This is a genomic window from Bradyrhizobium sp., from assembly GCF_049519115.1.
GTDB lineage: Bacteria > Pseudomonadota > Alphaproteobacteria > Rhizobiales > Xanthobacteraceae > Bradyrhizobium.
Genome location: NZ_JBEKRB010000038.1, coordinates 1 through 56,095, shown reverse-complemented (window position 1 = coordinate 56,095; position 56,095 = coordinate 1). Strand labels below are relative to the sequence as shown.

The 56,095-nt window shown below is 61.8% G+C and carries 50 protein-coding genes and 4 pseudogenes; 25 read left to right on the top strand and 29 right to left on the bottom strand.

Annotated elements, in window-relative coordinates:
* Positions 1-39 precede the first annotated feature (39 nt).
* Positions 40-714: a dienelactone hydrolase family protein gene (locus tag ABSE61_RS25155; RefSeq protein ID WP_423873843.1), complete on the top strand. Its 675-nt coding sequence runs from the start codon at positions 40-42 to the stop codon at positions 712-714.
* On the opposite strand, the gene ABSE61_RS25150 is transcribed toward ABSE61_RS25155, so the two are convergent.
* The 3 genes from ABSE61_RS25150 to ABSE61_RS25140 form a co-directional block, all read right to left on the bottom strand.
* Complete coding sequence (locus tag ABSE61_RS25150; protein ID WP_423873891.1) at positions 711-1,400, bottom strand: polysaccharide biosynthesis/export family protein; 690 nt, start codon at positions 1,398-1,400, stop codon at positions 711-713. The genes ABSE61_RS25155 and ABSE61_RS25150 overlap by 4 nt on opposite strands.
* Before the next feature lie 172 nt (positions 1,401-1,572).
* Complete coding sequence (gene msrA, locus ABSE61_RS25145; RefSeq protein WP_423873842.1) at positions 1,573-2,229, bottom strand: peptide-methionine (S)-S-oxide reductase MsrA; 657 nt, start codon at positions 2,227-2,229, stop codon at positions 1,573-1,575.
* Between the two features lie 101 nt (positions 2,230-2,330).
* Positions 2,331-2,648 carry a hypothetical protein gene (locus ABSE61_RS25140; protein WP_423873841.1) on the bottom strand — a complete coding sequence of 106 codons (318 nt, stop codon included), beginning with the start codon at positions 2,646-2,648 and terminating at the stop codon, positions 2,331-2,333.
* A 341-nt stretch (positions 2,649-2,989) separates the two neighbouring features.
* Between ABSE61_RS25140 and rpsT the strand changes: the two genes are divergently transcribed.
* From rpsT to ABSE61_RS25095, 9 genes and pseudogenes are all read left to right on the top strand, one after another.
* Positions 2,990-3,256, top strand: coding sequence for a 30S ribosomal protein S20 (gene rpsT / locus ABSE61_RS25135; protein ID WP_423873840.1), 267 nt, complete (start codon positions 2,990-2,992; stop codon positions 3,254-3,256).
* A 1,306-nt stretch (positions 3,257-4,562) separates the two neighbouring features.
* Positions 4,563-5,996: a chromosomal replication initiator protein DnaA gene (gene dnaA / locus ABSE61_RS25130; protein ID WP_423873839.1), complete on the top strand. Its 1,434-nt coding sequence runs from the start codon at positions 4,563-4,565 to the stop codon at positions 5,994-5,996.
* 261 nt (positions 5,997-6,257) lie between these two features.
* Entirely contained in the window at positions 6,258-7,376 is a 1,119-nt protein-coding gene (dnaN, locus tag ABSE61_RS25125; RefSeq protein WP_423873890.1) for a DNA polymerase III subunit beta, read from the top strand.
* An 88-nt stretch (positions 7,377-7,464) separates the two neighbouring features.
* Positions 7,465-8,604, top strand: a complete 1,140-nt coding sequence (gene recF, locus ABSE61_RS25120) for a DNA replication/repair protein RecF (RefSeq protein ID WP_423873838.1) — start codon at positions 7,465-7,467, stop codon at positions 8,602-8,604.
* Between the two features lie 225 nt (positions 8,605-8,829).
* Positions 8,830-11,216, top strand: a pseudogene (gyrB, locus tag ABSE61_RS25115) (DNA topoisomerase (ATP-hydrolyzing) subunit B).
* A gap of 141 nt (positions 11,217-11,357) precedes the next feature.
* Positions 11,358-12,581, top strand: coding sequence for an acyltransferase family protein (locus ABSE61_RS25110; protein WP_423873837.1), 1,224 nt, complete (start codon positions 11,358-11,360; stop codon positions 12,579-12,581).
* Positions 12,582-12,653: 72 nt separating this feature from the next.
* Complete coding sequence (murA, locus tag ABSE61_RS25105; protein WP_423873836.1) at positions 12,654-13,982, top strand: UDP-N-acetylglucosamine 1-carboxyvinyltransferase; 1,329 nt, start codon at positions 12,654-12,656, stop codon at positions 13,980-13,982.
* Positions 13,983-14,043: 61 nt separating this feature from the next.
* Positions 14,044-14,526 carry a DUF2867 domain-containing protein gene (locus ABSE61_RS25100; RefSeq protein ID WP_423873835.1) on the top strand — a complete coding sequence of 161 codons (483 nt, stop codon included), beginning with the start codon at positions 14,044-14,046 and terminating at the stop codon, positions 14,524-14,526.
* Between the two features lie 300 nt (positions 14,527-14,826).
* Positions 14,827-16,197, top strand: coding sequence for an MmgE/PrpD family protein (locus tag ABSE61_RS25095; protein WP_423873834.1), 1,371 nt, complete (start codon positions 14,827-14,829; stop codon positions 16,195-16,197).
* 9 nt (positions 16,198-16,206) lie between these two features.
* Here the strand turns inward: ABSE61_RS25095 and ABSE61_RS25090 are convergent, their stop codons facing one another.
* The 4 genes from ABSE61_RS25090 to ABSE61_RS25075 all read right to left on the bottom strand — a co-directional run bounded on the left by ABSE61_RS25090 (position 16,207) and on the right by ABSE61_RS25075 (position 20,214).
* A complete protein-coding gene (locus tag ABSE61_RS25090) occupies positions 16,207-16,785 on the bottom strand; it encodes a GNAT family N-acetyltransferase (protein WP_423873833.1) in 579 nt (192 codons plus the stop codon).
* Between the two features lie 24 nt (positions 16,786-16,809).
* Positions 16,810-18,414, bottom strand: a complete 1,605-nt coding sequence (locus ABSE61_RS25085; protein WP_423873832.1) for a Na+/H+ antiporter — start codon at positions 18,412-18,414, stop codon at positions 16,810-16,812.
* Between the two features lie 79 nt (positions 18,415-18,493).
* A complete protein-coding gene (locus ABSE61_RS25080) occupies positions 18,494-19,177 on the bottom strand; it encodes a DUF1345 domain-containing protein (protein WP_423873831.1) in 684 nt (227 codons plus the stop codon).
* A 95-nt stretch (positions 19,178-19,272) separates the two neighbouring features.
* The gene (locus tag ABSE61_RS25075) at positions 19,273-20,214 is read right to left on the bottom strand and encodes a polyprenyl synthetase family protein (RefSeq protein WP_423873830.1); all 942 of its coding nucleotides are present in this window, start codon (positions 20,212-20,214) and stop codon (positions 19,273-19,275) included.
* Positions 20,215-20,414: 200 nt separating this feature from the next.
* On the opposite strand from ABSE61_RS25075, the gene ABSE61_RS25070 reads away from it, so the two are divergent.
* The 3 genes from ABSE61_RS25070 (at position 20,415) to ABSE61_RS25060 (ending at position 22,283) form a co-directional block, all read left to right on the top strand.
* The gene (locus ABSE61_RS25070) at positions 20,415-21,062 is read left to right on the top strand and encodes a transglycosylase domain-containing protein (protein ID WP_423873889.1); all 648 of its coding nucleotides are present in this window, start codon (positions 20,415-20,417) and stop codon (positions 21,060-21,062) included.
* 147 nt (positions 21,063-21,209) lie between these two features.
* Complete coding sequence (rpmF, locus tag ABSE61_RS25065; protein ID WP_423873829.1) at positions 21,210-21,395, top strand: 50S ribosomal protein L32; 186 nt, start codon at positions 21,210-21,212, stop codon at positions 21,393-21,395.
* A 210-nt stretch (positions 21,396-21,605) separates the two neighbouring features.
* Positions 21,606-22,283: a hypothetical protein gene (locus ABSE61_RS25060; RefSeq protein WP_423873827.1), complete on the top strand. Its 678-nt coding sequence runs from the start codon at positions 21,606-21,608 to the stop codon at positions 22,281-22,283.
* An 81-nt stretch (positions 22,284-22,364) separates the two neighbouring features.
* Here ABSE61_RS25060 and ABSE61_RS25055 read toward each other — a convergent pair whose 3' ends face one another.
* Positions 22,365-22,652, bottom strand: coding sequence for a hypothetical protein (locus ABSE61_RS25055; protein WP_423873826.1), 288 nt, complete (start codon positions 22,650-22,652; stop codon positions 22,365-22,367).
* A gap of 292 nt (positions 22,653-22,944) precedes the next feature.
* Between ABSE61_RS25055 and ABSE61_RS25050 the strand changes: the two genes are divergently transcribed.
* The gene (locus ABSE61_RS25050) at positions 22,945-24,639 is read left to right on the top strand and encodes an EAL domain-containing protein (RefSeq protein WP_423873825.1); all 1,695 of its coding nucleotides are present in this window, start codon (positions 22,945-22,947) and stop codon (positions 24,637-24,639) included.
* A gap of 700 nt (positions 24,640-25,339) precedes the next feature.
* Here ABSE61_RS25050 and phaR read toward each other — a convergent pair.
* Entirely contained in the window at positions 25,340-25,933 is a 594-nt protein-coding gene (phaR, locus tag ABSE61_RS25045) for a polyhydroxyalkanoate synthesis repressor PhaR (protein WP_423873824.1), read from the bottom strand.
* A 315-nt stretch (positions 25,934-26,248) separates the two neighbouring features.
* On the opposite strand from phaR, the gene ABSE61_RS25040 reads away from it, so the two are divergent.
* The 3 genes from ABSE61_RS25040 to yddG all read left to right on the top strand — a co-directional run bounded on the left by ABSE61_RS25040 (position 26,249) and on the right by yddG (position 29,372).
* Positions 26,249-27,427, top strand: coding sequence for an acetyl-CoA C-acetyltransferase (locus tag ABSE61_RS25040; protein WP_423873823.1), 1,179 nt, complete (start codon positions 26,249-26,251; stop codon positions 27,425-27,427).
* Between the two features lie 205 nt (positions 27,428-27,632).
* The gene (phbB, locus tag ABSE61_RS25035) at positions 27,633-28,358 is read left to right on the top strand and encodes an acetoacetyl-CoA reductase (RefSeq protein ID WP_423873822.1); all 726 of its coding nucleotides are present in this window, start codon (positions 27,633-27,635) and stop codon (positions 28,356-28,358) included.
* Positions 28,359-28,502: 144 nt separating this feature from the next.
* Positions 28,503-29,372 carry an aromatic amino acid exporter YddG gene (gene yddG, locus ABSE61_RS25030; RefSeq protein ID WP_423873821.1) on the top strand — a complete coding sequence of 290 codons (870 nt, stop codon included), beginning with the start codon at positions 28,503-28,505 and terminating at the stop codon, positions 29,370-29,372.
* A gap of 6 nt (positions 29,373-29,378) precedes the next feature.
* Here the strand turns inward: yddG and ABSE61_RS25025 are convergent, their stop codons facing one another.
* Together ABSE61_RS25025 and gloB are read right to left on the bottom strand one after the other, a co-directional pair.
* The gene (locus ABSE61_RS25025) at positions 29,379-29,810 is read right to left on the bottom strand and encodes a cupin domain-containing protein (RefSeq protein ID WP_423873820.1); all 432 of its coding nucleotides are present in this window, start codon (positions 29,808-29,810) and stop codon (positions 29,379-29,381) included.
* A gap of 16 nt (positions 29,811-29,826) precedes the next feature.
* Positions 29,827-30,594 carry a hydroxyacylglutathione hydrolase gene (gene gloB, locus ABSE61_RS25020; protein WP_423873819.1) on the bottom strand — a complete coding sequence of 256 codons (768 nt, stop codon included), beginning with the start codon at positions 30,592-30,594 and terminating at the stop codon, positions 29,827-29,829.
* A gap of 121 nt (positions 30,595-30,715) precedes the next feature.
* Here gloB and ABSE61_RS25015 point away from each other — a divergent pair, with 121 nt between their 5' ends.
* Positions 30,716-31,459 carry a methyltransferase domain-containing protein gene (locus ABSE61_RS25015; protein ID WP_423873818.1) on the top strand — a complete coding sequence of 248 codons (744 nt, stop codon included), beginning with the start codon at positions 30,716-30,718 and terminating at the stop codon, positions 31,457-31,459.
* Between the two features lie 37 nt (positions 31,460-31,496).
* Here ABSE61_RS25015 and ABSE61_RS25010 read toward each other — a convergent pair whose 3' ends face one another.
* The 5 genes and pseudogenes from ABSE61_RS25010 to ABSE61_RS24990 form a co-directional block, all read right to left on the bottom strand.
* Positions 31,497-32,222 carry a DUF4167 domain-containing protein gene (locus tag ABSE61_RS25010; protein WP_423873817.1) on the bottom strand — a complete coding sequence of 242 codons (726 nt, stop codon included), beginning with the start codon at positions 32,220-32,222 and terminating at the stop codon, positions 31,497-31,499.
* 524 nt (positions 32,223-32,746) lie between these two features.
* Entirely contained in the window at positions 32,747-33,631 is an 885-nt protein-coding gene (gene prmC, locus ABSE61_RS25005) for a peptide chain release factor N(5)-glutamine methyltransferase (RefSeq protein ID WP_423873816.1), read from the bottom strand.
* Entirely contained in the window at positions 33,628-34,713 is a 1,086-nt protein-coding gene (gene prfA, locus ABSE61_RS25000; RefSeq protein ID WP_423873815.1) for a peptide chain release factor 1, read from the bottom strand. Before prfA ends, prmC begins: the two co-directional genes overlap by 4 nt.
* Before the next feature lie 60 nt (positions 34,714-34,773).
* Entirely contained in the window at positions 34,774-37,041 is a 2,268-nt protein-coding gene (gene ptsP, locus ABSE61_RS24995) for a phosphoenolpyruvate--protein phosphotransferase (RefSeq protein WP_423873814.1), read from the bottom strand.
* Positions 37,042-37,367: 326 nt separating this feature from the next.
* Positions 37,368-38,499 (bottom strand): annotated as a pseudogene (locus tag ABSE61_RS24990) (aspartate kinase).
* Between the two features lie 165 nt (positions 38,500-38,664).
* Here ABSE61_RS24990 and ABSE61_RS24985 point away from each other — a divergent pair.
* The 4 genes and pseudogenes from ABSE61_RS24985 (at position 38,665) to ABSE61_RS24970 (ending at position 41,354) form a co-directional block, all read left to right on the top strand.
* Positions 38,665-39,129 (top strand): PH domain-containing protein, encoded by a 465-nt coding sequence (locus ABSE61_RS24985; protein ID WP_423873813.1) that lies wholly within the window; start codon positions 38,665-38,667, stop codon positions 39,127-39,129.
* Positions 39,130-39,136: 7 nt separating this feature from the next.
* Complete coding sequence (gene ubiG, locus ABSE61_RS24980; protein ID WP_423873812.1) at positions 39,137-39,901, top strand: bifunctional 2-polyprenyl-6-hydroxyphenol methylase/3-demethylubiquinol 3-O-methyltransferase UbiG; 765 nt, start codon at positions 39,137-39,139, stop codon at positions 39,899-39,901.
* A 118-nt stretch (positions 39,902-40,019) separates the two neighbouring features.
* Positions 40,020-40,290 (top strand): annotated as a pseudogene (locus tag ABSE61_RS24975) (GIY-YIG nuclease family protein).
* A gap of 164 nt (positions 40,291-40,454) precedes the next feature.
* Positions 40,455-41,354, top strand: a complete 900-nt coding sequence (locus ABSE61_RS24970; protein WP_423873888.1) for an EamA family transporter — start codon at positions 40,455-40,457, stop codon at positions 41,352-41,354.
* A gap of 39 nt (positions 41,355-41,393) precedes the next feature.
* On the opposite strand, the gene ABSE61_RS24965 is transcribed toward ABSE61_RS24970, so the two are convergent.
* The 5 genes and pseudogenes from ABSE61_RS24965 to ABSE61_RS24945 form a co-directional block, all read right to left on the bottom strand.
* Positions 41,394-41,879, bottom strand: coding sequence for a DUF1178 family protein (locus ABSE61_RS24965; RefSeq protein ID WP_423873811.1), 486 nt, complete (start codon positions 41,877-41,879; stop codon positions 41,394-41,396).
* Positions 41,876-42,754 (bottom strand): carbon-nitrogen hydrolase family protein, encoded by an 879-nt coding sequence (locus tag ABSE61_RS24960; RefSeq protein ID WP_423873810.1) that lies wholly within the window; start codon positions 42,752-42,754, stop codon positions 41,876-41,878. The genes ABSE61_RS24965 and ABSE61_RS24960 overlap by 4 nt, the downstream gene beginning before the upstream one ends.
* The gene (grxC, locus tag ABSE61_RS24955) at positions 42,751-43,026 is read right to left on the bottom strand and encodes a glutaredoxin 3 (RefSeq protein WP_423873809.1); all 276 of its coding nucleotides are present in this window, start codon (positions 43,024-43,026) and stop codon (positions 42,751-42,753) included. Before grxC ends, ABSE61_RS24960 begins: the two co-directional genes overlap by 4 nt.
* A gap of 53 nt (positions 43,027-43,079) precedes the next feature.
* Positions 43,080-43,887, bottom strand: a pseudogene (locus ABSE61_RS24950) (ComF family protein).
* A 22-nt stretch (positions 43,888-43,909) separates the two neighbouring features.
* A complete protein-coding gene (locus ABSE61_RS24945; RefSeq protein ID WP_423873808.1) occupies positions 43,910-44,047 on the bottom strand; it encodes a hypothetical protein in 138 nt (45 codons plus the stop codon).
* On the opposite strand from ABSE61_RS24945, the gene ABSE61_RS24940 reads away from it, so the two are divergent.
* Entirely contained in the window at positions 44,046-44,300 is a 255-nt protein-coding gene (locus ABSE61_RS24940) for a hypothetical protein (protein WP_423873807.1), read from the top strand. The genes ABSE61_RS24945 and ABSE61_RS24940 overlap by 2 nt on opposite strands.
* A gap of 22 nt (positions 44,301-44,322) precedes the next feature.
* Here ABSE61_RS24940 and ABSE61_RS24935 read toward each other — a convergent pair whose 3' ends face one another.
* Together ABSE61_RS24935 and ABSE61_RS24930 are read right to left on the bottom strand one after the other, a co-directional pair.
* Positions 44,323-44,763 (bottom strand): GcrA family cell cycle regulator, encoded by a 441-nt coding sequence (locus ABSE61_RS24935; protein WP_423873806.1) that lies wholly within the window; start codon positions 44,761-44,763, stop codon positions 44,323-44,325.
* A 78-nt stretch (positions 44,764-44,841) separates the two neighbouring features.
* Positions 44,842-45,042 (bottom strand): hypothetical protein, encoded by a 201-nt coding sequence (locus ABSE61_RS24930; protein WP_423873805.1) that lies wholly within the window; start codon positions 45,040-45,042, stop codon positions 44,842-44,844.
* A gap of 108 nt (positions 45,043-45,150) precedes the next feature.
* Here ABSE61_RS24930 and ABSE61_RS24925 point away from each other — a divergent pair, with 108 nt between their 5' ends.
* Positions 45,151-45,996, top strand: a complete 846-nt coding sequence (locus ABSE61_RS24925) for a methyltransferase domain-containing protein (protein WP_423873804.1) — start codon at positions 45,151-45,153, stop codon at positions 45,994-45,996.
* 120 nt (positions 45,997-46,116) lie between these two features.
* Here the strand turns inward: ABSE61_RS24925 and mutT are convergent, their stop codons facing one another.
* The 6 genes from mutT to ABSE61_RS24895 all read right to left on the bottom strand — a co-directional run bounded on the left by mutT (position 46,117) and on the right by ABSE61_RS24895 (position 52,047).
* Positions 46,117-46,527, bottom strand: coding sequence for an 8-oxo-dGTP diphosphatase MutT (gene mutT, locus ABSE61_RS24920; protein ID WP_423873803.1), 411 nt, complete (start codon positions 46,525-46,527; stop codon positions 46,117-46,119).
* Between the two features lie 151 nt (positions 46,528-46,678).
* Positions 46,679-47,374 carry a TadE/TadG family type IV pilus assembly protein gene (locus ABSE61_RS24915; protein ID WP_423873802.1) on the bottom strand — a complete coding sequence of 232 codons (696 nt, stop codon included), beginning with the start codon at positions 47,372-47,374 and terminating at the stop codon, positions 46,679-46,681.
* A gap of 12 nt (positions 47,375-47,386) precedes the next feature.
* Positions 47,387-47,959, bottom strand: a complete 573-nt coding sequence (locus tag ABSE61_RS24910) for a TadE/TadG family type IV pilus assembly protein (RefSeq protein ID WP_423873801.1) — start codon at positions 47,957-47,959, stop codon at positions 47,387-47,389.
* Positions 47,960-47,969: 10 nt separating this feature from the next.
* Positions 47,970-49,385 (bottom strand): TadE/TadG family type IV pilus assembly protein, encoded by a 1,416-nt coding sequence (locus ABSE61_RS24905; protein ID WP_423873800.1) that lies wholly within the window; start codon positions 49,383-49,385, stop codon positions 47,970-47,972.
* Between the two features lie 360 nt (positions 49,386-49,745).
* The gene (gene argJ, locus ABSE61_RS24900) at positions 49,746-50,987 is read right to left on the bottom strand and encodes a bifunctional glutamate N-acetyltransferase/amino-acid acetyltransferase ArgJ (protein ID WP_423873799.1); all 1,242 of its coding nucleotides are present in this window, start codon (positions 50,985-50,987) and stop codon (positions 49,746-49,748) included.
* A gap of 157 nt (positions 50,988-51,144) precedes the next feature.
* Positions 51,145-52,047, bottom strand: coding sequence for a peptidylprolyl isomerase (locus tag ABSE61_RS24895; protein WP_423873798.1), 903 nt, complete (start codon positions 52,045-52,047; stop codon positions 51,145-51,147).
* A 525-nt stretch (positions 52,048-52,572) separates the two neighbouring features.
* Here ABSE61_RS24895 and secA point away from each other — a divergent pair.
* Positions 52,573-55,407 carry a preprotein translocase subunit SecA gene (gene secA / locus ABSE61_RS24890; RefSeq protein WP_423873797.1) on the top strand — a complete coding sequence of 945 codons (2,835 nt, stop codon included), beginning with the start codon at positions 52,573-52,575 and terminating at the stop codon, positions 55,405-55,407.
* The last annotated feature ends 688 nt before the right edge of the window (positions 55,408-56,095 follow it).

Below are 56,095 nucleotides of genomic sequence, written 5' to 3'. Positions count from 1 at the left end.
TCGATACCTATCAACCACACTTCAAGGACAGGACAGCCCGTGGGACACGACATCAAATTGACGGCTTCGGATCATTTTCAACTGGGCGGCTACCGCGCCGATCCTTCCGGAACGCCAAAGGCGGCGGTGGTCGTGATCCAGGAGATCTTCGGCGTCAATCACCACATCCGCTCAGTCTGCGACCGTCTTGCGGGCGATGGCTACGTTGCGGTCGCGCCTTCGATCTTCGATCGCGTCGAGCCCAACTTCCAATCGGGCTACTCGCCGGATGAGGTCGCCGTGGCGCGCAAGTTCGTCGCCAACCCGGACTGGGCGGCGATGCTGCGTGACACCCAGGCGGCCATCGATGCCGTCAAGGATGTCGGTCCGGTCGGTATCGTCGGCTTCTGCCTTGGCGGCAGCATTGCGTATGCGGCGGCGACCAAGCTCTCCGGCCTGAAGGCGGCGATCGGCTATTATGGCGGGGCGGTCGTTCGGTTTGCCGATGACAAGCCGAAAGTGCCGACGCAATTGCATTTCGGCGAAAAGGATGCCGGCATTCCGCTAACCGATGTGGAGGCGATCCGCGCCAAACGTCCCGATGTCGAGATCCAGATCTATCCTGGCGCGCAGCACGGCTTTAACTGCGACGAACGCGCAAGCTACGATAAGAAAAGCGCAGACATCGCCTGGCCGCGCAGCCTAGATTTCTTCGCCAAGTACCTGAAGGCTTAGAACCAGCGTTCGCCGACGAGGACGGTATCGCCGGGACCGATGGGGGTCCCGAGCGGAACGATGACGCGGTCGGCGTTATGGGTCAGCGTAACGCTGTCGCGCTTGGCGCGGGGCGAGAAGCCGCCGGCAATCGCAACCGCGCTTTCGACGCTCATGTTCGGCACGTAAGGATATTGGCCGGGAGCCGCGACCTCGCCCAGGATGAAGAACGGACGATAGGCCTCGACCTCGACCGCCACGGAAGGCTCGCGGATATAGCCGTTGCGGAGTTTGGCGGCGATCTCGGTGGCCAGGCCCGCCGGCGTTCGTCCGCGGGCGGGAACCGCGCCGATCAAGGGCATGGTGATCGCGCCACCGGCATCGATCGCGTAGGTATTGGTGAGGCCTTCCTGGCCGAAGACCACGACTCTCAGCTTGTCGCCGGCATCGAGGTGGTAGGGCGCATCGTGGCGGGTGGCGACAGGAGCGGCGGCGTAGGCGTTTTCAACCGGCGCATAAGTGCCGCGCGGCGGAGCCTCGAAGCTTGCACGAAGCGCACTGATTGCACCGCCAGAATCGGCTGAGGCCACCGGTGAGGGGGAATAATAAGAAGGCTGGCCATAGGCCATGGCATCGAGGTCGTTTCGCGGCGCTATTGCGACCTGCTGGCCCGTCTGCATGCAGCCCGCAAGCGCGAGCGCGGCCATAGCAGTCGTGACCAGCAATAAAAGCGCGCGCGTGACCCGCACCTGAGCTGTCCTATTTAGCGAGACAGCCTAAGTCTTGCACTCAGTATGGTTAACAAATCGTTTTTGGCCGGCCGGCTAAGCTCTGGAGAGTGGCCGAAGGCTTCGGCCTCCCGTCCTAAGCGTAGCGCCATCAGGCCGTGACGCTCGTGGGTATCGGGCAGGACACGCCGGTCCCACCCAGCCCGCAATAGCCCGCCGGATTCTTGGCGAGGTATTGCTGGTGATAGTCTTCGGCGAAATAGAACGCCCCGGCCGGCGCAATCTCGGTCGTGATGGGGCCGAGCCCCTTGGTCGACAGCGCCTTCTGGTAAGCGGTTTTCGAGGCGGCCGCGGCCTCACGCCGCGCGGCGGTCAACGTATAGATCGCGGAACGATATTGCGTGCCGACGTCGTTGCCTTGACGCATACCCTGCGTCGGGTTGTGGTTTTCCCAAAACGTCTTCAGCAGCTTCTCGTAAGAGACCTTCGCCGGATCAAACACGACCAACACCGCTTCTGTGTGACCGGTGCGGCCTGAGCAGACTTCTTCATAGGTTGGATTTTGGGTATGGCCGCCGGCATATCCCACCGCGGTGACATAGACGCTATCGCCGAGTTCCCAGAACTTCCGCTCCGCGCCCCAGAAGCAGCCGAGCCCAAACACCGCCTGCTCGAGTCCTGTTGGGTAAGGCGGTTGTAACGGGTGGCCATTGACGAAGTGCCGCGTCGCGGTCGGAAGCGGCTCGGTCCGGCCCGGCAGCGCCTCGGTGGCGCTCGGCAGCGTGGTGGTCTTGCGCATGAAAAGCATGGGTTACCTCCTTGGCCGGGCGTATCCGTCCCGGCAGCGATCAACCTTGCCGGTGAATATAGTCCGTTACGCGAAAACCGGGAGCCCGGTGCCTTGCGGTTCTAGTTTCTGGAATAGCCGATCAACGGCTTCTTCGGCCGGAACAACAGCATCAGCACGATTCCGAGCACGGCCATGACCGCGAAAACCGGCTGGTCCAGGATGAACCGGCCCACATTGTTCCAGAGCCAGGGCGAGAGGCCTTCGACCCAGATGCGGAACGCCTGCTGGCTGGATTGATGGACGTCGTTCCAGAACTGGCCGAACCTGGTAAAGCGCAAGGTGTTGTCGGCGACGTACCTTGCCCCGTCATAGACCATGAAGATGAACCCGCCGGCCAGCAGCAACAGTCCCACCAGACGGAAAAAGCCGCGGATCATGCCTCACCCACCATCTCTCGTGCCCAATTCGCTGCCAGCCATTAGCGGCGCGGCGCGGGAAATTCAACCTCGCCAGCATCTTATCGGCCTTCCCAGGGCCCGGCCGGGGGCCCGGCGGGAGGCGGAAGGCGTTGACGCTGTCACATCCGGCCTCTATAAGACCCCCCAATTGGCGGCGGGCGCAATCCCGCCGCCGCTGTTCTTTTGAGCGTTGCCACCCGTATCGGTTTTCGGCGTGGAGTTCTCGACAGAGCACCCGAAACAATCAGCGTCGATCAGGCAAACCGTGGGCAATGATTTCGCCCGCCTGCGATCGGTCACTGCCGAAGGACATTTGAGACATGGCCAATACGACTTCCGCCAAGAAGGCGACGCGCAAGATTGCCCGCCGCACCATCATCAATAAATCGCGCCGCACCCAGATGCGCAGTTCGGTCCGATCGGTCGAAGAAGCGATCAAGCGCGGTGACCGCGACGCAGCACTCAAGGCAATGGCGGGTGCCGAGCCGGAGCTGATGAAAGCGGCGCAGGGCAACATCATTCACAAGAACGCGGCGAGCCGGAAGGTTTCGCGACTTGCGCATCAGATTGCGAAGTTGGCGAAATAAGCCAACCCAAAACCAAAGACTGCAAAAGCCCGGCTCAGCCGGGCTTTTGCTTTTTTCGGCAGTATTTTTGACGGCAAACATTCTCCGTGCTTCTACGGAAGTTAAAGGGGTCGCGAAGGCGAGTGGCGCTTCTACATCAAGCAAGAAGTGCGGCTGTCGTGCCGAGGATATCGCGCTCGATACGCTCTTGAAAAAATCTCGCGGGAAATCTGCCGCATCGCGTCATGCGAAGGTTACCCTTCGTTGACGAGCAAAAAAAAACGCGTTTGCGTAGTCACTTATCGGCATAGTGACAGCGGGTTGTTTGAAAATTCGCTTCCGCCTCGGCCAAACTTAAACAATTTATGAATTTATTTTGGGCGGCGGTGCGAAATATGACAGTGCCGGCGTGTTTCGAATCTATGCGCAGATTCAAAACCTTGCAGCTTTGCCCGAAAATCGTGCGCCATTGGGCGAAACGCCAAGTTGTTTTTGCAGGCAAGCGAGCTGAATCATTTTCATTGCGGGAAACGAGGCTTGCTGTATCTCTTAGATCGTTCGCAGCGCCCACGGTTCTTGAGACCAGCGCGGATTAAGGGCCGGGGCGGACGTGCAAATCGGCGGCGGTGTGCGCGTTAGCGACGCTTTCCAAGCGATCGTTGAGTTCGAACCCATAGCGATATGGGTAAGGAAGTTCTGTGTCAAAATTTCTCAAAGCGAAGCATTCGCGCTTCGTCGTTAAAAAAAGAGAGATACGAGACAGTCGAACCGGCAAGCCTAGGGAAAGCGGAGCGCGTGGGCGGGGTTGAGATCAAGGCGGGCGGAGTGAGTGGCGTAGCGGCTGGAAGTTGTTTTGGTTTTCAGACGTCGCCGGTCGATTTTAAGCAGCTTTGGAGTGACGACTTGCCGTATTTGGTTGCGGTGAGAGGGGGAGGAAGCATGTCTTACGAAATCATTGGAATTCCTGGTTCCGGTCTATTCAAGCATCACAGCGTGTGGAGTCCCGCCGCGTCCAGCATCACGATTGGCGGCGGGTTTTCGAATATCTCGTTGAACGTTTTTGAGGCCGTCCGTAAGCGGCCTTCTGCGCGAGCTCCGGACAGACCGTCGAGTACGCGCTAGCCTCGCGAAGCTTCCCTTCAAGCCCAAGACCTGCCCCGACGGCTTTTTGCCGAACGGCCGAGCTATGGCTGAAACAGGCTTCGCGCAAGGCAGTCCCCGTGCGGTGCACGCACGGCGGATCCACCAGCAGAATTCCACAACACTCGTTCACAGAAATTTTCAGGCTCAGGCAATGACCCTTCAGAGAAGTCTCCAAGCTCAGACAATGACAAATGTCGAACAGGATCGCTGGTCGCGTGTGAAAGGAAGGTTGCGCTCAACCGTGGGCGAAGACGTCTACACGAGCTGGTTTGCCCGTATGGATCTGGAAAGCGTGCAGGACGAAAGCGTGCATCTTTCGGTGCCGACGCGGTTCCTCAAGAGCTGGATTCAGGCGCATTATGCCGAGCGTGTTCTCTCCTGCTGGCAGGCCGAGATGCCCGAAGTGCATCGGATCGATCTCAGCGTGCGTGCGATGCGGTGCGCGACGCCGGCCAAGGATGCCTCGGCTGCCCAGCTCGACGTGCGTCGTCCCGAACGGGCGGACAGCCGGCCGGCGGTGGAGTTGCGCTCGGTCGCGACCGCGCCGGTTTCGGCGAACCACGACGCGCTCGGCGGCTCGCCGCTCGATCCGCGCCTGACGTTCGCAAGCTTTGTCATCGGCCGTTCGAACACGCTGGCGCACGCCGCCGCGCGTCAGGTGGCCGAAGGCCGCCGCGGCGATCCCGTGATGTTCAACCCGCTCTATATCCATGCCGGCGTTGGTCTCGGCAAAACGCATCTGCTGCAGGCGGTGACCTGGGCCGGTAATTCCGGTAGCGAGCGCAAGGTGCTGTATTTGACGGCCGAAAAATTCATGTACGGCTTTGTCGCGGCGTTGAAAACGCAGACGGCGCTCGCCTTCAAGGAAGCGCTGCGCGGCATCGACGTGCTTGTCATCGACGATCTGCAATTCCTGCAAGGCAAGTCCACCCAGGCGGAGTTCTGTCACACCTTGAACGCGCTGATCGATGCCGGCCGTCAGGTCGTGATCGCGGCCGATCGCCCGCCTTCCGATCTCGAAAGCCTTGACGATCGCGTGCGCTCGCGGCTCGCCGGTGGTCTTGTCGTGGAAATGGGCTCGCTCGGCGAAGAATTGCGGCTCGGCATTCTCAAGTCGCGGGTCACCGTGGCCCGCGCCCATCACGCCAGCTTCGACGTGCCGGAGCAGGTGCTGGAATATCTCGCGCGCAGCATCACCCATAACGGCCGCGACCTCGAAGGCGCCGTCAATCGTCTGCTCGCGCATTCGAAGCTGAACAACCAGCCGGTGACGCTGGAGATGGCCGAGCGCGAGGTGCGCGACCTGATCCGTCCGCAGGAACCCAAGCGGATCAAGATCGAGGACATTCAGCGGGTGGTCGCCCGTCAGTACAATGTGAGTCGTTCCGACCTGTTGTCGTCGCGCCGCACGGCCAACGTCGTTCGCCCGCGGCAGGTGGCGATGTATCTGGCCAAAACCCTCACTTTGCGGTCTCTGCCCGAGATCGGCCGCCGGTTCGGTGGGCGCGATCACACGACCGTGCTGCATGCCGTGCGCAAGATCGAGGCACTGGTTTCCAAGGACGTCTCACTGTCGGAAGAAGTCGAGTCCCTGAAACGTCAGTTACAGAGCGAATAGCTCGTAAAAATGCCTCGCCCTCCCCGTGCGGGAGGGCGGGCTGCGGGGCTAAAATAGGGTGCCAAAACAATGGGCCGCAAAATCCCAAAAGTGGGGAACGGCTAGAGGCATCTCTTGCGCTTGCCCGCCATCCGCGCCACTTTGGGGTCCCCCTGGGCGGGCGGGTCGAATCCAGCTTCGATCGGCCGTTCGGGTCCAAACGCCGCGGTGCGCTTTCGGAGCCGCCCGGCTTTTCCCTCTTCGGATCAGGCGGGTATGGCAATGAAGGTTACCGTCGAACGTGCGCAACTCCTGAAATCGCTGGGCCACGTGCATCGCGTGGTCGAGCGGCGCAACACCATTCCGATCCTCGGCAACGTGCTGGTCCGGGCCGAGAACGCGCGGCTGTCGCTGAAAGCCACCGACCTCGATCTCGAGGTGACCGAGACGCTCGCGGCTGAAACCGCGACCGCCGGTTCCACGACCGTTCCGGCGCATATGTTTTACGACATCGTGCGCAAACTGCCGGACGGGTCGCAAATCGTTCTGGAAGGCGACGGCGACCGCTCGGTGCTGGCGATCAAGGCCGGCCGCTCGCGCTTTACGCTGCAAACCCTGCCCGAGAATGATTTTCCGGATCTTGCCGCCGGCGAGATGACGCATTCGTTCACGCTACCGGCTTCCGACGTGAAACGGCTGATCGACCGGACGCAGTTTGCGATCTCAACCGAGGAGACCCGTTACTATCTCAACGGCATCTATCTGCACTCGGCCGGGAGCGCCAAGGCGGCGACGTTGCGCGCGGTGGCAACCGATGGCCATCGCCTAGCCCAGATTGATCTGCCGCAGCCGAAGGGGGCTGCCGGCATGCCGGGCGTGATCGTGCCACGCAAGACGGTCGGCGAGGTGCAGCGCCTGATCGAAGACAATGAGGCTGAAGTCAAAATCGAACTGTCGCAGGGCAAGATCCGCCTCACGATCGAAAATGTAGTGCTGACCTCGAAGCTGATCGACGGCACGTTCCCGGACTATGGCCGCGTGATCCCGCAGAATAACGACAAGGAACTCGTCGTCGACAAGAAGGATTTCGAGGCCGCCGTCGACCGCGTGTCGACGATCTCGAGCGAGCGTGGCCGCGCGGTGAAACTCGCTCTGTCCGCAGGGAGACTGGTGCTGTCGGTCACCAATCCTGATTCTGGAAGCGCTACGGAAGAACTCGAAGTCGAATACGCCTCCGATCCCCTCGATATCGGATTCAACTCGCGCTATCTGCTCGATATCGCGGCTCAGATCGAGGGCGAAGTCGCCGTGCTTAAATTGGCCGATCCGGGTTCGCCGACGCTGGTGCAGGACAAGGATTCCAAGGGCGCGCTTTATGTGCTGATGCCAATGCGGGTGTGACGAACATCAATTGTCATTGCCGGGCTTGACCCGGCAATCCATCGGACCAAATGGCCTATTGGGTCAGGCCCGGCAATGACGGCGTGCCATGACCGCTTCCCGCATTCACCGCCTCACGCTCACGCATTTCCGCAACTATCGCGCGGCGAGCCTTCAGACGCGCGGCGACGTGATCGTGCTGGCGGGCCCGAACGGCGCCGGAAAAACCAATTGTATCGAGGCGATTTCGTTTTTGTCGCCGGGCCGCGGGTTGCGCCGCGCGATGCTGGAGGACGTCGCCGATAATCAGGGCGATGGTTCGTGGGCGGTGTCTGCCGAGGTCGAAGGCGCGTTAGGGCTGGCTACGCTCGGTACCGGCATCGATGCGCCGGCGGCCGACGCCTCCTCAAGCAGCCGGCGCTGTCGCATCGATCGCGAGCCGGTGGCCTCGGCGACGGCGTTCGGCGACCACCTGCGCATGGTGTGGCTGACGCCCGCAATGGACGGATTGTTTTTGGGACCGGCGTCGGAGCGGCGGCGCTTCTTCGATCGCCTCGTGCTTGCCATCGACAGTGAGCATTCGGCGCGGGTCTCGGCGCTTGATCGTTCTTTACGTTCGCGCAACCGCCTGCTCGAGGTCCGCAATTACGACGATCACTGGTGTGACGCGATCGAGCGCGAAACCGCGGAACTGGCGGTGGCGGTCGCGGCGATGCGCGGCCAGACCGCGGCCAGACTAGCTGGGATGCTGCGCGCGCGCGGGCAGGCTTCCGCATTCCCGTCCGCAGAGATTGCGCTCGACGGCTGGATGGAAAACGCGCTGGTGTCGGAATCGGCGACCGCGGTGGAGGATCGTTACCGGGAGATCCTGCGTACGGGCCGCGCGCGCGATGCCATCGCCGGCCGCACGCTCGACGGGCCGCATTTGACCGACCTGCAGGTGATCTACGCGCCGAAAAACATGCCGGCGCGGGATGCCTCGACCGGAGAGCAGAAGGCGCTCCTGATTGGTCTCGTGCTCGCGCATGCCGGTCTGGTGGCGGAGATGACCGGCATCACGCCGCTTCTCTTGCTCGACGAAGTGGTGGCTCACCTCGATCCTCGCCGACGCGCCGCGCTGTTCGATGAACTCTCGAAGCTCGGTGCGCAGGTCTGGATGACCGGCGCCGACCCTGCTGCGTTTGCCGATATCGGGTCGGCCGGCGAGATTTTTGGCGTCGAAGCCGGCCAGATCAGCGGCCGGAACTGAGGCGAAACCTCGCAAAAAGGGGTGCGTAACGGACGGCCGAATCGCGCTTTTACGAGGTCCATGAATCGGCATCTGGCGGGCTTGAAAAATCGTTAAAAAATCCTATTTTCTCAGTAGTTTGCAGCCCCAGACTTTGCGCTAGGCGCGCCCTGCCTTTCATGGCAGAAATACATCGATCAGCGCCTGTATTGCGCGCCTGATTCGCGGATACTCCAAAGGCCTCACATGACAGAACCTGCCCGGCAACCGATCGGTGACAACGACCGTCCTATTCCTGTCGAATACGGCGCGGAATCGATCCGGGTGCTGAAGGGTCTCGATGCCGTTCGCAAACGGCCGGGCATGTATATCGGCGACACCGACGATGGCAGCGGCCTGCACCACATGGTGTACGAGGTCGTCGACAACGCCATCGACGAAGCGCTTGCGGGTCACGCGACCGCGGTGGAGGTCGTCCTCAATGCGGACGGCTCGGTCACCGTGCGCGACGATGGCCGCGGCATTCCCGTGGACATCCACAAGGGCGAGGGGATTTCCGCCGCCGAAGTCATCATGACGCAACTGCATGCCGGCGGAAAATTCGACCAGAATTCCTACAAGGTCTCCGGGGGCCTGCATGGCGTCGGCGTTTCCGTCGTCAACGCGCTGTCGAGCAAACTGCAATTGCGGGTGTGGCGTGACGGCAAGGAACATTTCATCGAATTCGCCCATGGCGATGCACTCGCCCCGCTCTCGGTGGTCGGTGACGCCAACGGCAAGCGCGGTACCGAGGTGACATTCCTTGCTTCCAAGGAAACCTTCACCAACGTCGAATACGATTTCGCAACGCTCGAGCACCGCCTGCGCGAGCTCGCCTTCCTCAATTCCGGCGTCAACATCGTGCTGTCCGACATGCGCCATGCGGTCGAGAAGCGCGAGGAGATGCACTATGAGGGCGGTGTCGAGGAATTCGTCAAATATCTCGACCGCAACAAGAAGGCGATGGTGCCCGCGCCGATCATGGTCAACGCCGAGATGAACGGGATCGGCGTCGAGGCCGCGCTGTGGTGGAACGACAGCTACCATGAGAATGTGCTGTGCTTCACCAACAACATTCCGCAGCGCGACGGCGGCACCCATCTGGCCGGCTTCCGCGGCGCGCTGACGCGTCAGGTCAACGGCTATGCCGATGCGATGGCCAAGCGCGAAAAAATCGCGCTGACGGGCGATGATTGCCGCGAAGGCTTGACGGCGGTGCTCTCGGTGAAGGTGCCTGATCCGAAGTTCTCCTCGCAGACCAAGGACAAGCTGGTGTCCTCGGAAGTGCGCCCCGTGGTCGAGAACGTCATCAATGAAGCCTTGGCGGCCTGGTTCGAGGAGCATCCCTCCGAAGCCAAGATCATCGTCGGCAAGGTGGTGGAGGCCGCAGCCGCGCGCGAAGCCGCCCGCAAGGCGCGCGAACTGACCCGGCGCAAGGGCGCGCTCGACGTGGCATCGCTGCCCGGCAAGCTCGCCGCGCCGGCGGCAGCGCCAAGCAGGGCCGCAACCGCGAATTCCAGGCGGTGCTGCCGCTGCGCGGCAAAATCCTCAATGTCGAACGCGCGCGCTTCGACAAGATGCTGAGCTCCGAGCAGATCGGCACGCTGATCACCGCGCTCGGTACCGGCATCGGCCGTGACGACTTCGACCTCTCAAAGTTGCGCTATCACAAGATCATTCTGATGACCGACGCCGACGTCGACGGCGCGCATATCCGCACGCTGCTGTTGACCTTCTTCTTCCGGCAGATGCCGACGCTGATCGACGGGGGTTACCTCTATATCGCCCAGCCGCCGCTCTACAAGGTGAACCGCGGCAAATCCGAGCAATACCTGAAGGACGATACCGCGCTGGAGAACTATCTGATCAACACGGGCCTGGAGGATTGCGTCTTCAAGCTCGCTTCCGGGGAGGATCGTTCAGGCCGCGATTTGCAAGCGCTGGTGGAAGACGCCCGGATCATTCGCAGCGTGCTGCGCAATCTGCACAGCCGCTATAACCGCAAGGTGATCGAGCAGGCGGCGATCGCCGGCGTGCTCAGCCCCAAGGTCACCAGCGATGTGTCAACCGCCAATGCCGCTGCCGATTATATCGCGCGAAGGCTCGATGCCCTGGCCGACGAAGTCGAGCGTGGCTGGGTCGGCCGCTTCGTCGAAGGGCAAGGTTTTGTCTTCGAGCGCACGGTGCGTGGCGTCAAGGATGTCGCCGTCATCGATGATGCGTTGCTCGGCTCCGCCGATGCACGCAAGCTCGACGAGTATGCCGCAAGGCTGCAGGAGGCTTATCCGAAGCCGGGCCTGCTGCGCCGCAAGGATGCCGAGACCGCCATTCATGGTCCGGTGAGCCTGTTCGAGGCGGTGACCGACGCCGGCCGCAAGGGAGTTACGCTTCAGCGCTACAAAGGTCTCGGTGAGATGAACCCGGACCAGCTCTGGGAGACCACGCTCGACACCAACGAGCGTTCACTGCTGCAAGTGAAGGTCAAGGAGGTCGACGAGGCCGACGACATCTTCACCAAGCTGATGGGCGATGTGGTCGAGCCGCGCCGTGAATTCATCCAGGATAATTCGCTCAGCGCGAATGTGGATGTGTGACCGGGTCTTCCGATTCTGACATTTGCCCCCGGTCCGGCAGACCGACCCGCGACTGCACTTGACGTGATTGCACTTAAAAGCCCGTAGCTCGTTGCGCCGGAAACCACACGACCGCTCCGGCGACAAATTCGTGGACCGGTCATGACTGAATTCTCCGCCAGAGAACCATCGGTCGACCTTCTCGATGGCGGCGCCGATCGCGTGGCAAAGGCCGGCGGGATCGACGCCGCTTCGATGCCAAGCGCGGTTGGCGAAGGCGAACGCAACGGCGGAATCGACGCGCTTCGCGCCGCCGTCACCTTGCTCGTGATTTTTCACCACACGGCCCTGACCTACGGCGCCATCGGAGGCTGGTACTATCGGGAGATCGCACCTTCCCAGTCGGCAAGCAGCCTGTTGCTGATCCTGTTCTGCACGGCGAACCAGGCTTGGTTCATGGGCTTGTTCTTCCTTCTGGCGGGCTATTACACGCCACCTGCGTTCCGACGTCACGGCTTGACGGGTTTTGTCGGCGAACGGTTGCTGCGGCTTGGAGTTCCGATCCTGGTCTATCTGCTTGTTCTGCACCCGATCACGGTAGCGCTCGCCCAAACCGCTTCTGGCCGCCCCTTCCTCAGGGTCTTCGAATTTCTCTGGAGCCACGGCAAATTCGAGCCGGGCCCGTTGTGGTTTACGGAAGCGTTGCTGATTTTCACGGCTGTCTGGCTGTTGTTGCGGCCGGTGTCGCGAAATTTTGCCCTGCCGGACAGCGTCCGGTTTTCGTCCGATACGGTCCTGCTGGCCGCTGCTCTCGTCACAGGCATCGCGGCCTTCCTGCTGCGGCTGGTGTGGCCGGTCGGCGTGAATGTCGCCTTCCTGCAACTCGGCTATTTCGCCTCCTACATTGTGTTGTTCGTCGCCGGTTGCGTCGGCGCTGAGCGGAAGTGGCTCGAACAGATTCCGGAACACACCAGGAAAATATGGGTTCGTGTGGCGTGGCTGGCTTTCCCGATTTTTCCGCTGGTCGCAGTGTTAGGCGGCAAGATTTCCTGGCTTTCCGGCAAGGCCGAGGGAGGCTGGAATTTCCAGGCGCTGACTTACGCGTTTTGGGAGCCGCTGGTGGCCTGGGGCGTCATCATCGGACTGCTATGCTACTTTCAGCGGCGGTTCAGCCGCCCGAGCGGCGTCTGGCCAATCCTGGCGAAACGCGCTTATCTCATCTACATCGTTCATCCGCCGATCCTGGTCGGCGTCGCGTTGGCCTGGCGCGATGTGGCGGCGCCAGCGCTGGTCAAATTCCTTTTCACCGGCTCGGCGGCCTGCGCGCTCTGCTATATCGTGGCGGGACGGGTACTTCGTATTCCGGGCGCGTCACGGATTGTCTGATCGATTGCAGCCTCATTTGCCGTCGGCTCGGTGGCTTGCGATAATTTGCCGACAGGGATGTCAGGAGTCGTTATGGATCGCGAAGTTCGGAAACAAAACGACCCGCGCGTGCCGATCCAGTACATCATCGAGGGTGGCCACCGGCTGAGCGGCACGATCGAGCCGTCCGGCAACAAGAACGCCGCGCTGCCGATCATTGCCGCAGCCCTTCTGACCGAGCATCCGGTCACGCTCGACAATGTACCGCGCATCCGCGACACCGAAACCCTGGTGGAACTGATCCGCTCGGTCGGTGCCACGGCGGATTGGCAGAAGCCCAATACGCTCGCCATTCACGCCAAAAAGATTCGCGCCGCCGATCTAGATCCGGAATTGTGCGCGCGGATTCGAGCCTCGATCCTGCTTGCGGGACCGCTGTTGGCACGCTGCGGCGAGGTGGTGTTGCCGCCGCCCGGCGGCGACGTGATCGGGCGGCGCCGGCTCGATACGCACTTCCTCGCCTTCGAGCAGCTTGGCGCCAGTGTTACGGCATCCGCCCGGCTCGAACTGCGTGCTGCGCGTCTCAAGGGCGCGGATGTATTCCTGGACGAGCCGAGCGTGACCGCGACCGAGAACGCGCTGATGGCCGCGGTGGCGGCCCATGGCACCACCTATCTGCGCAACGCGGCGTCCGAGCCGCATGTGCAGGATCTGGCGCATTTCCTGGTTGCGCTCGGCGCCCGTATCGACGGCATCGGCACCAACACCATGGCCGTGCATGGGCCGGCGACGCTCGGCTCGGTCAACTACGCGATCGGCCCGGATCACATCGAGGTCGGCTCGCTGATTGGCCTTGCCGCCGTGACGCGCTCGCAGCTTCGCATCGCGCGCGCCGGCCTCACACATCTGCGCTCGATCCGGATGGGATTTGAACGGCTCGGGATTTCCTGCGAGGTCGAAGGCGATGACCTTGTGGTGTCCGATCGTCAGACGCTGAAGATCAGGGACGATTTCGGTGGCCACGTGCCGAAGCTGGAAGATCAGCCGTGGCCGGCTTTCCCCGCTGATCTGATGTCGATCGCCATTGTAACGGCGACCCAATGTGCCGGCGTCGTCCTGATGTTCGAGAAGATGTTCGAATCCCGGATGTTCTTTGTCGACAAGCTGATCGCCATGGGTGGCCGCATCGTGCTGTGCGACCCCCACCGCGCGATCGTTGCAGGTCCGAGCCAATTGAAAGGCGCGCTGATGAGTTCGCCCGATATTCGCGCCGGGATGGCTATGCTGCTCGCGGCGGCCTGCGCGGAAGGAGTCTCCACCATCAACAACGCCGATCAGATCGAGCGCGGCTATGAGCGGATCGACCAGCGTCTCAACGCGCTCGGTGCCAAAATTACCCGCGTGCCGGCGCGCGGGAGTTAACGCCGATGTGCGGATTCGCGCCTTGCGTTCCGGTCACGAGACGCGCAGATTTCGCGTTGCAATGATGATCCGCGAAGTCACACCCGATGTTGACAAAGAGAGCGTCCTTTCTGGTGCGCAGTTTGCCGACGCCTTCCGGGTTACCGTTCCTGAGGCGGGATTGGACGCCCGCAGCGCGGCCGAGCGGATATTTTCGCGCAGTCCGCGCTGGGTCGAAATGCTGCTCGAACTGCGTCACCGGATCGTTGCGCCATTTGGGTTGAAGACCTCTGCCGCGCACGAAGCGAAGGCCGCCGGCATGGTCGGAATATTTCCGGTTTTGAGCGAGACGCCGGGGCAGTTGGTCGCCGGCTTTGACGACCACCATCTGGATTTCCGCATCGTGGTCGACGTGGCGCCGGTCGACGGCGGACAGGACCAGCAAGTGACCGCTACCACGCTGGTTCTCACCCATAACTGGCTCGGACGCGCCTATCTCATCGCCATTTTGCCGTTTCACCGGCTGATTGCAAAATCCATGCTCGGACAGATTTTACAGACCTAAGTGCGGCGAATTTGAAGTCCTATCAGTGCTGCGGCGAGTTCATTATAGGAACTTCAAATTCAAAGCCGCACTTGAAATCAATAAGTTGCTAGAGCTCCTTAGATTCCGAAGTTCGCCTCAGAGGTTGCCCCGATACCATGCGAACTTCAGAATCGGAGCTCTAGTCGGCTCAATAGCGGCTGCGCGCTGCGCGGCTATGCGATGGCGGCATTGAAGAAGCGACACCGGGGCCTTAGGCTACGGAAAGCTTGCGGGCTTGACCCGCAGAACATCACGCCAAAAGAAGCCGGGGAAACAAGAATGGCAGAGGAAACCGCAACGCTTGCCGCCTATGTCGCCGGCCTCCGCTTCGAAGACATCCCCGAAGAGGTACGCGCGCGCGCCAAGGCCCTCACCCTCGATTTTCTCGGCAGCGCCATCCGGGCGCGGCGCGATGCGGAGTCCACGCCCTCGCTGTTCAAGACGCTGGAGGCGCTGGCGCTAGATGGGCAGGGTAACGCGACCGTCTTTGGCGACAACAGGACCTGGACGCCGGCCGTCGCTGCTCTGCTCAACGGCGCGCTCGGCCATTCGCTCGATTTCGACGATACGCATGCGGATTCCTCGCTGCATCCAAGCGCACCGGTGGTGCCGGCCGCGTTCGCGATCGGCGAACTCGTGCATGCTTCGGGCCGCGAGGTGCTGACCGCGATCGTCGCCGGGTATGAAGTCTGCTGCCGGCTTGGCAATGCGCTCGATCCGACCTCGCATTATGCCCGCGGCTTCCATCCCACGGCGACCGCCGGGACCTATGGGGCGGCGGCCGCCGCGGCGAAATTGTTTGGGCTAACGAAGGAGCAGATCATCGCTGCTTTCGGCGTTGCCGGCAGCCAGGCGGCGGGTTCGCTGCAATTTTTGGTCAATGGCGCCTGGAACAAGCGCTATCAGGTCGGCGCGTCTGCGATGAACGGCGTGATCGCGGCGACGCTGGCGCGCAACGATTTTGTTGGCGCGACCCAATCGGTCGAGGGCAAGCACGGCCTGCTCGTCGGTTACAGCGATAATCCGCATCCGGAAAAAGCCGTCGCCGGTCTAGGCCAAGTCTACGAGACCATGAAGATCGGCGTGAAACCCTATCCAAGCTGCCGCTACACCCATGCCGCGCTCGATGCGCTGATCGCGATGCGCCGCGAGCACAATCTGACGCCGGACCAGATCAAGCGGGTCGAGATCGGGCTGCACCGCAACGGCATTACGCTGACCGGCGATGCCGCCACCAAGCGGCATCCGACCTCGGTGGTCGGCGGACAGTTTTCGATGTTCTTCACCGGCGCGGTGGCGCTCGATCAGGGCGGCTTCGGCTGGGACGACTACAATAAGCTTGGCGATGCCGCGGTCGATGCGCTCGCCGACAAATTCGACGTCGTGCAGGACGACCGCCTGGAAATCGGCCGCACGCATCCCTTTGGCGCCCGTGTCAGCATCACCACCGATGACGGCGTGCACGAGCGGATCCATGACGATCCCTCCGGCGAGCCCAACTCGTTCCCGGACGCACAGGCGATGGCGCAGAAATTTCTGACGCTGGCCCGCCCGGTGCTCAACGGCCGTGCCGATCAGTTGGCGGACGCGATTCTGTCGCTGGAAAGCTTTGACCGTATCGACAAGGCGACCCATCTGGGACGGCAGTAAATCCTGGGCTTACGGCTTGGGTCCTGCCGTCCAAGCGTCGCGCTGCGTCACCCATAAATCCGAGACATCGCCGAACAGCTCAACCTCGCGTTCGATGATGGCGCCGAGGCGCCGCGCCACCTTTTGTGAGGCGACGTTTTCCTTGCGGATAATGTGGACGATCTTGTCGACCTCGAATGTCGCGAAGGCCCAGTCGATCGACGCGGTCGCGGCTTCGCCAGCGTAGCCCTTGCCGCGAAAGTTCTTGGCGATACCCCAGCCGACTTCAAAACCGGGCCAGCCCGCCGGAAACCACGGCCCAACGCGACCGACGTATCGGCCGGTCCGCTTTTCCTCGACCACGAACAGACCGAAGCCGTGCAGTGCCCAATGACCGGCCATGATCGCCGCATTGCGCCAGCCGACAAATTCATCGACGACGGGCTTTCCGTCGGAGGTAATGAACCGCGCGCTGTCTGGATCGGCGAGCATCTCCGTATTCGGTGTCACGTCGGTATCGCGCCATCGTCGCAATATGAGACGCTCGGTTTCGACGGCGAGATCTGCCGGCATCGGCAAGGTGACGCCTTGTTTCGCGGGTGGAATCATCGGCGTCGTCCTCCGCAGGTAGCGTTACGGCTGATCGTCGCGGAACTCGCGATTCGCGAGGCTTGCTTCCTCGAGGTCGAGATCGCGTTCGATGTGCCGCCGGGTTTCGTCGGTGATCTTGCCGTCGCGCAGCAGGATGTGGATGAATTTCCGCTCGGCTGCAATCAACTCTCGTGTCAGATCGGTTCCGGTGGCGGACAGTAACCGCGCCTCCGGATCGAGCGAATTCGGCAGCTGATTGGCACGGGTTTCGTGCCGGGCGCGCAAAAGCTGGATGACCTCATCGGATATTTCGCGGTGTCTGGTGATCCTGTCGAGCGATTTGAGCGCGGCGTCCAGCGCCTCGCGTCGCGCCGTGATTTCAGATTCGAGTTCGGCAAAACGCTCGTTGCGGCCGGCTTGGGCAACGCCAAGCCAGCGCACGACCGCCGGCAAGCCAAGCCCGAACCCGATCAGCGTGATGAAAATGACGCCGAAGGCGACAAACAGGATCAGGTCGCGGTCTGGAAATGGGCTGCCGTCCGACAGCGCCAGCGGTATAGCGAGCGCTGCGGCCAGCGAAACCGCGCCGCGGACACCCGTGAACGAAATCACGAATGCCCATTGCCATGGCGGCGAAGGATCGCGCAGGCGCACGCGCTTGATCATTCTCGGCACATAGATTGCGGGAAACGTCCAGATGAAACGCGCGATCACGATCATAACGGTGACGAGAGCGGTCAGGGTCAGGATCTCGTTGAGCGGAAACGCCTTGGAGTGCTCATACAGCAGCCGCATCTGGAAACCGGTCAGCAGAAACAGCAGCCCCTCGATCAGATAGATCACGAGTCCCCAGAAGAAGATGCCCTGTAAGCGCGTTGCCGCGGAGATCAGCAACGGTCCGTTCCAGCTCATGTAGAGGCCGCAGGCCACGGTAGCGATGACGCCGGAGCCGCCGAAATGCTCCGGCGGCCAATAGGCGACGTAAGGCGTGATCAGCGACAAAGTGATTTCGACCTGCGGATCGCGCGCCCAGTGCCGAACGCGCAAGGAGAGCCATCCCACGGCGATCCCGAAAATGGTCTCGCCGACGACGATGGCGGAGAACTCGCCGGTGGCTTTTGGCAGCGAGAACGCGCCGGTCGATATGGCGACGACGGCAAAACGGTACAGAATCAGAGCAGTCGCATCGTTGGCCAGTCCCTCGCCTTCGAGCACCACCATGATACGGCGTGGGATGGCGAGCCTGCGGGCGATTGCCAGTGGCGCCACGACATCCGGCGGCGCGACGATGGCCCCGAGCAGAAATCCAACGTTCCAGGGCAGACCGATCAGATAATGGGTCGCGGCGGCGACCGCAAAGGCGGTGAAGATCACGCAGCCGACCGACAGCAGGATGATCGGGCGCAGATTGAATCTGAACTCGCGCCAGCTCATGGCGACGGCCGCCGAATAGATCAGCGGCGGCAGCACTAATAGCAGGACTAATTCCGGCGGCAGTTCCGGCGACGGCATTCCCGGTACGAATGCGAGCGCGATGCCGGCGAGCAGCAACAGGATTGCCGGGGCGACGTCGATGCGCCGTGCCAGCAGCGCGGTTCCTGCCAACACCGCAATCAGGATCAGAAAGAGCTGAAAATTGGCTTCCACGATCGTTTCGGTCCTCGTTAGCCTAGTTTGCCCGGAAGATAGCTGGCGTCAACGCGAGCGTATCTCAGGAGCCAGCGGCCTACAGCGCGCTCGCGGCGATATTGACCATCAGCGCGAGCAGGGCGGTGTTGAACACGAACGAGATGATTCCGTGCGCGGTCACGGTGCGGCGGATCGACTTGTCGGTGATACCGACGTCGGACACCTGCGCGGTCATGCCGATCACGAACGAGAAATAGACGAAGTCCCAATAGTCGGCGTGCTCGTCCTTGTCGCCGCTTGGGAACTGAAGCCCGCCCGGTTTGCTGCCGCGGTAATATTCATGCGCGTAGTGCAGCGCGAATCCGGTATGCACCGCCGCCCATGACAGCGCGACGGTTGCCGTCGCAAACATCAGCTCGGCCGGCCTGTGGTTGGCCTGGCCCAGCTCGAACACGATCGCTGCCAGGCTTGCGAAGGCGCCCAGGGCGGTCAAAAGCGGAATTAGATAACGGCCGTCATCCTGCAGCGCGGCCATGCGGCGGATCGTTGCCAGCGTACTGCGCGCCATCATGATGTAGACGAGCACGATATAGACCGCGACGAAGCTATCCCAGCCGATCAACAACCGCGTGACGAGCCTGAGCGAGGAGGGCAGCAGAAAGAACGCGACGATGCCGAGCGCGACGCCGAAGAACGTCCGCGGCCGGGCGTAAACGAGACGGACGGCCCGCGGCATCTTCCTGAAACGAAGAAGATGCTCGTCGAACTCCTCGCCGGCCATCACGTGATCTTTGTTATTTTGAGCATGATTTCCGTGCGAACGCGTTCCGCGTTTGTCGCGAGGGAGAGCCGGTGCCGACTTTTCCGGATCATGATCTAGTTTTTCCGCTCAGCGACGAAGTGCGCCGCCGCGCGCAAAACGTCGCCCCGGTTGCCGAAGATCGACAGCGCCTGATCCGCGCGCGCCAGCAAATCACGAACGCGCTGCTTGGCGCCGTCGATGCCGAGCTGGGTGACGAACGTGGTCTTGCCGAGGGCTGCATCCTGTCCGGTCTGCTTGCCGAGTGCGGCGGCGTCGCCCTCGACGTCGAGCAGGTCGTCGGCAATCTGGAACGCCTCGCCGAGCGCGCGGCCGTAATCATCGAGCGCCTGATATTCCTTCGCTGAGGACTGACCGAGGATGGCGCCGGCGATGCAGCCGAAACGTAACAGCGCGCCGGTCTTCATCTGTTGCAGGCGGGCGACGTCGACCGGTTCGCGGTCGCCGAAGCGGCCTTCACCGGCGAGATCCAGCATCTGGCCGCCGACCATGCCGCCGATGCCGGAGCCGCGCGCCAGCGCGCGGGTGAGCAGCAGGCGCACGGTCGGGTCTTTGTGGATTTCGTCGCGGCTAACGATGTCGAAAGCGAGCGTCAGCAAGCCGTCCCCGGCCAGGATCGCGGTCGCATCGTCGGTCTTCTTGTGCAGCGTCGGCCGGCCGCGCCGCAGGTCGCTGTTGTCCATCGCCGGCAGGTCGTCATGGATCAGCGAATAGCAGTGAATGCATTCGAGCGCAGCGCCGGCCAGCAGTGCGGCGTCGCGGGGCACGCCGAAGATCGCCGAACTCTCCACCACCAGAAACGGCCGCAAGCGTTTTCCCCCGCCGAGGCTCGAATAGCGCATCGCGTCCATCAGCCGCTTCGGCCGTGCGATTTCGTCGGGCAGAAGCGTGTCGGCGAGAAGCTTCGCGAGCAGCGCCTCGGTATCCTCCGCGATCTGGTCCAGTCGCTTCGCGAAGTCCTGGTTCACAAAGTTCTGGGGTGGCGTGGCGGTCGTCATTAAGGAAGGCTCCTGGTCGAATTTGCCGGACAATCGTTGATGACGCCGCCCGCGTCAATTGCGCCCTGCCGCCGGGGTATGCCTCAAAACAGTTGAAAAAATCAGGGATTGTCAGGCAGATATCGGTCTAGTGGTCCGATTACGCCAGAAACCATATTTTGCGCATTGCTCGAAATCTGCTTCTGATCCTGCTGGCGATTATGCTGGCCGCGGTTTTGCTGCCCTACCTTCTGGCGCCGTTCTATCGGACCGGTCACCCAACTTCGGCGCTGATGGCCTGGCGCTACCTGAAGGGCGCCCCGGTGTTGCGGCAGTGGGTCGACCTCGCCATGATGGCTCCTGCCTTGCCGCGTTCGGTGGTCGCTTCCGAAGATGCCAAATTCTGCAGCCATCGCGGCGTCGACTGGGGCGCCCTGCGCGAGGTGATCGACGACGCCGAGGACGGCGAGGTTTCCCGTGGCGGCTCGACCATCACCCAGCAGGTGGCCAAGAACCTGTTCCTGTGGCCGGGCCGCAGCGTGGTCCGCAAGGCGCTGGAACTGCCGCTGGCGTTATGGATCGACTTCGTCCTGCCCAAAGCCCGGATCCTGGAAATCTATCTCAACATCGCCGAACTCGGGCCCGGCGGCCAGTTTGGCGCGCAGACGGCCAGCCTCTATGCCTTCGGCCATGGCGCCTCGATGCTGACGCCGAGGGAGGCGGCGCTGTTGGCGGCGACCCTGCCCAATCCGCATCTGCGCAGCGCCCGCAACCCGGTTCCCGGCGTACGTCGTTTGGCCGGGATTTATGTAGCCCGGGCCCAAGCCCAGGAATTGCAGCGCTGCTGGGCCGAAAATCGAGCTTTCTAGGGCCGTTTTTACCTATTTTGAAGCTAGCGTTGAGGCGCGCCATCCTCTATAAGCGCGGCCTCATCGGCATTTTGAGCTTGCGCCGAGGCGCTTTAGCCGCCCGTTTCGGGACGATGCCCACCGACAATACCCCTAGAGGACACCGATATGGCCGTTCCCAGAAGAAAAACATCGCCATCGCGGCGTGGCATGCGCCGCTCGGCGGATGCCTTGAAGAAGCCGACCTATGCCGAAGACAAGGATTCCGGTGAACTGCGCCGTCCGCATCACCTCGACCTGAAGACCGGCATGTACAAGGGCCGGCAGATTCTCAAGGCGAAGAAAGACTCCTGATCCCTACCCCGTCGGCTGAGATGGGTAATGCGAGACGACTGCGTGCGGCGAGGCGTTGATCGCTTCGCCTCCTGTGATGCTCCGGGTTCAGAATCGGGACACTAGCAAACCTATTATCTAGTGTGGCTTGGGCTCTATAGTCCGCATGACGAACGTGTGGCAGTGATGATGCGGAACTTCTGAACCGTCACACTTGAGAAGGCCTTGCCGATGTCGATGGTCGGTTTCCCGCTGCTTCTGATTCCGCTCGCGATCTACAACATCATCGTGTTCCTGATGCCCGGCCTTTCCTTCGCCGAGCCGCTGGTGACCGTGCCGCTGATGTCGGGCGCGCCATGGCCGGTGACGCTGAGCGATGGGCTGCTCGCGCTCGGCATCTTGATGTTGCTGCTCGAGGTGATGAAGGGTGCGCGGCCCGGCGCGAAATATCTCACCGATCACCTGTTGTCGTTGCTCGTCTTTGGCGCTGCGATCGCCGAATTCCTGCTGTGGCCGCGCTTTGCCAGCTCGACTTATTTCCTGCTGGTTCTGTTGGCGCTGGTGGATTTCCTGTCCGGCGTAGCGTTGCGCGTGCAGCGAGGTGTGCCGGCGACAGTGTCCTCCGGCCGAGGAGGGCGGCGCGCTCCGGCCGAAGAACTTCCCGCTGAAATAAGGCAGGAACCATCGGACTTCCATGCGGAGGTTTTGCCGCCGGCCAACGAGCCCGAGCTCGCAAGTCATTCGCCTTCAAGCCCTTCGCCTTCAAGTCCCGCGCCGTCCGAGCCGAAATTCACCGAGCCCGAGACGGTCCATCCGGAGACGGCGCCGGTTGCGGCTGCATCCGAAGCGTCTCCTTCGGAATCAAAACCCGGAAGTGGCGCAGCGCATCCGCCGGAAGCCACGCACTAGCTTGATGAAGTGAGGCTCGATTGCAGCCGCAGTGACACTGAACTCTTTCTGCCGGCTTGCGGGGAGAAGTAAGGGGGAGCTTTAGACGACTTGGCGCATCCGGCTTCCAACGCCCTCTGCCGGCGTCGGATGCGGCCCGTAAGCGGCCGCGGCGTCCGCCAGGCTCGCGCGCCGCAGGCGGCTCGCTTGCGGGACGTGCTGGGCCTCCGCAATCAAATGCGTAACAAAGATCGGGTCCGGCGCCCAACGATACCAGCGCCTGCGCGCCCGCCGTTCCGTGAACGCGAGCGGAACGAGTGCCGTACAGGCCGGCTTGGCGTCCGGAGCGGCGCGCCCGTTGGGGTCAGGTTCTGTTCGATCGGTGGGCATCGGGGTGACAGCTTCGCTGCTGAACTGTTACATTTTGGGACATTTCGTCCTCTGCTACAGTCGCCCTCGCAAGGGTCATGCCGATCCGGCCTGTTTTGTTCCCGACCGAAAAGCTGACGTGGTTTCCAGAATATTTATGAACCTTACATAAGCTTGGCGCGCAACTGGCGTAGGAATCAATCAGCCGGCGCCTGATCCGGAAAAAGCCTGCCCCGCACTGATGCGGGGCGGGAGCCGGGTTTCCGAAGATGGTCAATAATGGTCCGGTAGCCTGTCCTGAAACGAGGCGATCTTGAACGAAATTCTTCCCCCTGCCTCAGCCATCCTCGCCTCGCTCGGCCAGGCTGCTTTCGTCTGGGACATCGCCACCGACAGCCTGGTCTGGAGCGAGCATGTTGCCGCGGTTTTCCCAGACATTCCGCTCGAGCGGCTCGCCAGCGGTACGGAGTTTTCAAACCTGATCGAGCCGCAGCGTTCCGTCCGATCCGACGTGCTGGGGGTTTCGCCGGCCGCCCACAGTGCCGATGGCGCGCCTTACCGGATCGAATACGGGGTGCGGGCCAATACGTCCGCAGCCGTGCAGTGGATCGAGGAGACCGGCTGCTGGTTTGCAGGCAGCGACGGCAGACCGGTTCGCGTCCAGGGCATTGTCCGGGTCAATAACGAACGCCATGCCCGCGACGAGCAGCTTGTCAAACTGTCCCGCCACGACCCGCTGACCGGCGAGCTTAATCGCACGCATCTGGTGGCGTCGCTCGCCGAGATTATCGAGGAAGCCGTTCGCTTCCGCACCCAATGCGCGTTTATGCTGATCGGCATCGATCATCTGGCGCGGATCAACGACGCGTTCGGTTTCGATGTCGCGGACGCGGTGATTTCGGAAGTGGCCACCCGCATCCGCGCGCGGCTCCGCGGCGGCGATGTGCTCGGGCGTTTCTCCGGCAACAAGTTCGGACTGGTCCTGAAGAACTGCACCGTCGACGACATGAACATCGCGGCCGAACGGTTCCTGGCCGCCATCCGCGACGAGGTGGTGCCGACCAAGTCGGGACCCGTCTCGGTGACAGCGTCGATCGGCGCCGTCAGCGTGCCGCGCTATGCGCGCAGTGCCGATGAAGCGATCAACCGCGCCCAGGAAACCCTCGACGCCTCAAAGAGCCGCCGTGCGGGATCGTTCTCGCTGTGGCGGCCGAACGTCGAGCGCGACGCCCAGCGCCGGGTGAATATTCGCGTCACCGACGAGATCGTCACCGCGCTCAACGACCGCCGCATCGCCATGGCCTTCGAACCGGTGATCGATGCTCGCGCGCGCGACGCGGCCTTTTACGAGTGCCTGATCCGGATGGAGCAGCATGGTGGACAGATTTTGCTGGCGCCCGACATCGTGCCGGTCGCGGAAAAGCTCGGGCTGATCCGTCTCGTCGATCACCGCGTGCTCGAACTCGTGGTCGCGGAACTTGCAGCCTCGCCGGCCGTTCAGCTCAGCCTCAATATCTCGCCGGACACCACGATGGATCCGGATTGGTGGACGTCGATCGAATCCCTGATGCGGGCGCATCCCGGTGTCGGCGAGCGGCTGATCGTCGAGATCACCGAGACCGTCGCTATCCAGGACGTCGACGACGTCCGCGGCTTCGTCACGCGCTTGAAGAATTTCGGCAGCCGGATCGCGATCGACGATTTCGGCGCCGGCTACACCTCGTTCCGCAACCTGCGCAAGCTGGGCGTCGACATCGTGAAGATCGATGGCGCCTTCGTGCAGAACATCGCGCGCTCCGCCGACGACCGCGCCTTCGTGCAGACCCTGATCGACCTGGCGCGGCGGCTGCAAATCAAGACGGTCGCCGAATGGGTGCAGGACGAAGAAGCAGCATTGATGCTGCGCGACTGGGGCTGCGATTACATCCAGGGACGGCTGGTCGGGCTCGCCTCTTCGGAGCGGCCCTGGCAGCGGCCAGCTGGGACGGCGCTGCCCGCGGCGGGGTAAACTCTCGCCCATCCAGACTAGAACGACTCTCACGCCGACAAATTCGCCTTGCGCCGACGGGCAAATCACCTTTACGCACTTGCGCCATCCTGTCCCACCAAGAGGGGCGGCTCGCGATCGCCACGAACGCGGGGCAGGGAGCGGTGGACGCTGGTCCCCTCGCATGGCGTGCGCGGAGAGGAGCGGACGGCGAAGCCGTGTGGTCCTGACGCCCCGACGCTGGCGTCAACTCGCGACAATGCTTCGCATTGCGCGGGGATGGTGGCAACAAAGCCCGGTTCACCAGGGAGCGCGGAGTAAGCCGTAAAACCATTGCGCGGGGAATGCCGGTGTGAGCCGGTGAACCTGTGGTGACTAACTCGTGTGCGTTTTTATTCTGCACGCGAGGCTTGCGGGTGCATTGGCGCCCGGCATTCCCTGCGCCCTCTGATTTCAGAGGGGCGAACGTTCTAAGCAAAACTCGGACGCGAAACGCGGCGCGAGAAGGCAAGGTTATGTTTGAAGGGGACGTCATTGCGAGCGTTAGCGAAGCAATCCAGTCTATTGTTGAGGTATCTGGATTGCTTCGTCGCTTTCGGTCCTCGCAATGACGGCCCTCAAGACGTGGATGGCCGGGACATCTAGCGCGAAGACGTGCTTCGCGCTTTTGCCCGGCCATGACGACAAGATAACGATGCTCGGGAAGATGCGGGTGAAAGCCTTACTCTTCTGTCTTCGGTTCCTTCGACAGCCGATCGAGGCGGTCCTGCATCTCTTTCATCTGACGGCGCAGGTCGTCCATATTCTCGTCCGGCGCAGGCTCCGGCGCCTTGACGGCTTCGCCGAGCGCCGAGCCGCGCTGCGGCACGAACGGTTTGAACATCGAGAACGTCTGCTGGAACAATTCCATGTTGCGGCGGACATGTTCTTCCAGCGGCGCAAAGGGCGTCCCGCTGAACGTATCGGTGAGCTGCCTGCGGAACTTTTCCTGCTCGCGCGTCAGCGTATCGATCGACTGCTCGAGATATTTCGGCACCACCATCTGCATGCTGTCGCCGTAAAAACGGATCAGCTGCCGCAGGAACGTGGTCGGCAACAGATTTTGCCCGGCCTTGTTTTCCTGCTCGAAGATGATCTGTGCCAGCACCGAACGGGTGATGTCGTCACCGGTCTTGGCGTCGTAGACGAGGAAGTCCTCGCCGTCCTTGACCATCGCCGCAAGGTCCTCAAGGGTTACATAGGTGCTGGTGCCGGTATTATAGAGCCGTCTATTCGCGTATTTCTTGATCGTGGTGGGTTGGTCTGATTTCGCCATGGGGGCTCACACAGAAAGACCGGGGAAGGGAACCCTACGGGACCGCCGAGGGCTAAAGTCAACGCATTGCAGCAAAGGTAAGCATTTTCAATGCGGTTCGGCTACCGTTTTGTGCGGCACGGTTAATTCCAAAGCACGGAAGCGGCTCAGCAAAGCGCCAAGTCAGTCAATTTGAATGCAGCGCCGCGAGATTCCACCCTTCAGCCAATTGACATGCTCTCGCGAGGTTAACAAATTAACGGCGAGACAGGCCCGCCATCCGGCCGCCCGCCGTCGAGGCTCAAAAGCCCAACAACTCAAACTCAGGAGATGTCCATGTCAGACGATGTCGTCATCGTCAGCGCCGCCCGCACCCCGGTCGGAAGCTTCAACGGTGCGTTCGCCACCTTGCCGGCCCACGATCTCGGCGCCATCGCCATCAAGGCCGCGCTGGAGCGGGGTGGAATCGAGCCGGGACGTGTTTCGGAAGTCATTATGGGCCAGATCCTCACCGCGGCTCAGGGCCAGAACCCGGCCCGCCAGGCTTCGATCGCGGCGGGTATCCCGGTCGAAAGTCCGGCCTGGGGCGTCAACCAGCTTTGTGGAAGCGGCTTGCGCACCGTGGCGCTCGGCTATCAGGCGCTGCTCAACGGCGATTCCGAAATCGTCGTCGCCGGCGGTCAGGAATCCATGAGCATGGCGCCGCACGCGCAATATCTGCGCGCTGGCGTCAAGATGGGTGGGGTCGAACTCGTCGACACCATGATCAAGGACGGTTTGTGGGATGCCTTCAACGGCTACCACATGGGCAACACGGCCGAGAACGTCGCGCGGCAATATCAGATCACCCGCGCCCAGCAGGACGAATTCGCGGTTCATTCGCAGAACAAGGCCGAGGTCGCGCAGAAGGCCGGCAAGTTCAAGGACGAGATCGTTCCGGTCACGATCAAGTCGCGCAAGGGCGACGTCGTCGTCTCCGACGACGAGTATCCGCGGCATGGCGCCACGATCGATGCGATGGCCAAGCTGCGTCCGGCCTTCGAAAAAGACGGCACGGTCACGGCCGGCAGCGCCTCGGGCATCAACGACGGCGCCGCCGCCGTGGTGCTGATGACCGCCAAGCAGGCGGCCAAGGAAGGCAAGAAAGTGCTGGCGCGCATCGTGTCCTGGGGGCAGGCCGGCGTCGATCCGAAGATCATGGGCACGGGCCCGATTCCCGCCTCGCGCGCCGCACTCAAGAAGGCCGGCTGGAGCATCGGCGATCTCGACCTGATCGAGGCCAATGAAGCTTTTGCGGCGCAAGCCTGCGCGGTCAACAAGGACCTCGGCTGGGATACCGGCAAGGTCAACGTCAACGGCGGCGCAATCGCGATCGGCCATCCCGTCGGCGCATCCGGCGCGCGGGTGCTGGTGACATTGCTGCATGAAATGCAGAAACGCGACGCCAAGAAAGGCCTCGCCACGCTGTGTATCGGCGGCGGCATGGGCATTGCGATGTGTATCGCGCGCGACTAGGCCGCGCGGTGGAATCAACCAAACGTGTGCGTTGCACGCGTCTAAAAAAGGTTCAGCCGCTGCCGATATCTTTTACTTCGCAAGTGCTCAGCACTGAACTAAATGAAACGCCCGGCGCAAGCCGGGCGTTTTGTTCTTGATGTTCGTCAAGCGGTCCCCATAATTCCACGCTACATAAAAAGTGTTTCCAAAGGGAGGTTCCAACATGGCACGTGTGGCATTGGTGACGGGGGGAACGCGAGGCATTGGCGCTGCGATCAGCAAGGCTTTGAAGGCTGCCGGATACAAGGTTGCCGCCAGCTATGCCGGCAACGATGCGGCGGCGGAAAAATTTAAGGCCGAGAACGGCATTCCCGTCTACAAATGGGATGTCAGCTCGTTCGACGCGTGCACCGCGGGCGTCAAGCAGGTCGAATCCGATCTCGGTCCGATCGAGGTGCTCGTCAACAATGCCGGCATCACCCGCGATGGCGCCTTTCATAAGATGACGCTCGAGCAGTGGAATGCCGTGATCAACACCAATCTCGGTTCGCTGTTCAACGTGACGCGCCAGGTCATCGAAGGCATGCGGGCCCGAAAGTTCGGCCGCATCGTCAACATTTCCTCGATCAACGGCCAGAAGGGCCAGTTCGGGCAGGTCAATTATTCGGCGGCGAAGGCCGGCGACATCGGATTCACCAAGGCGCTCGCGCTGGAGAATGCGAAGGGTGGCATCACCGTGAATGTGATCTGCCCCGGCTATATCAACACCGAGATGGTGCAGGCGGTGCCGAAGGAAGTCCTGGAAAAAAGCATCTTGCCGCAGATTCCGATCAACCGGCTGGGCGAGCCCGAAGAGATTGCCCGCGCTGTGGTGTTTCTCGCCGCTGACGATGCCGGCGCCATCACCGGCTCGACGCTGACGATCAACGGCGGGCAATATATGGTGTAGCGCAACCGCCGTTTCTTAGCGGTTGATGCGGGCCATTCGTCATGCCCGGCCTTGTGCCGGGCATCTACGTCTTTACAACGAGGAAGACGTGGATGGCCGGGATAAACCCGGCCATGACGCAAGAACCTCGACCGCTTGCAGCAGATGACCTCCCGCACCGCCACCTTGATCGGATTGACCGCGATCCTGATGTGGTCGCTGTTGGCCGTGTTGACGGTGGCGACGGGAAAGATTCCGGCCTTTCAACTGGCTGCGATCACGTTTGCGATCGGCGGGATGGTCGGGCTATCCACCTTTATCGGACGGCCCGAGGCGCTCTCTGCGCTGAGACAGCCGCCAAAGGTATGGGCTGTCGGTGTCGGCGGATTGTTCGGCTATCACGCGCTCTATTTTCTGGCGCTGCGCTTTGCGCCGCCGGCGGAAGCCGGACTTTTGAACTACCTGTGGCCGCTATTGATCGTCCTGTTCTCGTCTTTCCTGCCCAGCGAACGGCTAGCCGCGCATCACGTCATCGGCGCGCTGGCGGGGTTGGCCGGCACTGTGTTGCTGCTCGTCGGCGGTGGCCTGTCGGGCTTTGCACCCGGCCAGCTTCCCGGTCTCTTTGCGGCGTTTGTCGCAGCCTTCGTCTGGGCGAGCTATTCGGTGATGTCACGGCGGCTCAAGGCGGTGCCGACCGATGCGGTCGCGGGGTTTTGCCTTGCGACCGCGTTGCTTGCTGCGCTCATGCATGCGCTGCTGGAGAAGACGATATGGCCCGAGACATCAGCGCAGTGGCTTGCGATCGCAGCGCTCGGCCTGGGACCGGTGGGGGCTGCGTTCTACGCCTGGGATATCGGCATGAAGCGCGGCGACATCCGAGTGTTGGGCGCCGCGTCATATGCGACGCCGCTGCTCTCGACCGGATTTCTGATCCTGGCCGGATTCGCCAAGGCCAGCGCCAATATTGCCATCGCCGCTGTTTTGATTGCAGGCGGAGGATTGATCGCGGCGAAGGACATGTTTCTCAAGCGCTGAGATGTTCTATTTCAGCTTCCAATCCTTTGGCGCCAGTTCGAACGTTGCGAAATCGAATCCGGGTGCGACCGTGCAGCCGACCAGCGTCCAGTCGCCGACGCTTTCTGCCGCCTGCCAGGCGTGCGCCGGCACGATCGCCTGCGGGACTTCGCCGGCCGCGATGTCCGGCCCGAGGGTGATGCTGCGTGCGCCGTCATCGTCGGCAATCCGCAACGTCAGCGCATCGCCGGCATAATAATGCCAGACCTCGACTGCGTCGATCCGGTGCCAGTGCGAGCGCTCGCCGCGCGCCAGCAGAAAATAGATCGCGGTGGAACGCGAACGTCCGCTCGTGTCGACGGCCGGGTCGCGGAATGTTTCGCGATAATGACCGCCTTCCGGGTGCGGCTTCAGATCAAGCCGCGCGATGATATTGGAGGCGGAAGGCCGCGTGGCCATCAGGGTCGTTCTTGCATCAGGATTTGTTCTTGCGTTCGCGCAATTCGCCGAAAACCTCCGCAGCGCTGCGGTCCTTCATCCGCACGCTCGCGGCAACGGAAGGTTCGTCCGCGCGCAAAAATACATTCGCCTTTTTCTCTTCGCCGAGCAGCGTCGGGACCGTCGGCTTGTTCGCTTCCCGCAGGCGCTTTACTTCCTCGGCGCGGGCTTTCAGCGCCGCATTGTCGGGCTCGATCGTGAGCGCAAATTTGATGTTGGATGCGGTGTATTCGTGGCCGCAATAGAGTTTGAAATCATCAGGCAGCGCGCGCAGCTTGAGCAGCGAGTCCCACATCATCGGATAGGTGCCTTCGAACACCCGCCCGCAGCCGATCGAGAACAATGTGTCGGCGGCGAACAGCGTCTTTTCATTGTCGAAGACATAGCTGACGTGATCGAGCGTGTGGCCCGGCGTCTCCAGCACTCGTGCCAGGAGGCTTCCGATCTTCAGAACGTCGCCCTGCTTGGTGCGAAGGTCGACATCGGCGATCTTCGTCGACTTGTCGTGGGGTGCCACGACGCGGCAGTTATATTTCTGCTTCAGTTCGGCGACGCCCCCGACATGGTCGTGGTGGTGATGGGTAATGAGAATGTCGGTCAGCTGCCAGCCTTCGCGCTCCAGCGCGGTGATGATGGGCGCGGCTTCCGGCGCATCGATCGAGGCGGTCGCTTTCGTCGCGGGATCGTGAATCAGATAGCCGAAATTATCGGACAGGCAGGGGAACAGGCGGATTTCGGCGGCCATGATATCTCCGTTACTTTCTGGCGAGGTGCTTGCCCTGAGCATGAAATAGGGCGTTAACGCCGAATGAGCAATGCGCGTTTGCGTGCCCAATTCGGCCCCTCGCCGTGATAGATTGGGGTCCATGACCATCGATGTGATCGACTTGAGGGATTTCTACTCGCAGCGCCTCGGTATCGTGGCGCGGCGGTTGATCAATCGCGGCATTCATGCCCGCTGGCCGGAAGCCGAGGGCCAGCGCGTAATGGGCATCGGTTATCCCACGCCGTATCTAGGCCTGTTTCGCGACTCCTCCGAACGCTGCATCGCCTTCATGCCGGCGGCCCAGGGTGTGCTGAAATGGCCGACGGCGCGACCGACCTTGGCGACCCTGGTTGATGAGCTTTCGCTGCCGCTGCCGGATTCGGCCGTAGACCGTATCTTGCTGGTTCACGCGCTGGAAATGTCGGATGATCCGGAAGGGTTGCTGCGCGAGGTGTGGCGGGTGCTGGCGCCTTCGGGCCGCATGATGGCGGTTATTCCGAATCGACGGAGCGTGTGGACCCGCACCGACAAAACGCCGTTCGGCCACGGCCGGCCCTATTCGCGTTCGCAAATTACGCAGTTGCTGCGGCAAACCTGGTTCACGCCGATCGGCTGGGGTGAGGCCTTGTTCGTGCCGCCGGTCGCGGCCGGCTGGTTCTTGCGTTCGGCGGTGGCGTGGGAGCGCGTCGGCGCCGCGATCTCGATGCCGTTTGCGGGCGTCCACATCGTGGAGGCAACCAAACAGGTTTATCGCGCGATCCCTGCACACCGCGAGCGAACGCGCCTCATACCGGCGTTGCCGCCGGTGTTGGTGCCGTCGTCATTCCAGCGGGATGACGGATAAGCTTCATCGCCATCCGCGCGAAACAGCGCGGCGCCGGTTATTCATTTCCCGGGTTAAAATCGTCGCCGGGCACAGCAGGGCCTGCGGCCACGCCTTCCGGGCGCGGCCCATGCGGACGACGGCGACGTCGCGGGAATCGTTCGCGTTCGCCGCCATTGCCTTCGAAGCCGTCACCATTGATCTGCGGCTGCGGTCCGGTGATGAATGAAGGCAGGCGATCGACGCCACCAGTATCCGGAATCGAAGGTTGCGGCTGCTGCTGAAATGGCGGCTGGCTGCGCTGCTCGCGGTTATTTTCGCGGGGCTGATGCTGCTCGCGCGGCTGATATGACTGCTGGTCCCGCGGGCCGTTGTCGCGGGGCTGATAAGGCTGCTGCTGGACCGGAACGAATCCGGGCTCCTGGCCGAAGTTCGAGAAGCTCTCGTCCTCGTCGCCATCCTCCGAAATCATCTCGGCATCGGGCCTGGTGGGCTGCGGCTGATTCTGGCGGAATTGCTCCTGGGCCGCAGCAATCAGGCGGAAGTAGTGCTCGGCGTGCTGGTAGTAATTTTCCGCAGCGACCGGGTCGCCGGAGGATCGTGCATCGCGTGCGAGCTGGACATATTTCTCGGCGACGTGAGATGCAGTTCCTCGGATTTTGATATCCGGTCCGTTGGATTCGAACACCCGTGTCATCGGGTTCTGACCACGCCGGTTATTGTTATTATTGTTATTATTGTTGTTCCGGTTACGCATCCGCTTGTTGTTTTGACCGTTTCTCATATCGTGCCTTTGATCCCAGCCCTGAAATTGCCTTGCCTCGAACTCCTCAGGCCGGTGCCGTCGACTGGCCCTGGAGCGCCGTTTCGCTTCGTTCAATGTCGCGCACCGTTCGATCCGGGCCGCGCGATCGTATCGCGCGCCGGACTAAACCGCCGCTTATTTCCACACAGATTTACCGTACGTCGCAGTCAACAAAGACGCGTTCCCCACCAGCCCGGCGCGCGTCGCCGGCCGCATCACAAGTCATTCCGCCTGCCAAAACAGCCACAGATTTCGAACGTGATTTTTCAAGCGCAATATCAGGCTTTCGTTCGCTTTGCGGTCGGAAGCAGCGCAGCTTGCCTAAGCCATCGCGCTCAAAGGGACCTGCGTTTTGGAACCTTTCACCCGGGGGCTCTCGCTGTGAGAACTCTGGCCTCGACCCGTATCTGCCTACGGGGCCAGTAACCCTGGACTGATGTTGGCCGGAACGTAGTCGCTCCCGGGGAATATTCCAAGTGCTTTTTTTGCATCCTAATAGGGCTTTATCGGGGCGGTATTCGGCCGCTGACGGCCCGCGGGATGCCTGCCAGATCGGCCTTCGGCGGCCGTTGCGGCGTTAACCCTGAAGCCGACATCAACTCGGCAATAGCGCCGCTCTGGCCGGATCCGGCTTCCACGATCAGCGTCCCGCCTGGGGCCAAAAGGCGGGCGGCCTCCGGGATAATCGCCCGGTAGGCATCAAGGCCGTCGATGCCCCCGTCCAACGCGCCGTGCGGGTCATATTCGCGCACCTCCCGGTCAAGCCGGGGGATGTCGGCCGAGCGTATATAGGGCGGGTTCGACATGATCAGGTCGAACGGTCCCGACAACGCCGCCGCATAGTTGCAGACGATGAACGCCACCCGCGGGGCGAGGCCAAAACGCGCGGCGTTGTCACGCGCGGTACGTAATGCCGACGGGCTGATGTCGGTGCCGACGCCGGTCGCTTCGGGGAGTTCGGATAACAAGGCGACAAGAATGGCGCCCGAGCCAGTGCCGATATCGAGGACACGCGGCCGCGCGCTGCGCTCATCGCGGCAGATTTCAAGGGCGAGTTCGACAACAGTTTCAGTATCCGGTCTTGGCACCAGCGTTGCCGGCGATAGTTGTAAGATCAGACCCCAAAACTCCTTGACGCCGAGAATGCGGGCGACCGGCTCTCCGGCAAGACGCCGTTGTGTGAAGTTTTCAAGGCGCACCGATTCGTGTTGCGTGATGATCCGCGTTGTCGCCGTCATCAAGCCGGTGAAGTCGAGACCGAGTGTGGCGCCAGCCAGCAGGCGCGCGTCGAGTTCGGCTGAATCGATACCGTGTTCCCTGAATCTTTCAGCCAGCGCGCGCCGCGCGGCCTCGACAGTCTGCCCCGCGAAAGCGGCGGGCTCTGTCACGCCGAAGCGCCTTGCGCTGCGAGCTGTGCGGCCTGGTGCTCGGTCGTCAGTGCGTCGGTCAATTCGCCAAGCGCTTCGCCCGCGATGACCTGCGGGAGTTTGTAGAGTGTCAGGTTGATACGGTGATCGGTGACGCGGCCTTGCGGAAAATTATAGGTGCGGATGCGTTCGCTGCGGTCGCCGGAGCCAACCTTCTCCTTGCGGTCCGCCGAGCGCACGGCGTCGATGCGCTGGCGTTCGGCATCGTAGATGCGCGAACGCAGGATATTCATCGCCGAGGCGCGGTTCTTATGTTGCGACCGGCTGTCCTGCATCATCACGACAATGCCGGTCGGAATATGGGTAATGCGGATCGCGGATTCGGTCTTGTTGACGTGCTGACCGCCGGCGCCCTGCGCGCGCATGGTTTCGATCCGCAAATCATCGTTCTTGATGTCAACGTCGACATCCTCGACCTCCGGCAGCACTGCGACGGTTGCCGCTGAAGTATGGATGCGGCCTTGCGTCTCGGTATCCGGCACACGCTGCACACGGTGCACGCCGGATTCGAATTTCAGTTTGGCAAAGGCGCCGCGGCCCTGCACCTCGGCGATGATTTCCTTGTAGCCCCCCACGGTGCCTTCGCTTGCCGAGATCACCTCGACCTTCCAACCCTGCAGATTGGCGAAGCGTTCGTACATCCGGAACAGGTCACCAGCGAACAACGAGGCTTCGTCGCCGCCGGTGCCAGCGCGGATTTCCAGCACCACGTTGCGGTCGTCCATGGCGTCCTTGGGCAACAGCGCGACGCGGATCTTCTGCTCCAGTTCGCCAATACGGGCCTGAAGTTCGTCGCGTTCGGCCTCTGCCATGCTTCGCATGTCAGGATCGGTCGCGGGGTCCGCGAGCAGGCCGTCGGTGTCGGCAAGTTCGCTGCGCGCGGCCCGATAGGTCTTGACGGCGTCGATCAGCGGATTGAGCTCGGCGAGCTCGCGGGAGATCCGCACATAGTCTTCCGAATTCAGCTGGCCCAATATTTGCGCCTCGAGCGAGGCGTGGTACGCCAGCAGAATGTCCAGTTTGGCTTCGGGGAGCATCGACATGGTGTGGTCTCGAATTTCGTCGTTTTCAGCATACGGAGCGGCGGAGCGGGAAGGAGACCGCTACAACGACAGCCCTTCGGCCTCGGCGAATTCAGTCAGCTTCTGGCGGATCGACACACTGCCGGAGGGCGCCTCGAGCAGCGAGCTCATGACGGCTTCGGCCTTTTTCGCATCGAGGTCGAGGATCAGCGCCTTGACCGGGCCGTGCCCGGTTGCCGACAAGGACAACGACCGGTACCCGAGCGCAATGAGCGCCAACGCGCCGATCGGCTTTGACGCCATTTCGCCGCAGAGCGAGGCGGATTTTTTCGCCACGTTGGCCTTTTGCACGATTTCGCGCAGCACGCGCAGGATCGGCGCCGACAAGGTGTCGAACCGCTCGGAAACTTTGGGGTTGCCACGATCGACCGCGAACAGAAACTGAAACAGGTCGTTGGAGCCCACCGAAATGAAGTCGACCTTCTTCAAAAGCTCTTCAAGCTGATAGAGCAACGCCGGCACTTCCAGCATGGTTCCGACATCGATGCGTTCGGGCAGCGCGTGTCCATGTTGACGCAGATAAGTCAGTTCGCGCTCGACGATGCTCTTGGCGGCATCGAATTCGGCAACTTCCGAGATCATCGGGAACATGATGCGCAGGCTTCTGCCGCCGCCGGCGCGTAAGAGCGCGCGAATCTGGCCGCGCAACAGCCCTGGACGGTCCAGCCCAAGCCGAATCGCGCGCCAGCCGAGCGCCGGGTTTTCCTCGATCACGCTCTCCATATAAGGCAGCGCCTTGTCGCCGCCGATGTCGAGGGTGCGGAATGTCACTGGTTTGGCGCCGGCCGCATCGAGCACGGTGCGATACAAAGCAAGCTGGTCGCTGGTGCGGGGCAGGCTCTGGCCGACCATGAACTGCAATTCGGTGCGAAACAGGCCGATGCCGCCGCTACCGGTATCGTCGATATGCGGCAAGTCGATCGCAAGTCCGGCATTGATCAGGAGTTCGACCGGTTGACCGTCCTTGGTGACGCAGGGCTTGTCGCGCAGCGCTGAATACTGCGCCTGCCGGCGTGCGCGAAACCGCACCCGCTCCGCATAGGCCTGCTCGATCTCGGTCGAGGGCCGGACGTAGATCGAGCCCGATGTGCCGTCGACGATGATGGCATCCCCGGGGTCGGCGATACCAGGCGCGTTCGGCACCTCGCCGACAGCCGGAATGCCGAGTGCGCGGGCCACGATCGAAACGTGCGAGTTGGCGGTGCCTTCCTCCAGCACGAGCCCGCGCAGGCGCTTGCGGTCATAATCGAGCAGCGCCGCCGGCCCCATCGCCCGCGCGATCAGGATGGCGTTGTCGGGCAATTGCTCGCGCGAAGGGGCGTGATCCTGTCCGACCAGTTGCCGCATCAGCCGATGGCCGAGATCTTCGAGGTCGTGCAGCCGATCGCGCAAATAGGGATCGGTGGAGCGCAGCATCCGCGCGCGAGTGTCGGACTGAACGCGCTCGACCGCGGCCTCTGCGGTCAAGCCGGTGGCCACCGCCTCATGCAGCTTGTGCGACCAGCCGTGGTCGTTGGCAAACATCCGGTAGGCTTCCAGCACGTCGCGATGCTCGCCGCCGTCAGCGACATCGCCGCGTTCCAGCATGCGGTCGAGGTCGGCGCGCAATTTGGCCAACGCCGTATCAAGCCGCTTGATTTCCTTCGGCAGGTCCTCGGCAATGTAATTGGTGATAACGACACGCGGTTCGTGCAGCACGACATGGCCGAGCGCAATGCCGTCGGACAGGATCGCGCCGGTCTTGTGCAGGGAATGCCGCGCGGCGGGCTCGGCGCCGGGCTGCGCCAGCGCCGACAACTCGCCGGAGGCGATCATTTCCGCCAGCACCATCGCGGTGGTCTGGAGTGCCTCGACCTCCTCCTCGACATAGGTGCGCTTGGCGCGGTTCTGCACCACCAATACGCCGAGCGTGTTGCCGGCGCGCAGGATCGGCACGCCCAAAAACGAGTGATAGATTTCTTCGCCGGTCTCGGGCCGGAACGAGAACGCCGGGTGGCTTTGCGCGTCGTTGAGGTTGAGCGGCGTTGCCTCGCTGGCGACGAGGCCGACCAGGCCCTCATGCGCGCTCAGCACGGTGCGGTGCACGGCGTCGCGGTTGAGGCCCTCGGTGGCGTAGAGTTCGAGCGTATTGTCGACCCGCAAGACGTAGACCGAGCACACCTCCGCCACCATGTTGGCAGCGATCAGCACCACGATCTTGTCCAGACGCTCCTGGGCGGAGACTTGCTCCGCCATGGTTTCGCGAAGCCGTCTCAACAGGACGCGGGGACCTCCCGACGCGCTTCGCATCTCTTCAAATCCTCTTCCACCAGGCCAGCCTACCGGGTGCCCCCGAGCTGGCGTTCAATTCAAAACGCTACAATTTTATTCATTCCGCGGTGCCGCAAATTCGAGATTGACCGAATCACACCGCCAAAACAGTGGCACAGTTCACAATCGGGCTCATCTTCAGGCCGTATACCGAATCGAGCCTTGTTTTGCCAAGCAAAAGCCCTGCCAGTGTCCCGATTGCGGACTTCTGCACGGCCACACCAGTGTGACGGTTCGGAAAACCGTACACAGGCACTGACACGGCCGCATCAGGCCATGTTGCAGCCGCTAAGAAAAATTTGTTTCTAAACTTGATCGAGGCCGTAGAGCGTGTGCAGCGTGCGCACGGCAAGTTCGGTATAGGCGGTGTCGATCAGCACCGAAAACTTGATTTCGGAGGTGGTGATGGCGCGGATGTTGATATTGCGTGCCGCCAGCGCCGAAAACGCCTTGGCGGCGACGCCGGCGTGGCTGCGCATGCCGCTGCCGATGACCGAGACCTTGGCGACATCGGTGGCGGTGTCGAGCCGGGCATAGCCGATTTCGGCCTTGGCCGAGGCGATGGTGTCGCGGGCGCGCGTGTAGTCGGAGGCCGGCACCGTGAAGGTGAGATCGGTGGTCTTGCCGTGAAAAGGCGATGCCGGTGACGACGTGGCTTTCCATGATTTCCTCCTCGCTGCAGATCAGCGTGCCCGGCGGCTGGTTGGCGTGCGGGTCGATATCTTCGGGCTTGTCGAAACTGGAGCGGACGAAGATCGGCATATTATGCACCATGCCGAGTTCCACCGACCGCACCTGAAGCACCTTGGCGCCAAGCGAAGCCAGTTCGAGCATGTCCTCGAACGCGATCCGGTCGAGCCGGCGGGCCTTCGGAACCACCCGCGGGTCGGTCGTATAGACGCCGTCGACATCGGTATAGATGTCGCAACGGTCGGCGCGGATGGCGGCCGCGACCGCCACGGCCGAGGTATCGGATCCGCCGCGTCCCAATGTGGTGATCCGGTTGGTCTGCGGAAAAATCCCCTGGAAGCCGGCGATCACGGCGACTTCCTTGCGGTCCTTGAAGCGATTGACCAACTCGCTGCCGTCAATGTCCAGAATCCGCGCGGAGGCATGCGCGTCGCTGGTCTTGATCGGAATTTGCCATCCCTGCCAGGACCGCGCCTGGATGCCGAGCGCCTGCAGCGCGATCGCCAGCAATCCCGCCGTCACCTGCTCGCCGGACGCCACCACTGCGTCATATTCGCGCGCGTCGTGCATGGGCGAGGCTTCACGGCACCAATCGACCAACTCGTTGGTTTTGCCGGACATCGCCGAGACGACAACGGCGACGTCATGGCCGGCATCGACCTCGCGCTTGACGTGACGCGCGACGTTGCGGATGCGTTCGATGTTGGCGACTGACGTGCCGCCGAATTTCATCACGAGGCGACCCATACGACTGGTGCATTCCCCTGCGGATTATTAATGTGGTCTGGCGCAAACGCTCGCGCGCGCGGCTAGTATCGACCACCAGAAGGCGCGTATACATAGCGAGGCGGTCGGGGGCAAGCAACCGGTTCCGGATCGCGCTAGGTCATTGAGTTAATTGAGGCTGTTTGTATGGGGCGTTATATCGACGAGATCCTGCAGCCGGGCGAAAAAGTGCTGTATTCGACCAATGCGCACTGGATCTTCTACTTGCCGGCGATCGCGGCCTGGATCGTGGCGCTGGCGCTCGTCGTCGCGGCCGGTGCTGTTCCTCCCATAGCCCTGGTGGGCTTGCCTGCGGCCGCGGTGATCGCTGTTGTGGCGCTGTATTTCACAATTCGAGGCTGGTTCCACCGGTTCACCACCGAAACCGACGTCACCGACCGCCGGGTGGTGCATAAAACCGGATTCATCAACCGGCACACCTTCGAGATCGCGCTCGACAAGATCGCCAGCGTCGAAGTCGACCAGAGCATTCCAGGCCGTCTGCTCAACTATGGGAACGTCACCATCGTGAGCATGGGAGAAGTGAAACCGCAGCCGATCAAAACGATCGCTTCGCCCTTGGCGTTTCGCAGCGCCATCACCGCGCACTAGGAGCGCCATGGCCACGCAACCCAACCCGCCCGCCGCGCTGTCCGCAGGCTCTACTGTTGACCCCGCCGAGATCGTCAAGTTCTCGAAATTGTCGGAGCAGTGGTGGGATCCCAAGGGCAAGATGGCGCCGCTGCACAAGATCAACCCGCTGCGGTTGACTTACATTCGCGACGCCGCATGTCGCAAGTTCGAACGTAACGTCAAGAGCCTGAACTGTCTTTCCGGCTTGCGCGTCCTCGATATCGGCTGCGGCGCGGGCCTGTTGTGCGAGCCCCTAACTCGACTGGGCGCGCAGGTGATCGGCGTCGATCCGTCCGCCAGCAATATTGCCGCCGCCAAGCTTCACGCCGACCGCGGCCACCTCTCGATCGATTATCGCTGCACCACCGTTGAGGAAATGGACGTACGCGAGCGCTTCGACATCGTGCTGGCGATGGAAGTCGTCGAGCATGTCAGCGACGTCGGCATGTTCCTTGGCCGCTGTGCGGCGGTGCTCAAGCCCGGCGGGCTGATGGTGGTTTCCACACTCAATCGCAACTGGAAGAGTTTTGCGCTTGCGATTGTCGGTGCCGAATATGTCCTGCGCTGGCTGCCGCGCGGCACCCATCAATGGGAGAAATTCGTTACGCCCGACGAGTTGGCGCGTCATCTCCTCGACAACCGTCTGACGATCACCGAGCAGAGCGGCGTGGTCTATAGCCCCTTTGCCGATCGCTGGGGTTTGTCGTCCGATATGGACGTGAACTACATGGTGGTGGCGGAGGGCATGTAGGCGAAGAGAGCCAATGAGGGAATTGGCAGTGTCGCTGCTACAAAGAAGGCGTCGTCCCTGCGAACGCAGGGACCCATAGCCACCGGCCCCTGTGACGGCCTCGATCCGAGTTCCAAGAATGTATTACGTTTACATTTTTGCGAGTCGACGCCATGGCACACTTTGCGTCGGGATTACCAATTCCATCCAGAAGCGGCTCGAAGAACATCGCAAAGGTAAGGGCTCCTCATTTGTTAAAACTTACGGGGTTTATCGGCTCGTCTATGTCGAATCCTATGCTCGTGCCGAGGAAGCAATCGCGCGAGAGAAACAACTGAAGTGCTGGAAACACGATTGGAAGATCGCGTGAGAATCTCGAATGGCGTGACCTTAGTGACCTGCCTGTCTGACTGATATGCCCAAAAACCTCTTCCTGTGGTTATGGGTCCCTGCGTTCGCAGGGACGGCTAAATACGGAGATTCGCAGCTCTGTCATGCGCGGCTCGGGTTGACCGCGCCAACCGCGACCGTCACGGTGACGCGCTTCTATTTCCCAGCTCCGATTTTTCCGCAAATGTTCACCGTTACCTCGCTCTGGATTCCCTTCACGATCACGGCTGCGATGGGCCAGGTCGCGCGCAATGCCATGCAGCGGCAGCTGACGGGCCCGCTCGGCACGTGGGGCGCGACCAACATTCGCTTCCTGTTTGGCTTTCCCTTCGCCATCCTGTTTTTCATTGGCGTGTTGGCGTTCACCGGCGACGCCGTGCCGTGGCCGACGCCGGCGTTCTGGCCCTGGCTTCTGCTCGGCGCGCTCTGCCAGATCGTTGCCACAGGGCTGATGCTGGTTGCGATGAACGAGCACTCTTTCGTCGTGACCACCGCCTATATCAAGACCGAAGCGATCCAGACCGCGATCTTCGGTTTCGTCTTCCTCGGCGATCATCTGACCGCCTCGAAGGTGATCGCGATCCTGATCGCGACCGTCGGCGTCGTAATCACGGCGCTGCGGCCGGGTGGTGAGAAAGGTTTTGCCGATTGGCGGCCAACCGTGATCGGGCTGGTTTCGGCCGCGGCTTTCGCGCTCTCGGCCAATGGATATCGCGGCGCGATCATCACGATCCAGGGCGTTTCCTTCGTGACGGCGGCAACCTATACGCTGGTGTTCGGGCTGTTCGTGCAGACGCTGATCCTGACGATCTATCTGCTGGCGCGCGCGCCCGGCGTGCTCAAGGCGATCCTGGGCCTGTGGAAACCGTCATTGCTTGCGGGCTTCATGGGCGCCTTCGCCTCGCAGTTCTGGTTCCTGGCGTTCGCGCTGACCGCGGCCGCCAATGTGCGAACGCTGGCGCTGGTGGAAGTGCTGTTCGCGCAAGCGGTCGCGTATTACTCGTTCAAGCAGCCGATCTCGGCGCGTGAACTGGCCGGCATCGTGCTGATCGTGATCGGGGTCGCATTATTGGTGGCCGCTTGAAGTTCGAACTCCTTCGACGGCCTCCATCTTTCCTTCGCGTCAATTCCTGTCCTCGGGCAGCGAGGGCAGCGGCATGACCTCGACGCCTTCTTCGATCAAGGCCTTTGCCTCGTCCGGCGAGGCGTCACCGTAGATCGGGCGATGTTCGATGTCGCCATAATGCATCTTGCGCGCTTCGTTCGGAAACTTTTCGCCAACGTTGTCGGCGTTCTTGACGATATGGTGGCGCAATTCCCTGAGCTTGGCGCGCAACTCGGCCTCTTGCGCCATCAAAAGCGGCGTGGGCGAAGAAGGCGGGATGACCTCAGCGGCCGGAGCAGGCACGGGCAGTTGATCGGAAGGCTTGGTGTCGCGGCCCTTCTTGCTGACGATCCGTGGAGCCATGATGGCGCGTTCCACCTTGGTCGAGCCGCAAACGGGGCAACTGACCAGCTCGCGCTTTTCCTGAGCCTCATAGGCCGACGAACTTTGGAACCAGCTTTCGAAAGCGTGGCCCTTGGCGCAACGCAAATTGTAATGGATCATGCCGATCCTCTGACGAGGTGCAGATGGTCGGGGCCGGATTTCGGATCGGCGACGGAAAAGCGCCGACCATGTTGCAGCGACGGGACGGTCTGGCGTGCGGTCTCAACCAGCGTGGGATCGATCTTCGCCATGAAGACGCCGGGCTCGACGCCGCCCTCAGCCAGCACCTCGCCCCACGGGGCGATAATCAGCGAATGCCCGAAGGTCTCGCGCTTGTTCTCGTGCAGGCCGGCTTGCGCGGCGGCAAACACAAAGCAGCCGTTTTCGATGGCGCGGGCGCGCAGCAGCGTGTGCCAATGGGCCTCGCCGGTTTTCCGGGTGAAGGCGGAAGGCACGGTGAGGAACGAGGCGCCGCTCTCGGCGAGTGCGCGATAGAGCGCCGGAAAGCGCACGTCGTAGCAAATCGTAAACCCGATACGCCCCCAGGGCAGATCGGCAATCACGGCCGTCTCGCCGGGCTGATAGTTGGCGGACTCGCGATAGCTTTCGCCGCCCGGCAGATCGATGTCGAACATATGGATCTTGTCGTAGCCGGCGATCACCCCTCCGTCGGGTCCGATCAGGAACGAGCGGTTGACCGCGCGTTCGGGGGACGCGCGCAGGGCCAGCGAGCCGATATGCAGGTGAATTTTCAGCTCGGCCGCGAGCGCGCGGTAGGCCTTCAGCGAAAGATCGTCCGCCTCGTCGGCCAGATGCTCGAACAGCGCCTTGCGGTTCAGCTGCATCATGTTGCTCACCTCGGGCGTGAGCACATAGTCGGCACCTTGAGCGGCGGCCTGACGGATCAGTTTGGTGCCTTGCTCGAGACTAGGTTCCGGCAGCAAGCCGGTGCGCATCTGCACCATGGCAGCGGTAAAGGAGCGGTCGATGCTCATGAATTGGCCTTTTCACCGGCGAGCAGTGCGTCAAGCTTTCCGGCGCGGTCGAGTGCGTACAGCTCGTTGCAGCCGCCGATATGGCTCTCGCCGATGAAAATCTGCGGGAAGGTCGAACCGGCGCCGGCGCGATCGTACATCTGCTGACGAAAGTTCGGATCGGCGGCGACGCTGAGCTCGGCGAAGTCTGCCTTCTTGCGCGTCAGCAACTGCTTGGCGGCGGTACAATAGCCACAGCCGGGGCGGGTGTAGATTTCGATCGCAGCGGCCATGACGCGCTCAAAGCTCCGATTTTCGACATTCGCAACCTGATTGAGATGGCCGATTATATGGGAGTTCGGTGGCCATCCACAACCCGGGCAAAGACCAGGACGTCGAGGGTTGAGGCCTTCGCACGCAAAAGTGCCCGCGCGCAGGCGTCCACCGTCGCGCCCGACGTCAGCACGTGTCAATCAGGAACACGCGGCGGCCACTGATGAGGTGTTGCCGGTCGGGCCCGACCTTGAACGCGCCCTGCACGTTGCTCGCCCGTTGCAGCCGCGAGAGGCCGATCTGCTGTTCGGTCGGTCTGATTCGGCGCAGCGCTTCGGCTGCGACCGCAACGCCGCTTTCACGCTCGATGATTCGCGCCAGCGCGCCCGATTGATTGTAGCGGCGGCTCCAGCCGCGCCGCCAATGCAGCGGAACGGGCACGAGCGCGTCCGCGCCATCGAGCAGTTCCTGTCCGGCCCGCGCCATCCAGCGGCCCATCGCTGGCGCCAAGTCCGTGCGGTCCTGATACTTCAAGGCATGCACCAGCGTCCGCGCCACGTCGTCATAGCGCACCGCCGCGCGGGCCCGTGTATAGGCCGGCGGGTTGGCGATCGCTTCCATCGACAGCATGTCGGGCCCGGGATCGTAGATAAAGGGAATGCCGAGCCGCGGGCAGAACGGCGGCGCGATGAACGGCAGTTTGGCCCAGCAGTTGGCGCAGACGCCCTCGCCATCGACCGGATCGCGGCAGGAAACGCACAACGTCGGCGCGCGATGTCGAGCGCCAGCTTGGCCGCAAGCGACCACGCGCCTCGGCGCGCACTCAGCGCGCCGTAAAGCTGCGAGGAGATGGAGCGGGATACGGAAGGTTCGGCGTCCATGCGCGGCAGGCTAGCGTCGAGCTTACCAACGCTCAAGCGGCAAGAAAATCTTCAGCATGGCGGAAACAGGCGAGCGGCCGGTCTTGCTTCGGCCGTTGCCCACCGCCAGCTTAACATCGTCGCGGTTTGCGATGATCTGACCATGAAACCGGATCGCCATGCTTAGAATTATTTTTCCGATCCCGTACCAAATCGAAGTTTCCAAACTTCGCCAGCAGCTCAATGAAGCTCATCTGGCCTGGGCGAAGGAATGGAAGGCGCGGCAAGAAGAATTCAGGATTGAGAATATTCGCTTCGCCCATGATCCGCTCTGGAGCAAGCGGATCTTCAGTCTGCAGGCCGCCCACGATGGATCGTCATGGTTCTGGCAGGCGACCCATATATTTGTCGGGTGGGCCGTGACGTCAATCTAGCCGCGGCCCGCCAAAAACTATCTCATCCCGCGCGGCGATAAGCGAGCCGGCTATGACCGGCGCAATAGGGCAGGCTGTCGAGGGGCCGATTGCCGCAAAAGCAGAAATCCTCTTCGCCGGGATTGCTGATCGGCCAGCGGCATTTTTCCTCGCTCAGTTCCAATAAGGAACAGCGCTGTTCGCTGTTAATGGTCTGGTCGGCTTCCGCCGGCGGCGTTTCGTTGAACAGTTTTCGCAGCATCCGGTACTGCAATCTCGGCACGGATCGCGAGCCGTCTTTTCTCTCCCTCGTTCGACGCGTCGTCGGCTTCTTTTCGCGGGTCAGGCTGAGGCGGGAGAGTTTGCCGATCACGGCGTTGCGGCTCACTCCGATTTCACAGGCGATTTCACGGCAGGAGAGCCCGGCTGCGAAATGGGTTTTAAGGAGTTCGACGCGCTCGATGGTCCAGGTGTTGTCCGGCATTTGAAAGTCCCAAAGTATGAGCCGTCACTGCGGCTCCCCCAATGGCCTCCCAGTTGCCGATCCGTCCCGAATGCCGCTTCACGGGGTCTTGCCGTTGTCGCGGATCGAAAGCAGCCCGTCCTTGATGGCGAGACGAATACCTTCCTCGATCAAGGTCTTCGCAACGCCCGGCACGCTTGTCCCGTGGGTACCCTGTCGAACCAACTTTTCGAGATAAGTGATGGTCGAAAGGGCCAGCGTGACTGGAACTCGGTCGGTTTCGGCTTTTTCTGTGGCCATACAAAAACGCTAGCCTCTAAAAAGGATACAGAAAAGTATCTATTAAGAGTCTATTTACACTAGAGCGGGGCGCCTTGTCAGCCCAGGATCGCGGGCTTACCAACCAGCATGGTTTACGAGCCGACCACGGCCCCTGTGCTGTTCGATCGCTATCTGTTGTGTTCCCGCCTCAGCCGGGCGCAAAGGCTTGGGCCTGCGACCTTCCTGCTGGACCGCGTCGCGGAGGACATGGCCGAGCGGCTCAACGCCGTATTGCGGGATTTCAAAAGCGCGGCCGAGGTTGGAACGCCGGGCGATCAGGTCGGTCACGTCCTCGCGGCGCGCTTCGAGCACTACAAACGGGTTGATCTGCCGGTGCGGGAATCCGAGCCGCTTCCTCTTGAGGCACAATCAATCGATCTCGCGATTTCCGCGCTCGCCTTTCAATTCGTCAATGATCTGCCCGGCGTGCTCGCGCAAATCCGCCGGGCGTTGCGCCCCGATGGATTGCTGATGGCGGCGATGGCGGGCGGCGACACGCTGACCGAATTGCGGCAGTCGTTTGCCGCAGCCGAAGCCGAATTGGAGGGCGGGATATCGCCGCGCGTGGTGCCGTTTGCCGATCTACGCGACGTCGGCGCGCTGCTGCAGCGGGCAGGCCTCGCGCTTCCGGTCACCGATGTTGACCGCGTCGTCGTGCGTTACGACAGCGCGTTCGGCCTGATGCACGATTTGCGGCGGATGGGCGCGACCAATATCCTCGCGGAACGGCGGCGGATACCGACCCGCCGCGCCACGATGTTGCGAATGGCGGAGATTTACAGCGAGCGCTTCGCCGATCCCGATGGCCGCATCCGCGCGACCTTCGATATCATCTGGCTGTCGGGCTGGGCGCCGCACGAAAGTCAGCAACAACCGCTCAAGCGGGGATCTGCGAAAGCAAGCCTTGCGGATGCGGTAAGGAAGAAAAGTTGATACTTGCTTCGTCATTCCGGGGCGATGCGAAGCATCGAACTCCGATGTGCAATTGCACATCGGACAATCTCGCGATTCCGGGTCTGGTGCTTACGCACCATCCGGGAAAATGACTGCGTGTCACATCAGCAGGTCGATCAGATGCGGGATCAGCGGAATATCGGCTGGCGGCATCGGATAGTCGCGCAGCTTGTTGGCGCGGACCCAGGCGAGGCTCTGGCCCTCGCGCGCGATCACATCGCCTTCCCAGCGCCGGCAAATGTAAAGCGGCATCAACAGGTGGAAATCGTCATAGGCGTGGCTCGCAAACGTCAGCGGCGCGAGACACGCCTCTTTCACGGTGATACCGATTTCCTCGTGAAGTTCACGAATGAGCGTTGTTTCGGGTCGCTCGCCGGGCTCAAGCTTGCCGCCTGGAAATTCCCAGAGCCCTGCAAGCGCTTTTCCAGCCGGCCGCTGCGCGATCAGGACGCGCCCGTCCGTGTCGATCAGAGCGCAGGCGACGACCAGGGTCAGTTTGAGGTCAGCCATGTCTTGTCTGATATTTGCGAGGAGGGCGTGCTTCGCGCGCCAGCCCCGCGCCCGCGATTGCGACAAGCCATACTTGAGCTCCGCCAACCTGGCTAGAGCGCGATTTCGGAAAATCGATGAGGCGGCTACCCCATCGCCGCTGTGCGCCGAGCTAACAGGTCTTCTGCTGCAAATGCTGGCTGCAGGTGCACGTCGTCGTCGATGCCGTGTATTTGACATCATAGTACGCCGGACCGCTCGAGTTGGTGGGGCTGTCCGTCGAACAGCGCGGGAACAGCCAATAGCTGTCCGCAAGTGTCACCGTTCCGGTGATCGTATAACCTAGATTAGGCGTATAGCCATAAGTGACCTCGCCCAGAATGAACGAAACCTGGTCGTTCTGGTTGTTGGCATTGTTTGTACTGGCCGCCGTCCCGTTGAGCGATGCAGGCACTGTTAAGGCTGCGTAGAGCCCGTTTGCTCCCAGGCTGGTCCTTCCCGGTCCAAAGGTTGATCCGTTGTACGACTGACTCCATTGAAGGGTCAGGTTGCCGTTGGCGTCGCTGGAGATTTCGGACACCGTAACCAGGAGTTGGTTATTGCTGACGGGATACGGTGCCATGATGGACGCCGCACCGGTCAGAATGTTCTGCATCGAGGCCGTGCTGAGCGACGTGTTCTGCGTAACCATATCGGTGACAGAGTGTGCCGTCGCGCTGACCTTGACGTTGATCGCCATTCCGTCCCCGAGTTCGGTGCCGCCGAGCAACAGCACCAACATGAACGGCACCACGATGGCGAACTCTGTCGCTGCCACGCCATCGGCGGCCGTCGAAAATTTCCATACGCGAAACAACAGTCTGGTCATAGGCTGATACCTCTAGGGGACGGCCGGCTCGTTTTGGAAGGCAGCGGTTGCCATGATCTCCCGCGTGCCGTTGGCTTGGTTTGCCATATTGAAAGCGATAGATCCGAAGAAAACCGGCCAGAGATACATCACGCGGACAACAACGACATCGCCCGCATTTCCGGGATTGAATTGCCAGGTATTGTTGACATTCCCATTGCTGTCGTAGGTCAACGTCGGCATGGCGGTATTGGCTGAGGACCAGTTGTTGGCGACCTGCACATCGACCATCAAGCCAGTGCAGGTGAAAAGGACGTTGGCGTTATTGCAGACGGTTTGGTGAAATGCCGCCTGGCCCAAGGTCTGGCCCATGCTCGCATCCGCGGTTTGCACCTGCCCGGTCATAATTTGGCGGGTCGATGCCCGGACGGCGTTTTCGAGCACCGACTGTGCAAAGAAAAGGAGAAACGTCTGCATGAGGCCTGCGATCAGGGCGAGAAACGGCATCGCAATCAGGGCGAACTCGACCGCCGTCGCGCCCTTTTCGTTCTTGAAGAACGCAGCGAAACGATTGCGGCGTCTGTTTGCGATTTTCACTTCGGCCATGGCGCTTCTCTTACTGCGTGAGGCTGGCGGTGCTCGAGGCGACCTTGATGAACAGATCTGTCAGCGCTTGCGTGATGTTGCCGCCGGTTGTCACGTCGGAGAAGAAGCCGGGTGACGCGCACGCCTGGAGATTCTGCGCGATCTTGCCGGTCGAGGAAGTTGGGCCGTCGTACGGGTTGACCCAGCTCATGTACCAGCTGTCCGTAATGTTTTGGCTAGGGCCGAGATTGATGAGTTGCAGATACTCCGTGTAGAGGATCGCGATTTTGATGCCCCGGCCCTTGAGGGTCGTGCACATCGTCGTGTCGAGCGGTTGCTGGCATCGGTTGTTGGATGCAAGGCTCGCGTTGGGGCAAGCTGAGGCGCCCGAGACGATCTTGTCCTCGACGCCGTCGGTGACGAGGAAGATCACTTCCTGCGGCGTATCCCCCGCCGCGTTGCTGCCAAGGCCGGGAGTAGGCATGATGCTGTTCAGGCTGGAGAGCGCGCCGGCGATGTTCGTGCCGTAGTCGGTGTTGCAGGAGGTCGAAACGACGCAGTTCTGGTAGAGGACCGGCATCAGCGAAATGTTGGAAACCTGGGTCCCGGCCAACGTCGGGGTGGTCAGCGTCGCCAGTGTGTTCAGGCCTGTGTCGAACGTATAGAGGGCCGCTTTGTAGGTGGTGTTATTCAAAGCCGACATGCACTGCATGACGCCGCCCGATATGCCCGACTGCGGGCAGTTCGTCCATGTATTGAGCAACTGATTGACGGCATTTGTCACGAGATCGATCCGCAAGGTGACATTGTTGTTGCGTGCGATCGTGAGGTTATCCTTGGTCCCGCCGTCGTGAGAGATATTGGTCTCATGACATGCGAAGCCGCAATTCTGCGAGGATGATGCCGGCTGTTTTGAAGGGGCGGTGGCCGTGATGAGATTGTTGATGTCGGTCAGGGTCGCGCCGATCCCCATCGACGGCGAGTCATCCATCAGCAGATACCAATTCATATTGGGTGCGGCCGCCGCCTGCGACGTCGCTGTGCCACTGATCGGCCACGACGCGCTGTTCAGGAGCACTTTGGGAAAATTATTGAGGGATGCCGCATTATACGAAACCGAGACGGTGCGCCCAAGTCCCACATCAGTGACGGTGATCGTCGGCGTCGGGGTCGCGGCCAAGCCGGAAACGCCGTTTGCCACTGACATAAAGATCGCGTTAGCGGTGGCCTGGGCCACCGAGTCGGATTGCATCAGCATGGCAGGCCGGACGGCCGCGATGGCGGCGGCGTCGGCGGCCGCGTCCAATTGCTCCTTCTTGCGCAGCGCTTGCGAGAAATCCAGCGTCATGCCGAGCAGAAAGATGATGGGAACCAACACGATCGCAAAGATCACGGCGACGTTCGCCTTGCGATCTCTGGCGAAGCGATACAACCAAACGCGGAGCATGACCTTCATCCTAATCGCCGTAGGTTCCAGCAGAGGCAATTCTCTGGCATTTCAAGGATCGAGGACGGGAGAAGGCGATCGAATAGCCTCCGCCGATCTCTCGGCAGAGCGGAACTCTGAAGGTTGGCCGTTAAGCAATGCTTACGCGGATCACGTGAACGCGAGGCGGTCGAAAATCGACCGATCTGATCGAGCCGGATCGTTAACCGATCATAAACGCGGCTAGTAAAATTCGCGTAATTTTGTCGTGGAAGGAGGTTTGCCCGGACGACAGGCTGTGCAGGACGCCCCTTTCAAGAAGCGCATCGTTACGATTAGCTACCTTACTAAGGCCAAGTGAGCGGACGGAGGAGAGGTGCATCACGACCGGTAGTCGCCGTTGATGGCGATGTATTCCTTGGTGAGATCGCAGGTCAAAACGCGGTCGCGGCCTTTGCCGAGGCCGAGCGCGACCTTGATTCCGATCGCCGGCTGCTTCATCGCGTTTGATACTTCCGCCTCGTCATAAGAGGGATCGCGCGCGCCGCGATGGGCGACGCGGATGCCGTTGAACGAGATCGAAAGCTTGTCGCGGTCGGCCGGTTCGCCCGCCTTGCCGACCGCCATCACCACGCGGCCCCAATTGGCGTCCTCGCCGGCGATCGCGGTCTTCACCAGCGGCGAATTGGCGATCGACATCGCGATTTTCCGTGCTGAAGCTTTCGACGTCGCACCCTCGACGATGATCTCGATCAGCTTGCGGGCGCCTTCGCCGTCGCGCGCCACCTGCTCGGCCAGGTTAGCGAGCACGGCGTGAAAGGCTTTCACAAAGGTCTTCAGGCGGGGGTCGCTGGCGCGGCTGATCTTCGGGGCGCCGTGGCTTGCGGCGGCACCGGTCGCAAAGGCCAATAACGTGTCCGATGTCGAGGTGTCGCCATCGATGGTGACGGCGTTGAAACTGTCCTCGACGCCGGCTTTCAGAAGCGATTGCAGCGCGGGGGCCGTGATCGGCGCGTCTGTAAAGATGAAGGAGAGCATGGTCGCCATGTCCGGCGCGATCATGCCGGCGCCCTTCGCCATACCGTTGATCGTCACCTTGGCCTTGCCGAGCTTGACGGTTGCGGTCGCGACCTTCGGAAACGTATCGGTGGTCATGATCGCACGCGCGGCGTCCATCCACGTCTCAGGTTTCGTCTGCGTGGCGAGGCTGCCCAGCACGCCGTCGAACTTCGTGGCGTCGAGCGGTTCGCCGATCACGCCGGTGGACGCCAGAAAGACTTCCGCAGGCTGGCAGCCGACGGCTTTCGCGGCGATCGAAGCGGTCAGTGAGGTCGCCTGACGGCCGGTTTTGCCGGTGAAGGCATTGGCGTTGCCGGAGTTGACCACGAGCGCGCGGGCTTGCCCGCGGCCGAGTTTGGCCCGGCACCATTCGACCGGTGCCGACGGGCATTTCGAGCGGGTGAAGACGCCGGCCACCGTCGTGCCCTTGTCCAAGACCGCGAGCAGCACGTCGGTGCGGCCCTGGTAGCGGATGCCGGCAGACGCGGTTGCGAGCGTCACGCCCGCAATGGCGGGCATGTCGGGAACATCGGTCGGGGCGAGCGGGGAGACGGTGGAGGACATTTGGGACGCCTTATCTTGACATGGAAGCCCGGTCGTCATGGCCGGATTTATTCCGGCCATCCACGTCTTTAGTGCCGCGATGAGGGTCTTAAGACGTGGATGCCCGGGACAAGCCCGGGCATGACGTCAAATACTCAAGTCTGGCTGCGAAGTCGATTTACTTCTTGGCCGGCGCCATCTTGGAATCGGCGGGCTTGGCTTCGGGCTTCGCCGGTTCGTTGGAAGCCTGGTCCATGCGTTCGACCTTCGCGCTTTCGCGCAGCTTGGCGACATATTCGGCTTGCGCCTTGCGCGTCACATAGGTCTCGATCTGGGCCTTGACCTGGTCGAAGTCAGGCGCCTTGCGGCTACGCTTCTCCTCGACCTTGATGACGTGCCAGCCGAATTGCGATTTCACCGGATCGGAGATCTTGCCGGGCTCGAGCGCGAAGGCGACGGCGGAGAATTCCGGCACCATCTGATCCTTGGTGAAGAAACCGAGATCGCCGCCATCGGCAGCGCCCGGGTCCTTGGACTTCTTCTTGGCGAGCTCGGCGAAATCGGCGCCTTTCTTCAGCTCGGCTTCGATCGCCTTGGCCTCGTCTTCGGTCTCGACCAGGATATGCCGCGCATGCACTTCCTGCTCGCCCTCGATCTGCTTGGCGGCCTCGTCGTAAACCTTCTTCATGGCTTCGTCGGTGGTCGCAGCCTTGCCTTCCACCGCCAGGAGATTGTCCATCAGGAGGCGGTTGCGGGTGAAGGCGAGCCGGGCCTTGAAATCCGGGCGGTCTTCGATTTTCTTGTCTTCGGCGGCCTTGGCGACGATCTTCATGTCGATCAGGAACGCCAGCACGTTTTCCTTCTTGGTCGCGGGATCCATCTGCGCCAGGCTCGGCCCGAGTTCCTCTTCGGCGAGCGTGACGTCGCTTTGGCGGATTTCAGCGCCGTTCACCTTGGCGAGCACCGGATTGTCTTCGGCACGCAGCGGCAAGCTTGCGAACAGGACAATCGCAAGTGCGCCAGTGGCGGCGGCAAAGCGGACGGGCACACCACGTTTGGCGGCTGATGACGAAGCAGTCATGGAAAATCCTTATCTCCAAAGCCATATGGCTATTGCGGCAGGGCCATTTTTGGGTGTGGTCATGATCTGTTCGGAAAACCGGTTTCCACTTTTCCGGATCATGCCCTAAAGCCGCGCGACACTCGCCCAATCACACGGCCTTGGCAACGCGAAAAGTCTGTCAAAATGATGAAATCCCGGAAAGGCAGGCGCTGCCGGCAGGCTCTGCGAGCGGCCCACCGCGGCCGGGCGTCTTCGCACCGCCGACGGTAAATCGGACCCCGCCCGGCCCCCTGGCGCGACCCCAAACCGAAGGCTCCTGGCGGCGTTGACAAGGAATGGCCCCAGCCATATCTCTGCCGAACCTGAGTCAATGGCGATAGCGCCGATTTTGCTGCGTTTTTGCCGTTGAACCCGGGATTGCTGAACTCCCACTCATTCGACGGACGATCCCGGTCAGGGCCGGTCTTCAGCGCGTCACGATGAGTTGATTAGCAAGCCCGCGGACCACCTCACGGCAGCTCTGCCGAAGAACAGGAAGTTGTCATGATCGGCGCGCTCGCCCGCAAGTTTTTCGGTTCCGCAAATGACCGCCGGGTCAAGGGATACCAGGGCCGTGTCGACGCCATCAACGCGCTCGAGCCGGAAATATCAGCGCTGTCGGACGAGGCGCTGAAAGCCCGCACCGCCGAATTCCGCCAGAAACTCGCGGAAGGCAAGACCCTCGACGACATCCTGGTTCCGGCCTTCGCCACGGTGCGGGAGGCCGCCAAGCGCACGCTCGGCCAGCGGCACTTCGACGTACAGCTGATCGGCGGCATGGTGCTGCACGAAGGCGATATCGCCGAGATGAAAACCGGCGAAGGCAAGACGCTGGTTGCAACGCTCGCGGTCTATCTCAACGCGCTTGCCGGCAAGGGCGTCCACGTCGTCACCGTCAACGACTACCTCGCCCGCCGCGACTCCTCCTGGATGGGGCAAGTCTACAGCTTCCTCGGCCTGACCACGGGCGTCATCGTGCATGGCCTCGATGATGCCGAGCGCAAGGAAGCCTACGCCTGCGACATCACCTACGGCACCAACAACGAATACGGCTTCGACTATCTGCGCGACAACATGAAGTACCGGCTTGAGGACATGGTCCAGCGCGGGCATTTCTACGGCATCGTCGATGAAGTCGACTCGATCCTGATCGACGAGGCGCGCACGCCGCTGATCATTTCCGGCCCGCTCGACGACCGCTCGGATTTCTACAACACCATCGACACCTTCTTCCCCAAGCTCGACAAGAGCGATTACGACGTCGACGAGAAGCAGCGCACGGTGACGCTCACCGAAGGCGGCATGGAGAAGCTGGAAACGCTGTTACGAGACGCCGGGCAGCTGAAGGGTGAGTCGCTTTACGACGTCGAGAACGTCTCGGTCGTTCACCACGTCAACCAGGCGCTCCGCGCGCACACGCTGTTCACCCGCGACAAGGATTACATCGTTCGCGACGGCGAAGTCATCATCATCGATGAGTTCACCGGGCGCATGATGCCCGGCCGGCGCTATTCGGAAGGTCTGCATCAGGCGCTGGAAGCCAAGGAGCATCAGCCGGTTCAGCCCGAGAACCAGACGCTGGCTTCGATCACGTTCCAGAATTATTTCAGGATGTATGAAAAGCTGTCGGGCATGACCGGCACCGCGGCCACCGAAGCCGACGAGTTGTTCGACATCTACAAGCTCGAAGTGCTGGAAATCCCGACCAACCTGCCGTTGTCGCGGCTCGACGAAGACGACGAAGTCTACCGTACCCAGAACGAAAAATACGCCGCCATTCTCGCCGAGATCGAGCGTGCCAATTCACGATTGCAGCCGGTACTGGTCGGCACCGCCTCGATCGAAAAGTCGGAGGTGCTTGCGGAATACCTCAAGAAGAACGGTTACAAGCAGATCGACTTCGGCAACGAAAGGGCGATGGAGAAGCTTTACGCGGCGGCGCGCGCCGGCAAACCGGCCAAGCTGTTTGCGGTATTGAATGCGCGCTTCCATGAACAGGAAGCCTATATCGTGGCCGAAGCCGGTGTGCCCGGCGCGATCACGATCGCCACCAACATGGCCGGACGCGGCACCGACATCAAGCTCGGCGGCTCGCTGGACATGCGCATCCAGCACGAGGCGGCTGGGATTGCCGACGAGGCCGAGCGAACTGCGAAGATCGAACAGATCAAGGCCGACATCGAACGCTTCCGCGAACTCGTGCTGAAGGCCGAGGAAACCATCGAGCTCGAGCCGGCCAAGGGTTCGAGGCCGGCGAAGACCGTGACCAAGCCGGGCGGGCTTTACATCATCGGCTCGGAACGTCATGAATCCCGGCGCATCGACAACCAGCTTCGCGGCCGTTCCGGCCGTCAGGGCGATCCCGGCCGCTCGAAGTTCTTCCTGTCGCTGGAAGACGATCTGATGCGGATTTTCGGCTCCGACCGGCTTGACAGCATGCTGACCCGCCTCGGCCTGAAGGAAGGCGAGGCCATCATCCACCCCTGGATCAACAAGGCGCTGGAAAAGGCACAGCAGAAGGTCGAGGCCCGCAACTTCGACATCCGCAAGAACCTCCTGAAGTTCGACAACGTCCAGAACGATCAGCGCAAGGTGATCTTCGACCAGCGTATCGATCTCATGAAGGACGAGAGCGTCGCCGAAACCGTCGCCGACATGCGCCACGCCTTCGTCGAGGACGTCGTGACCAAGCATGTGCCCGAACATGCTTATGCCGAGCAGTGGGACACCGCCGGCCTCAAGGAAGAACTCAAGCGGGTGCTCGATGTCGATCTTCCGGTCGATGAATGGGCCAAGGAAGAAGGCATCGCCGACGAAGAGCTGCTGACGCGGATCGAGAATCGCGTCGACCAGCACATGGCGGCCAAGGTGGCGCAGTGGGGCCCCGAGGTGATGCGCTATGTTGAGAAGACCATTCTGCTGCAGACGCTCGATCATCTCTGGCGCGAGCACCTCGTGATGCTCGATCATCTGCGCCAGGTGATCGGCCTGCGCGGCTACGGCCAGCGCGATCCGTTGCAGGAATACAAATCGGAAGCGTTCAGCCTGTTCGAGGCGATGATCGCTCACCTGCGTGAAGCGGTGACGGCGCAATTGATGCGCGTCGAAATCGTTCCGCCTGAAAATCAGCAACCGGCGCTGCCGGAGATGGAAGCCCACAAGCTCGATCCGAGCACCGGCGAAGACGAAATGGCGTTCGCCAACGCCTCGTTGGTGCCTGCTGCGACCGCCAACCGCGATCCGAAGAATCCCGCGACATGGGGCAAGGTCGGCCGCAACGAGGATTGTCCGTGCGGCTCGGGCAAGAAATACAAGCATTGCCACGGCAAGTACGCTTAGCAAGTAATTTCAATTACTTAGCTGCGCCGAGTGTCTAAAGTAGGGTCAATTTGTCTAGCAGATGATCGCTAGATGATTTGAAATACTTTCAATCCGTCAGCGCTGATGATCTCCAAGGGCAGGGTAGATCGCAACTGCGATGATGACCGCTGCTACCAGCATCCAGTTTTGGAGCGGGGCCGTCCCGACTTGCTGGATTAGCCAACTCGCCAATACGGCCCGCCGCCATGCCTGTTAAAAAGCTATCTTAGGACCTGGGTTGACCGGCGCCTTATGCCTTGTCCTCGGACCAGGTTTTCTCTCCGCAGCCGCACTCGAACATGCGTGTCGTGCGGCCATTTTGAGGATTCAGTATTTTATGGAGGAGCTTTGGCTTCTCGCCGCAATGGCTGCACGCCCCAACCGGGTTGGGTTCGAAACTCGAAAAGACTTCGTTTTTAAACTCGTTACTCATGAGTAAGTGGCTCATCGTTGGGCAAATGAGTAAGTTACGAAGTGAACATTAGTTCCAGAATCAAATTCCAGCACTGCCATAGGCATGGAACTATTTTTCAACAGAAACAAACTAGATCCCATGGGGAGTGGATAGCGACCGGCACTCTGGCAGGGTGAGGTCGTGCAAAACACCCACTCTGGAGGCGACCATGCAAATTGCTGACCGATCCGAAGCGCCAACCGCTATCCGGAC

What these genes read in the sequence shown, in the direction of transcription:
- murA (WP_423873836.1), top strand. Translation starts at nt 12,654, where the DNA reads ATGGATCGCGAAGTTCGGAAACAAAACGACCCGCGCGTGCCGATCCAG.
- secA (WP_423873797.1), top strand. Translation starts at nt 52,573, where the DNA reads ATGATCGGCGCGCTCGCCCGCAAGTTTTTCGGTTCCGCAAATGACCGC.
- recF (WP_423873838.1), top strand. Translation starts at nt 7,465, where the DNA reads ATGACCGCTTCCCGCATTCACCGCCTCACGCTCACGCATTTCCGCAAC.
- ABSE61_RS24940 (WP_423873807.1), top strand. Translation starts at nt 44,046, where the DNA reads ATGCTTAGAATTATTTTTCCGATCCCGTACCAAATCGAAGTTTCCAAA.
- gloB (WP_423873819.1), bottom strand. Translation starts at nt 30,594, where the DNA reads ATGGCCGCCGAAATCCGCCTGTTCCCCTGCCTGTCCGATAATTTCGGC.
- ABSE61_RS24930 (WP_423873805.1), bottom strand. Translation starts at nt 45,042, where the DNA reads ATGGCCACAGAAAAAGCCGAAACCGACCGAGTTCCAGTCACGCTGGCC.
- ABSE61_RS25055 (WP_423873826.1), bottom strand. Translation starts at nt 22,652, where the DNA reads ATGCCCACCGATCGAACAGAACCTGACCCCAACGGGCGCGCCGCTCCG.
- ABSE61_RS24905 (WP_423873800.1), bottom strand. Translation starts at nt 49,385, where the DNA reads ATGCTCCGCGTTTGGTTGTATCGCTTCGCCAGAGATCGCAAGGCGAAC.
- argJ (WP_423873799.1), bottom strand. Translation starts at nt 50,987, where the DNA reads ATGTCCTCCACCGTCTCCCCGCTCGCCCCGACCGATGTTCCCGACATG.
- rpsT (WP_423873840.1), top strand. Translation starts at nt 2,990, where the DNA reads ATGGCCAATACGACTTCCGCCAAGAAGGCGACGCGCAAGATTGCCCGC.
- ABSE61_RS24895 (WP_423873798.1), bottom strand. Translation starts at nt 52,047, where the DNA reads ATGACTGCTTCGTCATCAGCCGCCAAACGTGGTGTGCCCGTCCGCTTT.
- ABSE61_RS24910 (WP_423873801.1), bottom strand. Translation starts at nt 47,959, where the DNA reads ATGGCCGAAGTGAAAATCGCAAACAGACGCCGCAATCGTTTCGCTGCG.
- ABSE61_RS25095 (WP_423873834.1), top strand. Translation starts at nt 14,827, where the DNA reads ATGGCAGAGGAAACCGCAACGCTTGCCGCCTATGTCGCCGGCCTCCGC.
- ABSE61_RS25090 (WP_423873833.1), bottom strand. Translation starts at nt 16,785, where the DNA reads ATGATTCCACCCGCGAAACAAGGCGTCACCTTGCCGATGCCGGCAGAT.
- ABSE61_RS25015 (WP_423873818.1), top strand. Translation starts at nt 30,716, where the DNA reads ATGACCATCGATGTGATCGACTTGAGGGATTTCTACTCGCAGCGCCTC.
- ABSE61_RS25150 (WP_423873891.1), bottom strand. Translation starts at nt 1,400, where the DNA reads ATGGCCGCGCTCGCGCTTGCGGGCTGCATGCAGACGGGCCAGCAGGTC.
- ABSE61_RS24970 (WP_423873888.1), top strand. Translation starts at nt 40,455, where the DNA reads ATGTTCACCGTTACCTCGCTCTGGATTCCCTTCACGATCACGGCTGCG.
- ABSE61_RS24925 (WP_423873804.1), top strand. Translation starts at nt 45,151, where the DNA reads ATGGTTTACGAGCCGACCACGGCCCCTGTGCTGTTCGATCGCTATCTG.
- ABSE61_RS24985 (WP_423873813.1), top strand. Translation starts at nt 38,665, where the DNA reads ATGGGGCGTTATATCGACGAGATCCTGCAGCCGGGCGAAAAAGTGCTG.
- dnaN (WP_423873890.1), top strand. Translation starts at nt 6,258, where the DNA reads ATGAAGGTTACCGTCGAACGTGCGCAACTCCTGAAATCGCTGGGCCAC.
- rpmF (WP_423873829.1), top strand. Translation starts at nt 21,210, where the DNA reads ATGGCCGTTCCCAGAAGAAAAACATCGCCATCGCGGCGTGGCATGCGC.
- grxC (WP_423873809.1), bottom strand. Translation starts at nt 43,026, where the DNA reads ATGGCCGCTGCGATCGAAATCTACACCCGCCCCGGCTGTGGCTATTGT.
- yddG (WP_423873821.1), top strand. Translation starts at nt 28,503, where the DNA reads ATGACCTCCCGCACCGCCACCTTGATCGGATTGACCGCGATCCTGATG.
- msrA (WP_423873842.1), bottom strand. Translation starts at nt 2,229, where the DNA reads ATGCTTTTCATGCGCAAGACCACCACGCTGCCGAGCGCCACCGAGGCG.
- phbB (WP_423873822.1), top strand. Translation starts at nt 27,633, where the DNA reads ATGGCACGTGTGGCATTGGTGACGGGGGGAACGCGAGGCATTGGCGCT.
- ABSE61_RS25070 (WP_423873889.1), top strand. Translation starts at nt 20,415, where the DNA reads ATGCTGGCCGCGGTTTTGCTGCCCTACCTTCTGGCGCCGTTCTATCGG.
- dnaA (WP_423873839.1), top strand. Translation starts at nt 4,563, where the DNA reads ATGACAAATGTCGAACAGGATCGCTGGTCGCGTGTGAAAGGAAGGTTG.
- ABSE61_RS25080 (WP_423873831.1), bottom strand. Translation starts at nt 19,177, where the DNA reads ATGGCCGGCGAGGAGTTCGACGAGCATCTTCTTCGTTTCAGGAAGATG.
- prfA (WP_423873815.1), bottom strand. Translation starts at nt 34,713, where the DNA reads ATGTCGATGCTCCCCGAAGCCAAACTGGACATTCTGCTGGCGTACCAC.
- ABSE61_RS25010 (WP_423873817.1), bottom strand. Translation starts at nt 32,222, where the DNA reads ATGAGAAACGGTCAAAACAACAAGCGGATGCGTAACCGGAACAACAAT.
- ABSE61_RS24960 (WP_423873810.1), bottom strand. Translation starts at nt 42,754, where the DNA reads ATGAGCATCGACCGCTCCTTTACCGCTGCCATGGTGCAGATGCGCACC.
- ubiG (WP_423873812.1), top strand. Translation starts at nt 39,137, where the DNA reads ATGGCCACGCAACCCAACCCGCCCGCCGCGCTGTCCGCAGGCTCTACT.
- ABSE61_RS24935 (WP_423873806.1), bottom strand. Translation starts at nt 44,763, where the DNA reads ATGCCGGACAACACCTGGACCATCGAGCGCGTCGAACTCCTTAAAACC.
- ABSE61_RS24915 (WP_423873802.1), bottom strand. Translation starts at nt 47,374, where the DNA reads ATGACCAGACTGTTGTTTCGCGTATGGAAATTTTCGACGGCCGCCGAT.
- ABSE61_RS25110 (WP_423873837.1), top strand. Translation starts at nt 11,358, where the DNA reads ATGACTGAATTCTCCGCCAGAGAACCATCGGTCGACCTTCTCGATGGC.
- phaR (WP_423873824.1), bottom strand. Translation starts at nt 25,933, where the DNA reads ATGGCGAAATCAGACCAACCCACCACGATCAAGAAATACGCGAATAGA.
- mutT (WP_423873803.1), bottom strand. Translation starts at nt 46,527, where the DNA reads ATGGCTGACCTCAAACTGACCCTGGTCGTCGCCTGCGCTCTGATCGAC.
- ABSE61_RS25025 (WP_423873820.1), bottom strand. Translation starts at nt 29,810, where the DNA reads ATGGCCACGCGGCCTTCCGCCTCCAATATCATCGCGCGGCTTGATCTG.
- ptsP (WP_423873814.1), bottom strand. Translation starts at nt 37,041, where the DNA reads ATGCGAAGCGCGTCGGGAGGTCCCCGCGTCCTGTTGAGACGGCTTCGC.
- ABSE61_RS25075 (WP_423873830.1), bottom strand. Translation starts at nt 20,214, where the DNA reads ATGACGACCGCCACGCCACCCCAGAACTTTGTGAACCAGGACTTCGCG.
- ABSE61_RS25040 (WP_423873823.1), top strand. Translation starts at nt 26,249, where the DNA reads ATGTCAGACGATGTCGTCATCGTCAGCGCCGCCCGCACCCCGGTCGGA.
- ABSE61_RS25100 (WP_423873835.1), top strand. Translation starts at nt 14,044, where the DNA reads ATGATGATCCGCGAAGTCACACCCGATGTTGACAAAGAGAGCGTCCTT.
- ABSE61_RS25140 (WP_423873841.1), bottom strand. Translation starts at nt 2,648, where the DNA reads ATGATCCGCGGCTTTTTCCGTCTGGTGGGACTGTTGCTGCTGGCCGGC.
- ABSE61_RS24965 (WP_423873811.1), bottom strand. Translation starts at nt 41,879, where the DNA reads ATGATCCATTACAATTTGCGTTGCGCCAAGGGCCACGCTTTCGAAAGC.
- ABSE61_RS24945 (WP_423873808.1), bottom strand. Translation starts at nt 44,047, where the DNA reads ATGGCGATCCGGTTTCATGGTCAGATCATCGCAAACCGCGACGATGTT.
- ABSE61_RS25060 (WP_423873827.1), top strand. Translation starts at nt 21,606, where the DNA reads ATGTCGATGGTCGGTTTCCCGCTGCTTCTGATTCCGCTCGCGATCTAC.